The following is a 57,671-nucleotide window of genomic DNA, read 5'->3' as shown; positions in this document are numbered from 1 at the left end:
GCTGCTGCTCGTCCCCTTCCGCGAAGTCCGTCACGACCAGCCGGACGATTGCCTGCACTACGAATCGGTGGCGGAACGCGGCACCGAGATGGACTGGACGATTCCGGCCCATCGGCACGACGGTTTGCATCAGTTCCAGTTGCTCGCGCAGGGCAGCATGCGCGGCACCATCGACGGCCGCGAGTTCGAGGCGCAGGCGCCGGTGCTGCTGATGCTGGCGCCGGGCTCTGTCCACGGCTTCACCTACACGCGCGATGCCGTGGGGCACCAGGTGACGGTGCCGACGGCGACGCTGCAGCGCCTGTTGGCCGGGTCGACTCTCGCTGAATCCGAGCTGGCCGCGTCGTTCGTGCTCGACGGCTTGCCGGACGAAGAGCAGGCGGTCTGCAACGCGCTCTTCGCTCAGATCGCTCGTGAGTTCCGTGCGCAGAGCCCAGGCCGCGTGCACGCCCTGCTGGCCTGCGCCACGCTGCTGGCGGTGCAATTCCTGCGGCAACGCGGTGAGCATTTCAGCCGCGAGAAGAGCCAGGGAACGCGGGATGTGCTGGTGCAGCGGTTTCACGCGCTGGTCGAGCAATCCTTTCGCGAGCATCGGCCGTTGTCTTTCTACTCTGATGCGTTGGGGGTGACACCCGACCACCTGAGCCGCAGCTGCCGCAGCGTGACGAAGCAATCCGCGCTGCAGTTGCTGCATGAGCGATTGATGCTGGAAGCGCGGCGTCTGCTGGCCTATACGCCGATGCCAGTGGCAGAGGTCGCCGTGCAACTGGGGTATGAAGACGCGGCGTACTTCAGCAAGTTCTTCAGCAAATGCGTGGGGAATACGCCTTCTGAATACCGCGCGTTGGTGGCGAAGGGTGTGCTCGCGAGCCGCTGAATTGACTTGCTCCCTCTCCCTCTGGGAGAGGGTTGGGGTGAGGGCAGGCGCGGCACGGCATTGGTCTGGTGACGCCTCGTCGGGCGGCAACCCTCACCCCAGCCCTCTCCCAGAGGGAGAGGGAGAAACAGCCCGAAGCCGCTGCGATCCCACCATGCCTCGACGCATCTTCGCTGGGGGTGTCCCCATGCAAGTGCGTGGGGAATGCGCCGTCGGAATACCGGGCGCTGGTGGCAAAGGGCGTGCTCGCGAGCCGCTGAATTGACTTGCTCCCTCTCCCACAGGGAGAGGGAGAAACAGCAGGAATAGCAACTCAGGACTCCGCGTCCAGCAAACCGCCAGTCCGCGCCAACCGACGCGCGATCGCCGGCTCCAGCAGGCCCAGGTGACCCGCAACCGTCAGCCGCGCACTCGCCCGCGTCACGGCGGTATAGACCAGCTCGCGCGTCAACACCCGGTTCATCCGGTCCGGCAGCAGCAGCGCCGCATGCGCGAACTCGGAGCCCTGCGATTTGTGGACGGTCATCGCGAACGCCGTCTCCACGCCCTGCAGCCGGCTGGGAAGCACCCAGCGGATGCCGCCGTCGCCGCGCGCGAAGGCCACGCGCAGGGTCCAGTCACCCCGGCCGCCGCCGGCCGGTGGCTGCGCCAGCGTGACGCCCACGTCACCGTTCATCAGCCCGAGCCCATAGTCGTTGCGGATGACCATGACCGGCCGGCCCAGGTACCAGCCCTGGTCGGCCGGGACCAGCCCTTCGGCTTGCAGCCAGGCCGCGACTTGCGCGTTCAGCGTCTCGACGCCGGCCGGGCCGCGGCGCACGGCGCACAGCAGCCGGAACGCACCGAACGCATCGAGCACATCACGCGCCCAGCCGTCCATGGCGGCCGCATCGGCGGCCGCCGGCGGCTTGCGCCGGCGCAGCACGCCCAGATAGTGGCGAAACCCAAGCGGCGCATCGCGGCGGGGCCGCCCGGCGCGGGCTGCCGGCACGGCACCCACCGCGTCCACCGCGCCTTCCAGCACCAGTTGCCGCAGCGCCTCGCCGTCCATCGGCAGTTCCGCGAATGCCAGGTCGGCCGGCGGATCGGCGCGCAACGCGGCGAGCGCACCGGCATCGCCCGCGTTCACCGCATCGGCCAGCCGGCGAATGCCGCTGCCCTCGGTGAAGCGGTGGCTCTTGCGCAGCTTCACCACGGCCTGGTCCAGCGGTTGACCGCGTGGGTCCCGCATGTCGCCGGGCACGTCTTCGCCGGTGACCGCACGCAACCAGTCAGTCGTCGCCTGCGTATAGTGGCCGCCGTCGGCACGCCGGCACAAGGCACCCAGCACCGCACCCGCTTCCACCGAAGCCAGCTGGTCCTTGTCGCCCAGCAGCACCAGCCGCGCGTGCGCGGGCAAGGCCTCCAGCACGTTGGCCATCATCTCCAGGTCCACCATCGAAGCCTCGTCGAGCACCAGCACGTCGAGCGGCAGCGGATTGCGCGCATGGTGATGGAAGCGCCGCGTGTCCATCCGGCTCCCGAGAAGGCGATGCACAGTCGTCACTTCGGTGGGGATCGCCGCGCGCACCCGTTCGCCATGCGCGTCGCGGGCGAGCAGCAAGTTGGCCACCGCGCTCGCGATCGATTCGTTCAGCCGCGCCGCCGCCTTGCCGGTGGGCGCGGCGAGGCGGATCCGCAGCTTGGGCCCGGTCGCCATCGCGAGGTCCTGCAGCACCGCCAGCAGCCGCACGACCGTCGTCGTCTTGCCCGTGCCAGGACCACCGGTGACGATGGCGAAGCGCGAGCGCGCCGCGAGCGCGCAGGCCACCTTCTGCCAGTCGAGCGGTGCGAACAGGTCGTCCGCAGGCGGAAACAACGCCGAGAGCACAGCGTGCAGACGTGCTTCGCCGCCGGTGCCGAGCGAGGCGGGACTGGCGAGACGTTCGGCGATCGCTTCGTCCACCGTGCGCTCGTAGCGCCAGTAGCGACGCAGGTAGAGGCGGTCGCCGGCCAACACCAGCGGCGTCGCGCCCGCGCCCGCGCTGTCGCCGAACCCGACGAGGCTGGCGTGGTCCAGCGCGGCGCGCCAGTCCTCCAGGCGGATGCCGGCCAGCACCTGGGCCGGCCCCAACGGCAAGTCCGCAGCGGGGGCATCGCCCTCTTCCGGCGGCAACGCCAGCGTCTCGCCGGCGTCGGCCAGCACGGCGCGCAGGTCCAGGAAGGCGTGACCGCGCCCAAGCTGGTGGCTGGCGAGTGCGGCGCCCAGCAGCAGCAGGGGATGCGCATCCGGCGCCTCGCGCGCCAGGAAGGCGGCCAGGGCGGCGTCGATCTCGCGCAACCAGCCGTGCCGCACCCAGGCTTCGAGCTGCGCCAGTTGCGCGACGGTGGCGACAGGCGGCGTCATGCGCGGCCCGCCCCATCGAACAATCGGTCCATCGCGTCCATCAGCGCGCGGCCCGGGCGTTCCAGATGCAGCCCCTGAGTGGGCGCGGCATGCCCGCGCAGGAAGATGTAGACCGCCCCGCCCACATGCCGGTCATAGTCGTAGTCCGGGATGCGGCTGCGCAAGAGCCGATGCAGCGCGAACAGGTAGATCGCGTACTGCAGCTCGTAGCGGTGCTTCAGCACCTCGGCCTGCATGGCTTCGGCGGTGTAGTCGGCATCGTGTTCCCCGAGCCGGTTGGACTTGTAGTCCGCGACGAAGTAGCGGCCATCATGCTCGAACACCAGGTCCATGAAGCCCTTGAGCATGCCGTTCAACTGCTGCTGCGCCAGCACCGGCCGCGCCACGCCGCCCAGCGTGTGCGCGGTGACCAGGGCATCGAGCTGGAGCGCATCCACGTGGTCCGCGGGAAACCAGAACTCCATCTCGTTCTGGATCGTGTGCAGGTCCGCGGGGCGCACCGGCGCGACGCCGGGCAATCCGGCGAGTTGCATCGGTGTCGCCAGCCAGCGGGCCAGCCAGCGCTGCAAGGGCGCGGCCCACTGCGTCCAGCCGCGCACCTCGCAACGCTTGCGGATCAGTTCGTCCACCTCCTGCGGCTCGCTCGCCACCGCACCGAAACCGCGCTCCCCGGCCCATTCCAGCACGCCATGCAGGAAAGTACCGGCGCTCGCGCCGCGCGGAAAGCCATGCAGGCTGTCCGGCGCCGGCTCCACCACGGGCGGTGGGCCTTCCTCGCCCGCGGCTTCCAGGTAGTTCGCCTCTTCCGCCGAAGCGGGCAGGCGCTGCGCCGGCTGCCCGCTCTCCGCCACGCGCAGCGCGGAGTAGCTGGCGATCCACCAGCGCTCGCGCGCGCCGGCAGGCAGCTTCGGCTCGGGCGCGAGGACGGTCTGCGCCGTGTCCGGTACGTAGCGCGACTCGCCCTCCGCCGGCACGGGCACGATCGCGACCCCAGCGGTGCGGCCGAAGGCCGCTTGCAGCAAGCCCTGCAGGCTGCCCGGCGGCACCGCCTCGCCACCCGCCAGCAGGTAGCCCGGCGCGCTGCGCGCGAAGTCCGCCAGGGGCGCCAGCCCCACCCAGGTGGCGAAGCGCCCGCGCGTGAGCGCCACGTAGAACTTGCGCACGTCCTCCCCCAGCCTTTCGCGGTTCACCCGCTCCAGCACTTCATCGCCGGCCGACAGCGACACCTGCAAGCGGCCCTCTTCGTCGTGCCACCGGTGCGGCAAGTCCGTGGCCTTGGCGGCACGGCTGTTGCTGGCAAAGGGCACGAACACCAGGCCGTACTCCAACCCCTTGGACTTGTGGACCGTGACCACCTTCACCAGTTTCTCGTCGCTTTCCAGGCGCAGCTGGCGCTCGTCCGGCTGCATCACCTGGGCCTGGCGCTGCTCGGCGAGATGGCGAACCAGGGCGTGCTCGCCCTCCAGCAGCCCGCTCGCCTGCTGCAGCAATTCGGCCAGGTGCAGCACGTCGGTCAGCTGCCGCTCGTCGTTCGCGGCGATCAGGCGGCGCGGCACGCCGAAGTCGTTGAGCAGCCGGCGCAACATGGGCAACACGCCTTGCCGCCGCCACTGCGAGCGGTAGTCGCGGAACTGCAGCAGCCGGGCTTCCCAGGCGTGCTCGTCGCGCTGCAATTCGTCCAGCGCGGACCAGGGCAGCGCGAGCAACGCGCTGCCGAGCGCGGCGCGCAGCAGGCGCCCGTCGTCGGGGTCGGCGCAGGCCTGCAGCAGGCGCTGCAGTTCGCGCGCCGCCGGGGTGCTGTAGACGTTGTCGCGGTCCGAGAGATAGACGCTGCGCACGCCGCGCCGTTGCAGCGCGCGTTGCAGGGTGCGCGCCTCGTGCCCGGTGTTGACCAGCACGGCGATGTCGCCGGGCTGCAGCGCACGCAGGCCTCGCGGGCCGGCAAACGCGGCTTCGCCATGCTGCCCCAGTTGCAGCAGGCGCACGATCTCGCTCGCGCAGCCGGTCGCCATGGCGGCGATGTAGTCGCCGGGCCGCGGCGCCTGCGGTGGATCGAACCACCAGCAATTGAGCGCCGGCGCCGGTGCGTCATGGACCTGCCAGGTCTCGGCGCGGCCCTGCGCGCCCACCTCGAAGAAGGGCAGCGGATTGTCATCGCCCTGGCGGAACAGGAAGGCCCCCGCGCCCTGGGCACGCTCCTCGGCCTGCACGAAGAAGCGGTTGACGGCCGCGACCAAGGTCTCGGTCGAGCGGTAGTTGGTCCCCAGCGTCGCATGGCGGCCCTGGGTGTCGCGCCGCGCCGCCAGGTAGGTGTGGATGTCGGCGCCGCGGAACGAATAGATCGCCTGCTTGGGATCGCCGATGAGCACCAGGGCCGTGGCACCTTCCGGCGATGCCGCGCCGTAGATGGCGCGGAAGATCGCGTACTGCACCGGGTCGGTGTCCTGGAACTCGTCGATGAGCGCCACCGGGAATTGCGCCCGGATGGTCTGCGCGAGCCGCTCGCCGTTCGGGCCCTGCAAGGCGGCCGCCAGGCGCGTGAGCAGGTCGTCGAAGCCCATGCGGGCGAGGCGCTCCTGTTCGTCCTGCAGGCGTTGCGCGACCCAGCGGGCGGCGTGGCGCAGGACGTCCGGCTTGGCGTCGCGCAACGCTGCGAGCTGGATGTTCAGTTCGCGGAGGGCGGCAAGCGCGGCATGGTCGGGCGCTTTCCGGCCCTCTTTCCAGGCCACCTGCAAGCCCTCGGGCGTGAGTCTGGTCCAGGCCGTGGCCGTCAGCGCAGGCCGCACTTCCGAACCGCTGCACCACGCGCGCAGCAGGTTCAGCCAGCGGTGGTAGTCGGTCTTTTTCAGCTTGCGGCCGTCGACATGACCTGCCTCGACCGCCGCATCCAGCAGCCGCTGGATGTCATCGCACCAGTTGCGCCACGGGGCCTTGAGACCTGCCAGCAGCGCTTCGTTTTCTTCCCGCGCCTGCCGCAGGCTGTCGCGCGGCGCGGGCGCAGCCCCCCAATGCGCGGCATGCGGCAACAAGCCGAGCAAGGCCTGACGCAGCGCGGCCGGATTGCGCCACCAATCGGTGATGCTGCGGGCGTCCTCCTCCGCCAGCGCGTAGAACTCGCGCCGCCAGTAGTCGCGCACCGCTTCGTCGAGCAGGTCGTTCTGGTCGGCCTCCAACGCCTGCGAGAACAGGCTGCCGCTGGCGAACGCGTGCTCGCGGAGCATGCGGTTGCACCAGCCGTGGATGGTGGAGACGGCCGCCTCGTCCATCCACTCGGCCGCCAGGCGGAGGATGTGGGCGCAGGCGGGCCACTCGGCGGGCGGATAGCTCGCGCGCAGGTCGAGCAGGAAGTCGTCCGCGGGCGCCTGGGTTCCTGCCTGCGCAGGAACGACATCCTTTGCCTGGGTTCCTGCCTGCGCAGGAACGACAGCCTCCTGGACAGCCTGGAAAAGCACCGCGGCCGCCGCCAGGCGGGCGCGGATGCGGTCCCGCAGTTCCTTGGTGGCCGCCTCGGTGAACGTCACCACGAGGATCTGCGGTGGCATCAACGCTTCCCGGAAGGCCCCCGCGCCGCCATGCCCCAGCACCAGCCGCACGTAGAGCGCGGCGATGGTGTAGGTCTTGCCCGTGCCGGCGCTCGCCTCGATGAGCGAACGGCCCTGCAGCGCGAACCGCAGCGGGTCCAGGATGTCCGTCATGCGGAGTCTCCCTTGGGCGGATCGCCCAGGGCCTCCAGCATGGGGGCCAGCAAAACCTCGGCCCAGTGCATGAACTCGTCGCCGGCCCAGAGCGCGCCGAACTCCGGGAAGGCCCGGGCCAGGTGCGGCTGCATCGCGGCCTCGCCGGCGTTGTCGAAGTCATTGCCCTCGTAGGCTTTGCGCGCGGCTTCGTAGGCGGCTTCGCCCGCCTCCGCCCCGCCGGCGCGCAGGAAGGCATAGGCCGCTTGCGGCGCAAAGGGCAAGGGCCGCCGCATGCCGTCCTGAAACGCGGCGAGCAAGGCGTTCCAGTGCCGCTCGACGTCTTCGGTGGCGAGAGGAGGAAACGTCGCCGAACCCGCCTTGCTGAGAACGGTGGTGGTGAGCGCATGGCCACCCAGTTGCCCGGCCAGGTGCGCCACCCAGGGCGGCAGCAGCCGCTCGACGCGCCAGCGCTTGTCTTTCACGAGACCGCTGCTTTCCAGGACCAGGCGTGCGCGCTCGCCCTTCGCGTTGCGCCGCAGGCCCGTGAGCCAGTCGTCCAGGGCCAAAGGCGGCTCGCATTCGGCGAAGGTGATCGTCACCGCTTCATCGGGCAGCGTCGCCGGCCAGGCCGCCAACTCTTTCTGGTATTCCCCGAACAGCTTCTCCATCGGCGCCGCCAGCTCCTCGCGCACGCGGGCCGCGAACGCACCCACCGGCAGATCGCCACGGCGTTCGAACGCGGCCAGACGCGCCTGCAGCGCCGGCTCGCGCGGCGCCCCCGCATCCACCGCGGCGCGCTGCGCCTGGATCAGGTCGTCCTGCAATTGCCAGTTGGCCAGGCCGTCCAGGTCGAAGGGCTCGTGGTCCTGGCCGACCACGTCGTCTTCGCGCAAGTCGACGCCCAGGCGCTCGCGCAGGAAGGACCGCACCGGGCTGCGCGCGAAGTCGCCGAGCAGGCGCAGGTTCAACGGCGTCTCACGCACGCGCACCGGCAGGGCGGCGTGCAATGCGTCGTCCTGCAACGCATCCGGCTGCGCCCAGCTGGCCCGCCATTCGCGCGCATAGCTGAACAGGCCCGGCACCTTGCCTTCGAAATAGGCCGGGTGGAAGGGCTGGAGGCGATGCTCCGTCGTCAGCGCCCGCAGCAAGGCTTCACCGGCCTGAGCAGGATCGTCCACGCCTTGCAGCCGCCAGCCCGCAGCCAGATGGTCGCGCAACTGCGCCACCAGCACCGAGGGCGGGCGCGACTCGTTGTCGTGGATGCTCCGCCCCACCCAGCTCACGTGCAGGTGGTCGCGCGCCGACAGCAGCGCCTCCAGGAAGAGATACCGGTCATCCTCCCGGCGCGAACGGTCACCCGGCCGGAAGTCGCCCGCCATCAGGTCGAAGTCCATGGGGATGCGGCTGCGCGGATAGTCGCCGTCGTTCATGCCGAGCAGGGCCACCCGGCGGAACGGGATGGCGCGCATGGGCATGAGCGATGCGAAGGTGACGCCGCCGGACAGGAAGGCCTGGTTGAGGCCGGAAGGCTCCATGCGGGAGAGCCAATGCTCCCGCACCACCGCGAGCGGCAGTTCATCCTCGAGCGCGGCGGCTTCGCAGGCGTCCATCCACTCGTCCAGCGCCCCGTGCAGGCGCATCAACGTGAAACCGTCGTCGCTGCCGTCGTCGGCCTGGAAGAAAGTCTGCAACAGGCCCTTCAACCGGGTGAACCAGCTCGCCGGCGCCGCCGACTGCCCGATCTCGCGCCACAGCGCGTCCAGCGCGTCCACCAGCCGCACGAGTGGCCCCAGCAGCGCGGCGTCGAGCCCGCCGATCTCGTCGAGCGGCTCGATGTCCTGCCAAGGCTCGCCGCCGCCGACCGCATAACCCAGCAGCATCCGCTTCAGGCCGAAAGCCCAGGTGTTTTGCGCCAGGCCGGCCGGCAGTTCCAGATGTGCACGATGCTCCTCATGCAGGCCCCAGCGCACACCCGCCGCCGCGATCCAGCGGTGCAGCAGCGGCAGCTGCACCTCCGCGATGCCGAAGCTCGCGCGCAGCGCCGGCACTTCGAGCAAGTCGATCACGTCACTGGCGGACACACGGGCCTCAGGCAGGTTCAGCAACTGCTCCAGCGCACCCAGCAATGGATCCTGTTGCCGCTGGGTCTGGTCCGCCACGTTGAAGGGGATGTAGCGCGCGTCATCGCGCGCCAGCTGGCCGAACACCGCCTGCACGTGCGCGGCATAGGTGGCGATGTCCGGCACCATCACGATGACGTCACGTGGCGTCAGCGTGGGATCGTGGGCGAAGGCGTGCAGCAGCTGGTCGTGCAGCACCTCCACCTCGCGCTGCGGGCCGTGGGTGATGTGGAAGGCGAGCGAGCGGTCGCTCTTCTCGTTGACGGCCGGCCAGCGCGTTTGCGTCTCGCCCAGCGGCCGCAGATCGCGAATGTCGTCCTGCAACTGCCGCAGCAGCGTGTCGGCCGCGTTGGCCTCGAAGTGGTCGATGCGCAGGCCCGCGGCGGTGAAGCGGGGCTCGTAGCTTTCGCGTTCGTCGTGCGCGTCGAGCAGCCGGATGAAGTCGCGGCCCTGCCGGCCCCAGGCGGCGAGCAAGGGCTGGGCTTGCAGGTGCAGCAGCTCGGGCTCAACTTCCTTGCTGTTGCTCGCGCCTTGGTCGCGGCGCTTGCGCCGCGTGCGGCTGGCGCGCAGCAAGTGCTGGTCGGCCACGATGTGCGACCAGTCGTGCTCGCAGGGGTTGTGCACGCACAGCAGCACCTGCGTCCAGCGCGCCAGCGCGGCGAGCACTTCCAGCGATTGCTGCGGGAGGGAGGAGACGCCGAAGACGGTGATGCGGCGGGGGAGGCCTTTTGGTCTTTCATCGTCACCTGCGGCCTGGCATTTCTCGATGAAGCGGCGGTGGACTTCGGCGCGGCTGGAAGCGGCGCCTTCAGGGCCGACGTCTTTGAGCAGTTCTCTCCACAGCCTGGGCTGCCAGCGGAGGTCCCCAGGGATGTCATTCCAGCGAAGGCTGGAATCCAGGCCTCCGCCCGCCCCACCCTTCCCCGTCACCACATCCCTCCCCACCGCCCACTCCCCCAACCAATCCGCCCGATACACCTGATACTGATCAAACAAATCCGCCACCCGCATCGCCAGCTGATGCCTTTTCCGGCAATCCGGATCCTTCACCAAGAACCTTTGCAGCGGCACAAACTCAGCCTCACCCAGCAACGCAGGCAACAACCGCATCAACCGCCACACCAACCTCGACTTGTCAAACGCAGAAGTCGCCGGCACCGCATCCCGCCCCAACACCTGCCGATACGCCTCCCACAGCCCTTGCGAAGGCAGCTTCGTCTGCACCGCCGCCGCAATCCCCACGCCGCCCTGCGCCGGATCCGCCGCCAGCGCCAGCTTGAGCCACTGCGCGATGCCGTTGCTTTGGACCAGCACGACTTCGTCTTCCAGCGGCCCGAGCGGGTGCCGGGCCATCCAGGCGAGCATCAGCTCGCGCAGGGACTCGGGGTGGTTGCCGTGGACCACCATGAAGCCGGAGGGGAGGGAGATATGGGAGGCGGACATCAATCAATCACTTGGAACAATCACGCCGCTCTGCACAATCGCCAGTGATTCGCTAAGCAAGAACGTCAATGAATTCCGCCACTATGGACACTGTCCCTTGAGCGCTCTCATCCAAGATGATTGGCTGATATGTTGCATCATGGGATTTTGGTGACAGTACGACGCGTCGATGTGTCCAGCCCCCGTCGGGACCGACCTGCTTTTCGCTGGAATAGACCTTCACCGTAAAGCTTCCGCCCGTTTCCGGATCGGAAATGTCACGATGCTGTGCAAGCACGATCTTGCCCTGTCGCGTTCCCTGCGGTTTCGTCCGAAATAAGCACCACGCCCCGTTGGGAATAGTTCTATTCATGGACTCGCCGATCACCTGTGCGATGAACATGTCAGGGCCGATGGACACTTCATCATCCACAGGTGCGCCCCATTCCAGATCGTTGTCGTCCAGCGACTGGATGGATGAGAACGTTCCCGCCGCAATCTTCAAAGGAATGACGGGGACAGCATTCCGAAACCGGACCACCTCACCCATCGGCAAGACTCGGAAGGGTCGATCGTTGGCTGCATCCGGGAGCGCAGGTATAGGCAACGTTCGTATGGGTAGGATTTGCGTCGGTCTGGTGCCACGAATTCGCTGTCGAAAGTGTTCCGCGGTCTCGCCATCCGTGCAATAGACATAGCAGCCCTTCATGCCACGTGTCATCAAGGTCCGGTAAGTGTTCTTAATGATTGCGTCGGCCTGTCGCGAAGCGTTCACCGGGTCGCACTCCGCCATCGACTTGAGTCCGCGAATGGTCTTGTCCGATTTGGCTCGCTTCTCCGGTCGAGTGATGACCTGGCCGTTGCGGACGATCAAGTCATCTCCAATGATCACGCCAACGTAGTCCACTTCCAAGCCCTGGCAGGTGTGAATGCATCCCACCTCAGACACCGACTCCGGTGAGACGATCCACAGACTTCCGTTCTGCGTCAAATTCCAGCGGGCCTTGAAGTCATGGTCCGGCATGACGATGTCGTATGCAGCGGGATCCTTCTTGCTGGGCCAACCCCAGCAGTACCCGGCCACCATGCGCGCCCGATTCCTCTCCTTGTTGCGTTCAATAATGAGATTTCTGAGTTCCACGGGAGAAGCGACGACCCGGAAGTCGAACTCCGCCACATCCAAATCAGGATTCGCGGTCTCCCTGACTTGCAGGTTGCGATCGACCCAAGCCAAGTACCCGTCTGAGCCATTGCATCGAAACTGCGACGCGAGTGACGCTTCCTTCACCCGTGCGCCGAACTCTCGCGCCCAATGCTTGATCGTCTCCCGGTCGCCGACATCCTTCAACGTCACCTTTTGGGCTTCATCGAGGAAGAAGACAGTGAATCGCGCCGCCCGGATCAACTCCTTCACCTGATGATCTCCAAGGTTCCCGTAGAGTCCCGATTTTTCGTTGAGACGGTGCGCTTCGTCGACAACAAGCCCATCGAACGCATCCGGTTTCGTTTCGGTGAACGCACCGGATCCAGAGAACATGTGTGAAATCTCAGTTTTCTTCATGCTCCCAGTAAGCCGGGCTTCGAATACCGCTCGGGGTGCAGCATTCTTGGTCACGTACTTGGCGACCAATCCAGCGCCCGTCAGAGCGACGAGCAGATGGACGGCGACGACCGACTTCCCTGTGCCGGGTCCACCTTCAACGATCAAGACCTGCTTTTCACCATTCTGTGCCTTTCGGGCTTGCTTCATCGCCGCCTCGAAAACGAGCTTCTGGTCGTCGAGGAGAACGAACTCCTCGTTCCCTTTCAGCATTCCAAGCAAGCCGTCCGCCAGACTCTTGGAAGGACGGATACGCCCCTTTTCGACTTCATACAGCGCGTGGCCTTTGTCGCCTTGGCGAACGTGCTGCCGAATGAAATCCCGAAGGCGCTGGCGCTCGTCAGCCCCTTCAAGAAAAAGTGGAGCGCGTTCCACGTGGTGCCGGTAGAAGTCGTGCGTGATTGCGTCCGCTGGCGGCGGATAGTTGTGCAAGTAGGCACACGGCACTAGTTGAATGCCCCCCTCGTAGACGGCTTCGTTAAAGCCCTGGAGCAAAGCAGCGTATGACCACGCTTGGTACGACGGGTGGCTCACTTCCGTTTCGCCATGGGCGAACCTCGCCCACACGACGGCGTCCTTGTCCGTCTTCCGCGCCGAACTCCATTGCTTGAGTTCGACGATGATCATGCAAGAGCGCTCATCAGCCGTCTTCCCAGTGAGCAGGAAATCGACGCGCTTTGCAGACTGCGGAATGGTGTATTCGATCGCAACGCCGCAATCGTCCGGAACTCCATCGTCATTCAGAACCTTGCCCATGTACGCAAGCGAGGAGGCCCAAGCTTGCACTTGGCTTTTCGACACACTTCCACCGGTTCGACGTCGATACTGATCGAGGACCACTTCCTCAATATCGTTCTGGAAGACGTCCGTCAGGAACTGCTGCTTCTCGGCCTGGTAGATGATCACGGCCTAGAGGTCCGAGTATTTCTTGCTCGAGCCACGCGCCTTCTCGATCGGGTATCTGCTCGCATTGGCCGCAAGCTTTGACAAGAGCGCAGACTCCAGATCAATGCCGGTGTCATGCGCCATGAGGAGCAAATAGGACAGCACGTCAGCGAGTTCATCCGCGACTTCTTGCTGGCGATCCTTCGCCACTTGTTGAATGGCAGGGCCTTCTTTCCACTGAAAAATCTCCAGCAGCTCAGATGCTTCCAACGATAGTGAGAGCGCCAAATCCTTGGGGTTATGGAACTGCTTCCACTCACGCTCATCTCGGAAGCAGACGACCTTTTCGGCCAGTTCACGTAGGTCTGACATCTTGCCTTCCATTTTGCTGCAGCAAGTCAGCGCAGCTTGGTTGAAGCGACCTTACACGATCGCGGAGGCACCGGCATCCCCACTCAATGCTCAGGCGTACCGGGCCGCGGACGCCAGCAACGCCCTCTGCACCCGCGTCGTCCGCAGCTCCCCCGGCCCCACCACCTCCACATCCTCCCCAAACCTCAACACATCCCCCAGCAACTCCCGATCATCCGAATACGGCACGCTCAGCACATACCCCCCATCCGCCTCGTCCCGGCCCTCTTGCTGCGGATGCCACTGCTCCCGGCGCACCCACCGCGCCCGCTCCGCCGAAAACTTCAGCACCGCCATGTGCTTCGGCTTGCCGTTGAAGATGCCAAACCCCTGCCACTAAGCGTTCGTCCAGGCTGCGGGTGCTCACCTCCTTGGCCGCGGTGGCCAGCACATGCGCCTCGGCCAGCGCGTCCACGGCGAAGCTGCGCAGGTCTTGGCGCAGGTGGCACCAGGCGTCCACATACCAGTTGTCTCGGTAGTGCACCAGGCGTTGCGGGGAGAGTTCGCGCTCCAGCGTCTCGCCGGTCTGGCGATTGAAGTGCTTCACCTGGATGCGCTTGCGGCCCATGGTGGCGGCGGCCACGGCTTCGAAGTGCTGGATCTTCAGCTTGCGCTTGCCGGCATGCAGCAGGCGGATGCGCTTGGCGACGACTTCGCCGCTCAGGCCCTCTTTGGCCATCAGTTCGTCCAGCCGAGCCTGTAGCGGGCGCAGCTTGGGGCCGATGAGGCCCGGCGCCAGTTGCGCCAGCAGCTGCTGGATGGTGACGAGGGCGACGACTTCTTCGGCGCTGAACCGCAGGCCGGGGAGTGGTCGTCTGCTGCCAATGCACTGCCTTCTGCAGGGTGCAGGAAGCTCTGGATTCCCGCCTCCGCGGGAATGACGGGGTGCCGGGCGCTGGTCGCGCAGCTTGGCGATGTCGCACTTGAGGGTGGCGCGGGGGACTTCGAATTGGGCCATCAGCTCGGTGGCGGGATGGCGCGGCGGCCGGTGAGCAAGGCTTGTATTGGTAGAGGCGGACTGCTTCGCTCAACTCGGGGCCTCCATCCTTTTGTAAGGAAGATGTTACTGGGAAAGGGGGTGGGGGAGGTAGGGGTTTCTGGGTGGAGCGGTGCCAAGCGTGACGCCCTCACCCCGGCCCCTCTCCCGCAAGCGGGAGAGGGAGGAAGGCGGGCGGTGGTGGGCATGGTGCGGCTACTTCGGACAGGACGCCTGATCGTCTGCTTGGGCAAGCTCACGGGATGAGCCCGGGGGCTGATCGTTTGGACAGGGGTGACGCGCTCGAATCTTGGAATCTTGATTGCCTCCGCGAGGTGCCCGTCTGTACACTCGACAGAATGCTGCCGCACTCTGACCGCGCAGTTGTCGAACCGAGCAAAGTCCGGGACTACTTGCTGTCCCCGTCCCATCCTATCGGCCGCTTCAAAGCGATGGTCTTCGCTGCCCTGGGATACACCCCGGACCAATGGGAGACGCTCCAAAGGGATTTGCTGACCCTGGGCCAGACCAACCCCGCGGTTCCTGGTCAGATGAGCCGGTATGGGCAGAAGTACGAGGTCAGTGGTACTCTGGTGGGGCCTTCCGGCCGAAGTGGCAAGTTCGTCTCTGTTTGGCTCATCGCGACAGGGGACGACGTTCCGAGGCTGGTGACTGTTTTTCCGGGGTGAGCCATGTACAAGTTGCTAGACACCGTTGCCTTGACCCATGACATGCCCGATGCCGGCTTGCAGCGCGGCGACTTGGGTGCGATTGTCGAACTGCTGGCACCGGACGCCATGGAGGTTGAGTTCGTTGCTGCGTCCGGACGAACCCAGGCCTTGCTAACGCTTCATGCGGAAGACATCCGGCATGTGGGTGATCGAGACGTTATCGCCGTTCGGACTTTGGAGGGGGCGGCCGGCTGAGTGTCGGCCGCCGGCGAGCGCCCTGGTCGGGCACCGCCGGCTCGTTACCACGGGTCACTGCACTTCGCGACCGACGGAGGTGCCGAACTCCACCGAAGCATGCAGGTTGGCTTTCGTGATCCCTTGAATCAGATCGTCCAAGCGGTACCCGCGGAGAGTGGGGATCAGCACGATCTTCCCGTCCAGCGTCTGAAGTTCTAGTTGGTCGCCCAAGGCGACGTTCACCTCCTGCATGACGGCGGCGGGCAGGCGGACGGCGCCGCTCTTGCCCCATTTCTGAATTTCGACCTGCATCGCTGCCTCCAGGCGGCTGGTTCTAGTCCGGAAGGACTGTACCCCGAACCGCCCGTTTCCAGTATCTTGCCCACCGGTGGCCGCCTCCCCCGGCTCACCAGGAGCGCAGCTTGCCCCCACTTGCCGCCACACTCTCATCCGCCATGAAGCCGCCACCGAGCCGCCCCAGCTGGATCGCGGCCGATCTCCGCGGCGGCATCGTCTCGCCTGGTCGCCATTCCGCTCGCCATGGGTTTCGGCATGTTCGCCTTCGTCGCGCTCGGCGAGGCCTACTTCGGCCACGGCGTGCTGGCCGGGCTGTGGAGTGCCTTCATCGCCGGCGTGGTGTGCGTGCTCACGGGCAACCGTTCCACCACCGTCTACGCGCCGCGCGTCACCACCACGTTCTATCTCGGCTCGGTGCTCTTCGCGCTGTCGCACTCGCCGGTGCCCGCGTTGCAGGACGGCGGCCTGCCGATGGTGCTGGCCGTCTTCATGGGGATCGTGTTCCTGGGCGGCGCCTTCCAGGCGCTGTTCGGCCTGGTACGCCTGGGCTCGCTGATCAAGTTCACGCCCTACCCCGTGATGGCCGGCTTCCAGAATGCGGCAGCGCTGCTGCTGTTGCTGGTGCAGGCCAGCACGCTGCTGGGCATGCCGGTCACGACGGGGTTCATGGAGGTTCCGGCGCAGCTGGGCCAGGCCCACCCGCTGACGCTAGTGGTGGCGGCAGTCGCCGTGTTGGTCATGTGGAAAGGCAAGCGCTGGTTCCCGCGCGTGCCGGCCTTGCTACTGGGGCTGGCCGCCGGCACGCTGGCCTGGTACGCGCTGGCGGCCTTCGGATTTCGCGCCGCCCTCGGCCCGCTGATCGGCGGTCTGCCCGCGATGTTGCGTCCGCTGGATGTGAACGCGCTCTGGAATCTGATGCCGGGCGCCGCGCACTGGCCGCTGGCCTGGGTGATGGTGCCGGCCGCCCTGGGGCTGGCCTTCATCGCCTCCCTGGACGCGCTGCTGTGCGAGCGCATCGTCGCGCCGGAGGGCAACAGCCCCCGCGAGAGCGACAGGCAGCTGGTCCGCCTGGGCCTGGGCAACATGGTGGCGGCGCTGGCCGGCGGCATCACCGCCGGCGTCAACATCGGCCCGAGCACCCTGAATCGCGCACAAGGCGCGCGCGGCGCGGCGTCGGTGCTGGTGAACGCGCTGGTGATCCTGCTCACGATGCTGTTCCTGCTGCCGCTGGTGGGGTTGCTGCCGCGGGTGGCGCTGTCGGCGGTGATCGCCGTCATCGCCATCCAGCACTTTGACACGTGGACGCTGCAGGTCTTGCGGCGGGTCCGCACGGACGCCGGGCCGCGCCGGCGCGGCCTGTTGCTGGAACTCGGCGTCGTCTTCGTGGTGACGCTGTTGTCGGTGGCGGTGAACATCGTGGCGGCCGTCTTCATCGGCGTGCTGATCGCCGTGGGGCTCTTCCTGCTGCGCATGAGCCGCTCGGTGGTGCGCCGCCACTACCGCTGCGACGAGGTGCGCTCGCACCAGAGCCGCGACGCGCTTTCGATGAACCTGCTGGCGCGGCATGGCGCGCGCATCACCGTGTTCGAGCTGGAGGGTCCGCTGTTCTTCGGCAGTTCCGAGGCGCTGGCGCGCACGGTGCGCGAGGTGGCCGGCGAGGACGCCTTTGCCGTGATCCTGGATTTCCGGCGCGTGAACGACCTGGACAGCACCGGCGCGCGCGTGCTGCTGCAGCTGCACCAGGACTTGACGCGTGCCGGATGCAGTGTGCGCTTCAGCGGCCTGCGCGCGGGCAGCGTGGTGGCGGGCGCGATGGCGGATCTGGGGTTGGCCGCGGACCGGCGCCGGCCCACCGGCACGCCCGACCTGGACCTGGCCATCGAAGCGGCGGAAGACGACTTGCTGGCCACGCTGCGGCCGACGCCCGCTGTGCTGCAGCCGATCACGTTCGAGACGCTGGAACTCGCGCGCAACTTCGATGCGCGCGAGCGGGAGATCCTGCGGAGCTTCTTCGTCGAGCGTCGGTTCGCCGCGGGCGCGACGGTGTTCGCGCAGGGCGACTTCGGCACCGAGCTCTTCATCGTGATGCAGGGCCGGGCTACCGCGATGCTGCATCAGCGCGGTGCCGAGCCATTGCGCCTCGCCACGTTCGCGCCAGGCGCCACCATCGGCGAACTCGCGCTCCTGGACAGCGGCTCGCGCTCGGCCACCGTCGTAGCGGACTGGCCGCTGGTCTGCCTGGTGCTGTCGGCCGGCAGTTTCCGCGACATGCAGGCGCGCGAGCCCGCCGTCGCCATCCGGCTGCTGGTGAACCTGGGGCGCGAACTGGGGTTCCGCATGCGGCGAGCCAACCAGATGCTGCATCGGCTGGCTGCGTGACAAATCCCCGGCCATCCGCGAGACTCGTCGCATGAACCCTTCCCCGGACTCCCCGCGCGCCCCCCGCCACGCCAGCTTGCTGCTGCGCTGCCCCTTGCGCGCGGGCGTCGCGGCTGAACTCACGCAACTGGTCCAGGCCCACGGCGGCCGCATCCTTTACCACGACCAGCATGTGGAGGCCGAGGAGGGACAGTACTTCACCAGCCTCAAATGGGATGCGAGCGACATGACGCTGACCGACGCCGACGTGGCCAAGCGCCTGGCCGTCATCGGCGGCAAGAGCCCGGCCGCTGAATGGTCGCTGCACTACTCCGACCGGCCGTTGCGAATGGCGTTGTTCGTTTCGCGCGATCCCTGGTGCCTCTACGACATCCTCGCGCGCGTGAGCTCAGGCGAATGGCAGGTGGAAGTGCCGCTGGTGGTGGGCAACCACCTGGACCTGGAGCCGGTGGCGCGCCAGTTCGGCGTGCCGTTCCACCATTTCCCGATGACCAAGGACACCAAGGAGGAAGTGGAGACGCGCCAGCTCGAACTGCTGAAGCAGGAGCGCATCAACTTCATCGTGCTGGCGCGCTACATGCAGATCCTGAGCGGGCGCTTCGTGCAGGCGTATCCCAACAACGTCATCAACATCCACCACGCGTTCCTGCCCGCGTTTCCGGGGGCGAAGCCGTATCACTCAGCGCGGGAGCGTGGGGTGAAGATGATCGGGGCGACGAGCCACTATGTGACGGAGACGCTGGATGCTGGGCCGATCATCGAGCAGGATGTGCAGCGGGTGAGCCATCGGCATTCGGTCGCGGACCTGGTGCGGCTCGGGAGGGACCTGGAGAAGATCGTGCTGTCGCGCGCGATCTGGCGGCATCTGCAGAGGAAGGTGATTGTGTTGGGGAATCGGACGGTGGTGTTTGAGTAGGGGCTGGGGCGGCCGTCCTACGGGTCTGTCATGCCGGACTTGGTCCGGCATCCATGCAACCCTGACTCGCCAAGATGGATGCCGGATCGAATCCGGCATGACAAGTCTTGAAGATTCGCTACAGTCTCCACAAGACGCAGGAGCAAAAACCCATGTACACCCCCTTCGATCTCCGCAACCGCGGCGTCGTCATCACCGGCGGCAACGGCGGCATCGGCTACGGCATGGCACGCGCCCTCCTGGCGGCCGGTGCCTGGGTCGCCATCTGGGGCTCCAACGACGAGAAGACGCACAAGGCCGTGGCCTCGCTGGCTGAGGAATGCGGCGACGCGTCCCGCGTCCACGGTTTCGTCTGCGACGTCAGCGACGAAGCGCAGGTCGACGCCACGTTCCAGAAGTCGGTGGACGCCCTCGGGCAGGTCGACGCCTGCTTCGCCAACGCCGGGGTGGGCGGCAAGGGCACGGCGCTGGTCGACATGACACTCGAAGAGTTCCGGCGCGTGCAGCGCGTCAACGTCGAGGGCGTGTTCCTCACCTTTCGCGCGGCGGCGCGCTACATGATCGGGCGCGGTGCCGGCGGTTCGCTGGTGGCCACGTCGAGCACGGCGGCCGTCGAAGGCGCGGGGCGCAACAGCCACTACGGCGCCTCGAAAGGAGCTGTGTCGTCCTACGTTCGCGCGCTGGCGATGGAACTCGCGCGGCACCGCATCCGCGTCAATTCCATCCTGCCGGGCTGGATCGTCACCGACATGACGCAGCACTCCGTGGAGAACGAGAAGTTCGCCAATGCGGTGATGCCACGCATTCCCATGCGGCGCTGGGGCGACATCGATGACTTCGGCGGCATCGCCGTCTACCTCGCCAGCGAAGCATCAGCCTACGCCACCGGGGAGCAGTTCCTCATCGACGGCGGCTATACCAAGTTCTGAGAGCCTCGACATGACAGACAAAGTGGCCCTGATCACCGCCGGTGGCAGCGGCATGGGCGCGGCGGCCGCGCGCCGCCTGGCGGCCGACGGCTTTCAGGTCGGGGTGTTGTCCTCGTCCGGCAAAGGCGAAGCCCTCGCGAAAGAACTCGGGGGCGTGGGCGTCACGGGCTCGAACCAGTCGAACGAGGCACTTGGTCAACTCGTCGATCTCGCGATGTCACGCTGGGGCCGTGTCGACGTCCTCGTCAACAGCGCCGGCCACGGGCCCAAGGGGCCGGTCCTCGAGATCTCCGACGAGGATTGGCACAAGGGCATGGAAACCTACCTGCTGAACGTGGTCCGTGCGACGCGCCTGGTCACGCCCATCATGAAAGCGCAGCAAGGCGGCGCGATCATCAACATCTCCACCGCCTGGGTTTTCGAGCCGAGCGAGCTGTTCCCGACCTCCGGCGTCTTCCGCGCTGGGCTGGCCGCGTTCACGAAGGTCTTCAGCGACACGCATGCGCAATTCAACATCCGGATGAACAACGTGCTGCCGGGGTGGATCGACAGCCTGCCGGCGTCGGAGGCGAGGCGTGAAAGCGTGCCGCTGCGACGCTACGGCAAGAGCGAGGAGATCGCCGCGACGATCGCCTTCCTGGCTTCGGAAGGCGCCGCCTACATCACGGGCCAGAACCTGCGCGTGGACGGCGGGCTCATGCGTTCGCTCTAGGGGCCGCAGCGCATGAATCCCGATGCCGCAAAGATCTGGCAGGCGCCCCGCTGGGCCCTCGCGCTGCTGCTCGCCGTGCTCGGCATGCTCGGCCCGTTCTCGATCGATACGTACATCCCCGCCTTCGCGGGGATCGCCAAGGCCCTGAAGGCCACGCCGGTGGAGATGCAGCAGACGCTTTCGGCGTACCTGTTCGGCTTCGCCTTCATGAACCTGTTCCACGGCGCGCTGTCGGACAGCCTGGGGCGGCGGCCGGTGGTGCTGTGGGGCATCGGCGTGTTCACGCTCGCTTCCGCCGGCTGCGCCTTGTCGCAGACGGTCGGGCAACTGGTGTTCTTCCGGGCCTTGCAGGGCTTGTCGACGGGCGCCGGCATCGTCGTGTCGCGTGCGGTGATCCGCGACATGTTCCCGCCGGACCAGGCGCAGAAGGTGATGAGCCAGGTCACGATCTACTTCGGCGTGGCGCCCGCCGTCGCGCCCATCATCGGCGGCTGGCTCTTTGTCTACGCGGACTGGCACAGCATCTTCTGGTTCCTCACCGGGGTGGGCGTGCTGCTCTGGACAGCCAACTACAAGCTGCTGCCGGAGACGCTGCACGATTCGCAGCGGCAACCCTTCAACGTGCCGAACCTGATGCGCGGCTATGCGCAGTTGGTCTCCAACCCGCGTTTCTTCCTGCTGGCACTGGCCAGCGGGATCCCGTTCAACGGCATGTTCCTCTACGTGCTGTCGGCGCCGGCGTTCCTGGGCGAGCACCTGCGGCTGGAGCCGACCGAGTTCTTCTGGTTCTTCGTGCTCACGGTCGGCGGCATCATGGTGGGCTCGTTCGCCAGCGGCCGGCTGGCTGGGAAGATCGCGCCGAAGAAGCAGATCCGCCACGGGTTCGTCGTGATGCTGCTGGTGTCGGTGGCGAACGTGGTGGCCAACGAGGTGTGGGCGCCGAACCCGGCATGGGCGCTGTGGCCAATCGCCGTGTTCGCGTTCGGCTGGGCGCTGATGGTGCCGGTGGTCACGCTGCTGGTGCTGGATCTGCACCCCGAGCGCCGCGGCATGGCTTCGTCGCTGCAGGCTTTCGTGGGGTCGTCCGCGAACGGCATCGTCGCGGGGATCATCGCGCCGCTGGTGATGCACTCGACGCAGGCGCTGGCCTGGACGTCATTGGGGATGATGAGTATCGGGCTGGTGGCGTGGGTGTTCTTGCGGAGGCGGTGGCCGGAGACGGGGAGGTAGCTCCCCCCGGATGTCATCCCTGCGTAGGCAGGGATCCAGGAGGACTTTGCCGTGAGGCCGAGACGCTCCAAGGCCTGGATCCCAGCCTGCGCTGGGATGACGGCCCTCGGGCTACTGCAGCGGCCCCTTCAGCGCCTTCGGGATCGGCAGCGGCAACACCGTGATCCCCTCCTCCAGCAGTGAATCGGTCTCCGCGCGCGAAGCCTGCCCGCGGATGCTGCGCTCCTCGCTCTCGCCGTAGTGGATGCGGCGGGCCTCCTCGGCGAAGCGCTCGCCGACGTCCTCGGTGTTGGCCATGACATGGCGCACCATCTTCATCCAGGCGGCCTGCATGTCCGGATCGGCGGTGGCGACGACGTCGCGCTTGGGTTCCGCCGGAGCAGCGGCGCCCAGGTTCAGCCGTGGTGCGCTGGGCAGCTTGGCGACCGCCGCATCACCGCACATCGGGCACTCGACCAGGCCGCGCGCCAGCTGCGACTGGAATTCGTCTTCCGACGCGAACCAGCCCTCGAAGCCGTGGGCATGACTGCACTGGAGATTGAGGACCTTCATGGAACCCAGATTATGGCTTCCAGGCCAAATCCCAAGTCCCCGCCAGGACGTTCTGCAGCCAGAGCGCACTCGCCAGCGTCTTGGAATCCCGCACGATGCCATCGCGGCACCATGCCAACAGCTCCTGGGGCGTGGCGGTGATCACCTCGAGGAACTCGCCTTCATCGAGCTTGCGCTCGGTGAGGGTCAGCCCGCGGGCGAACCAGATGTCGATGAACTCGTTGGAATAGGCCATGGTGGGGTGCATCGTGGCCGCGAAGGCCCATTCGCGCGCCACATAGCCGGTCTCTTCCAGCAGCTCGCGCTTGGCGCAGGCCAGCCTGTCCTCACCCGGGTCGACCTTGCCGGCCGGGAATTCGATCACCACCTGGCCGATCGGGTGGCGGTACTGGCGCTCCATGACCAGCCGGCCGTCGTCCAGGATCGGCACGATGCAGACCGCGCCGGGATGCAGGATGTACTCGCGGGTGGCGCTGCCGCCGTCGGGCAGGCGCACGGTATCGCGCACCGCATGCAGGAAGTGGCCTTTGACCAGCTGCTCCGAGGCGGTGGTCGTTTCGATCAGGTGCTTGTCGTCAGGCATGGGTCACTTCTTGTGCTTGGCGAGATAGCGCCAGACGAATCCGGGAAAGGCGAACGTGAGAAACAGCGTGCCGGTGATCGCGTAGAACTCCCAGCGCTGCGGCGCGATCTGGCCCGCGTGCTTCTCGAGCATCAGGCCGATGCCGCCGACGACGAAGTACAGCACGACGAGTTCCGCCAGGCGCAGCGGGAGGCTCTTGGGCTGCTTCAGCGCGAGCACCCCGAACAGGCGCTGCGAGACGAAAGGCAGGTTGGCCCCCAGGAAGGCCAGGACCAGCACCGTCCAGACGGATGCGGTTTGGGACACGGTGCCCTGCCAGCCGGTTCAGGTATTCAGTGTGCGGAGGATGGCCTGCGCGCACAGGGTCATCAGGCCACCCGGCAGGATGCCCAGCACCAGGATCAACGCGCCGTTGATCGTGAGCACCACCCGCACGTCGAGCGGCGCGGCGACGGTGGTCGCCGTGATCGGCGCATCGAAGTACATGACCTTGATGACGCGGATGTAGTAGAACGCGGCCACCAGCGACATCAGCACCGCGTAGACCGCCAGCCCGATGTAGATCGGGCTGCCCGACACCACCAGCGACTGCAGCACGGCCAGCTTGGCGTAGAAGCCCACCATGGGTGGCACCCCGGCCAGCGACAGCAGGCAGATCGCCATGATGGCGGCATAGAGCGGGCTGCGCTGGTTCAGGCCGGCAAGGTCGGCGATCTCGTCGCTTTCGAAGCCCTCGCGCGCCAGCAGCAGGATCACGCCGAAGCTCGCCAATGCGGTGAGCACGTAGGTGACGATGTAGAACATCGCCGAGCTGTAGGCGTTGGCGGCCGGTGCGGTGCTGCCGTTGACGACCCCCGACAGCAGGCCCAGCAGCACGAAGCCCATCTGGCCGATGGTGGAGTAGGCCAGCATGCGCTTCAGGTTGGTCTGCGCGATGGCGGCGAAGTTGCCGATGAAGAGGGATGCCACGGCCAGCACCATCAGCATCTGCTGCCAGTCCATGGCCAGCGGCATCAATCCTTCGGCCAGCAAGCGGATGCAGATGGCGAAGGCGGCGAGTTCGGGCGCGCTGCCGATCATGAGCGTCACGGCCGTCGGCGCGCCCTGGTAGACGTCCGGGATCCACATGTGGAACGGCGCGGCGCCCAGCTTGAAGGCCAGGCCGGCGACGACGAACACCAGGCCGAACACCAGCACCTGGTGCTTCACCTGGCCGGTGGCGATGATCTTGGAGACGGTGCCGACGTCGAGCGAGCCGGTCGCGCCATAAAGCATCGACAGCCCGTACAGCAGGAAGCCGCTGGCCATCGCACCCAGCACGAAGTACTTCATGGCCGCTTCGGTCGCCGTGGCATGGTCGCGCCGCAGCGCCACCAGCGCATAGCTGGAGAGCGTGAGCAGTTCCAGGCCGAGGTAGATCACCAGGAAGTTGCTGCCGGAGATCATGACGAAGATGCCGAGCAGCGAGAACATCGCCAGCGTGAACATCTCGCCGCCGCGCAGCATGTCGCGGTCGCCCGCGTAGGGACGGCCGTAGACCAGGCAGACCATCATGGCCAGCGTGGCGAAGCACTTCAGCCAGTTGCCCATGGGGTCGCTCACCACCATGCGGCCGAAGGCGTAGATCGTCTGGCCTTCCGTGGCGAAGAAGGCCGTGAAGTACGCCACCACACCGAGGGTGGCCATGGTCAGCCAGTAGGTCGCGGTGCGCAGGCGCGACGTGACGCTCAGGTCGGCGATGGCGATCACGCAGGCCATGGTGAGCAGCACGATCTCGGGCGAGACGATGATCAGGCTCAGTTTGTCGATCATTTGAGATGCTTCCTGTGCTTAGAGCTTCGAAGCCGCTACGTGCTTCAGGAAGTCGGCGACCGACACGTTCATCACGTCGGTGAAGGGTTTCGGGTGGATGCCCATGTAGAGCACGGCGATGGCCAGCAGCGAGAGCATCAGGAACTCGCGCGCATTGATGTCTGTCAGCGCCCTCACGTCATCGTTGGCGATGGGGCCGAAGTACACGCGCTTCACCATCCACAGCGTGTAGGCGGCGCCGAAGACGAGGGCCGTGGAGGCCAGTGCACCGAGCCAGAAGTTGGCCTTGACCGCACCCAGGATCACCATCCACTCGCCGACGAACCCGGCGGTGGCGGGCAGGCCGCAGTTGGCCATGGCGAACAACACCGCGAAGGCCGTGAAGTTGGGCATGGTGTTGACCACCCCCCCATAGGCCGCGATGTCGCGCGAATGCACCCTGTCGTACAGAACGCCGATGCACAGGAACATGGCGCCCGAGACGAAACCGTGGGCGATCATCTGCACGATGCCGCCGGCCACGCCGAGGTCGTTGAAGATGAAGAAGCCCAGCGTGACGAAGCCCATGTGGGCGACCGACGAATAGGCCACCAGCTTCTTCATGTCCTGCTGCACCATCGCCACCAGGCCGACGTAGATGACGGCAATGATCGACAGCCCGATCATCAGCCAGGCCCATTCGCGCGCGGCGTCCGGCGCGATCGGCATCGAGAAGCGCAGGAAGCCGTAGGCACCCAGCTTCAGCATGATGGCCGCCAGCACGGCGGAGCCGCCGGTGGGCGCCTCCACGTGCACGTCGGGAAGCCAGGTGTGCACCGGCCACATCGGCACCTTGACGGCGAAGGCCGAGAAGAAGCCGAAGAAGAGGAGCGTCTGCGCAGTGGATGACAGCTTGAGCTGGTGCCAGGTGGCGATGTCGAAGCTGCCGTTGGACTTGGTGTAGAGGTACACCAGCGCGATCAGCATCAGCAGCGAGCCGAGCAGCGTGTAGAGGAAGAACTTGAACGCCGCATAGATCTTGTTGGGCCCGCCCCAGATGCCGATGATCAGGTACATCGGGATCAGCGTGGCCTCGAAGAACGTGTAGAACAGCACGGCGTCGAGCGCGCAGAACACGCCGATCATCAGGCCCGACAGGATCAGGAACGCACCCATGTACTGGTTGACGCGCTCCGTGATGACTTCCCACCCGGCGATGACCACCACGACGGTGATGAAGGCGGTGAGCAGCACGAACCAGAAGGAGATACCGTCCAGCCCCAGGTGATAGTGCACGTTGAAGCGGTCGATCCAGCGGACCTTCTCGACGAACTGCATCGCCGAGGTGGTCACGTCGAACGCGCCGTACAGGGGCAGCGTCACCAGGAAGCTGATGACGGCACCGACCAGCGCCACCCAGCGCACGGTGCGCGCCTGGTCGTCGCGGCCCAGTGCCAGCAGCAGCACGCCGAAGACGATCGGCGTCCAGATGGCCAGGCTCAAGAGTCCCATCTTCATTCTTGTTCTTCTCCTACTTGCCGAGCCACTGCTTCAGGACCGGCTGGAACATGGGCCAGCTGACGAAGTACGTCATGAGCACGATCACGCCGATCAGCATGGCGAAGGCGTAGTGGTAGATGTAACCCGTCTGGAACCACCGCACCACCCCGGCGAACCAGCCGACGAAGCGGGCGCTGCCGTTGACCATGGCGCCGTCGATGATGGCCTGGTCGCCGCCCTTCCAGAACGCGATGCCAAGGCCGCGCGCGCCGCGGGCCAGGACGTTCTCATTGAACCAGTCCATGTAGTACTTGTTCTCGAGCAGCGTGTGGATCGGCTGCACCGCGGACTTGATGCGTGCCGGCAGCGCCGGATTCACCATGTACATGTAGTACGCCGCGCCCACGCCGGCCACGGCCAGCCAGAACGGCAGCGTCATGAGGCCATGCGCCGCCATCTGCAGCGGGCCGTGGAAGATCTTGGCGAGTTCGGCCATCGCCGGATGCCGCGCCGCGTCGACCACGATGGCGTCCTTGAAGAAGTCGCCGAACAGCATGGGGCCGATGGTGAGGAAGCCGATCACGACCGAGGGGAAGGCCAGCAGCAGCAGCGGCGCGGTCACCACCCAGGGAGACTCGTGAGGCTCGTGGTGGTCGTCGTGACCATGACCATGGCCGTCATCGTGATGCGCATCCGGGTTCTGGCCGAAGCGCTCCTTGCCGTGGAACACCAGGAAGTACATCCGGAACGAATAGAACGCCGTGACGAACACACCGGCCAGCACCGCGAAGTGGGCGAAGCCCGCACCCGGCAGCGTGCTGAAGTGCACCGCCTCGATGATGCTGTCCTTGGAATAGAAGCCGGCGAACAGCGGCGTGCCGATCAGCGCCAGCGACCCCAGCAGCGACGTGATCCAGGTGATCGGCATGTACTTGCGCAGGCCGCCCATCCAGCGGATGTCCTGGTTGTGGTGACAGCCCATGATCACGGAGCCGGCCGCCAGGAACAGCAGCGCCTTGAAGAAGGCGTGCGTCATCAGGTGGAACACGGCGACCGAGTAGGCCGAGGCGCCCAGCGCCACCGTCATGTAGCCGAGCTGCGACAGCGTGGAATAGGCGACCACGCGCTTGATGTCGTTCTGGATGATGCCCAGGAAGCCCATGAAGAGCGCGGTGATGGCGCCGATCACGAGGATGAAGCTCAAGGCCGTGTCGGACAGCTCGAACAGCGGCGACATGCGCGCCACCATGAAAATGCCGGCCGTCACCATGGTGGCGGCGTGGATCAGCGCGGAGATCGGTGTCGGGCCTTCCATCGAGTCGGGCAGCCACACATGCAGCGGGAACTGCGCGCTCTTGCCCATGGCGCCGATGAACAGGCAGATGCACAGCACCGTGATCACCAGCCAGTCGGTGCCCGGGAACTGCAGCTTGGCGACTTCGCCTGCCTTGCCGAACACTTCGCCGTAGTTCAGCGAGCCGGTGTAGGCGACGACCAGGCCAATGCCGAGGATGAAGCCGAAGTCGCCGACCCGGTTGACCAGGAACGCCTTCATGTTGGCGAAGATCGCCGTGGGCCGGTTGAACCAGAAGCCGATCAGCAGGTACGACACCAGGCCCACCGCTTCCCAGCCGAAGAACAGCTGCAGGAAGTTGTTGCTCATCACGAGCATCAACATCGAGAACGTGAAGAGCGAGATGTAGGCGAAGAAGCGGTTGTAGCCTTCGTCTTCCTCCATGTAGCCGATGGTGTAGATGTGGACCATCAGCGACACGAAGGTCACGACGCACATCATCATGGCCGTGAGACCGTCGACCAGGAAGCCGACTTCCATCTTCAGGGAGCCGATCACCATCCACTCGTAGATCGTCGCGTTGAAACGCGCGCCCTGCGTGGCCACGGCCCACAACGTCTGCGCCGAGAGGATGAAGGCCACCAGCACGCCGAGGATGGTCAGCGTGTGCGTCAGGCGCCGGCCGATCCACTTGCCGCCGAGGGTGGTGCCGAAGATGCCGGCCAGCAGCGCGCCCGCGAGGGGCGCGAGCGGGACGGCGAGCAGCGTCGATGCGTTGAGGGTCGTACTCATGTTTCTTGGGCGAGGCTTTTCGCGCCCCTAGCCCTTCAAAGTGTTCAGTTCTTCGACGTTGATGTTCGACTTGTTGCGGAACAGCAGCACCAGGATCGCCAGGCCGATGGCCGACTCGGCCGCGGCCACCGTGAGGATGAAGAACACGAACACCTGGCCGTGCATGTCGCCCAGGTAGTACGAGAACGCCACGAAGTTCATGTTGACGGCCAGCAGCATCAGCTCGATGGCCATGAGCAGCACGATCAGGTTGCGGCGGTTCAGGAAGATGCCGATGACGGACAGCGCGAACAGGATCGCGCCCAGCGTCAGGAAGTGTCCGAGCGTGAGGCTCATGCTTTTGCCTCCCCGCCGGCGGCGGCCGCGGCGACGACCGGGTCCGGTTGTTGCGGCACCGTCGGCAGTGACGGCGGCAGCTTGACGATCTCGAGCCGGTCCTTGGCCTTCACCCGCACCTGGATGGAAGGATCGATGTGCTTGCTGTCCTTGCGCTGGCGCAGCGTGAGCGCGATGGCGGCGATGATGGCCACCAGCAGCAGCACCGCGGCGATCTCCAGCGGGTACAGGTACTCGCTGTAGAGCAGCTTGCCGAGCTCCTTGGTGTTCGAATACTGCGCGCCGCCCGAAGCCGCGGCCTGCGCCGCCACGCCCGGCATGGCCTTGGGCTCCTCGCTGGAGCGGAAGCCGCCCATCAGCACTGCGGCCATCTCCAGCGCGATCAGCGCGCCGATGCTCGCAGCCATCGGAAAGTTCTTCCAGAAGCCTTTGCGCAACTCGGCGACGTCGATGTCCAGCATCATCACCACGAACAGGAACAGCACCATCACCGCGCCGACGTACACCAGCACCAGCGAGATGGCGAGGAACTCCGCCTTGAGCAGGATCCACACCGCGGCGGCCTGGAAGAACGCCAGCACGAGGTAGAGCGCCGCATACACGGGGTTGCGCGACGTGATGACGCGGAAGGCCGCGAAGAGCAGCACCGCGGCAAACAGGTAGAAGAGGCCGGTTCGGATGTCCATGGTCTTGTTGTTTTCCGCCTTACCGGTACGGCGCGTCGGCGGCGCGGTTGGCGGCGATCTCGGCTTCGTAGCGGTCGCCGATGGCCAGCAGCATGTCCTTGGTGAAGTACAGGTCGCCGCGCTTCTCGCCGTGGTATTCGAGCACGTGCGTCTCGACGATGGAGTCCACCGGGCAGCTTTCCTCGCAGAAGCCGCAGAAGATGCACTTGGTGAGGTCGATGTCGTAGCGCGTGGTGCGGCGGGTGCCGTCGTCGCGCTGCTCGCTCTCGATGGTGATGGCGAGCGCGGGGCAGACGGCCTCGCACAGCTTGCAGGCGATGCAGCGCTCTTCGCCGTTCTCGTAGCGGCGCAGCGCGTGCAGGCCGCGGAAGCGTGGCGACAGCGGCGTCTTCTCTTCCGGGAACTGCACCGTGATCTTCTTCGCGAAGAAGTACTTGCCCGTGATGCGCAGGCCCTTGAACAGCTCCATCAGCAGGAAGCTGGAGAGGAAGTCCTTGAGCGAGAACGCGGACTGGCCGGGGGCCAATGTTTGGGAGGACATAGGCGGTTTACTTGAAGATGTTGTACGGCGTCTGCATCCAGGCGCCGATCACGACCAGCCAGACCAGCGTCACCGGAATGAAGATCTTCCAGCCCAGGCGCATGATCTGGTCGTAGCGGTAGCGCGGGAAAGTCGAGCGGACCCACAGGAACATCGTGACCACCATGAAGGTCTTGATGCCCAGCCAGATCCACCCGGGGATCCAGTTCAGCACCGGCGCGTCGATCGGGGGCAGCCAGCCGCCCAGGAACATGATGACCGCCAGGATGGAGACCAGCCACATGTTGGCGTACTCCGCCAGGAAGAACATGGCGAAGCTCATGCCCGAGTATTCGATCATGTGGCCGGCGACGATTTCGGATTCGCCTTCGACCACGTCGAACGGATGGCGGTTGGTCTCGGCCAGGCCGGAGACGAAGTACACGACGAAGATGGGCAGCAGCGGCAGCCAGTTCCAGGACAGGAAGTTCACGCCCTTGGACGCGAAGAAGCCCTTGTCCTGCTGCAGCACGATCTCGGTCATGTTCAGGCTGCCGGCCACCATGAGCACCACCACCAGGCAGAAGCCCATGGCGATCTCGTAGCTGACCATCTGCGCGGAGGCGCGCAGCGCGCCGAGGAACGCGTACTTGGAGTTGGAGGCCCAGCCGGCAATGATCACGCCGTACACCTCGAGCGAAGTGATGGCCATCAGGAACAGCAGGCCGGCATTGATGTTGGCGAGCGCGACGTCGGGCCCGAACGGGATGACGACCCAGGCGGCCAGCGCCGGCATGATCGTCATGATCGGGCCGAGCAGGAACAGGCCCTTGTTGGCCACCGTCGGGACGATGATTTCCTTGGTCAGCAGCTTCAGCGCGTCGGCGATCGGCGTGAGCAGGCCGAACGGACCCACGCGGTTCGGGCCCGGGCGGATCTGCGTGAAGCCGATTGCCTTGCGTTCCCACAGCGTCAGGTAAGCCACAGCGCCCATCAGGGGCGCGACCACGCAGACGATCTTGATCAAGGTCCAGACGATGGGCCAGCCGGCGCCCGTCCACCAGGGTGCCGCGATCAGCCCGTTGCCGAGACCGTAGACGGTGTCGATCATGCCGGCACTCCCTGCGCCTTGGGCGCGGTGGCGAGCGCGTCGGCGGTGAGCTGCAGCGAGGGCGCGCGGCGGACGATGCCGTCCAGCTGGTAGATGCTGGCCGTGACGGGCACGCCGCCTTGCACATTGGGTTGAACACCAGCCGTCGTGGCGTTGCTCAGCTTGTCGCCCTGCACCAGGGCCTGGCCGTTGTCGGCGCCACGCGCGTCCGCCAGCACGTCCTGCGCCGACTCGTATTCGAAGCCGGAGACGCCCATCAGGTTGGCCAGCACGCGCAGCACCTTCCAGGCCGGGCGCGTTTCGCCCAGGGGCTTCACGACGGCGTGGAAACTCTGCACACGGCCTTCGGCGTTGACGAAGGTGCCCGGCGTTTCGCTGAAGGGGGCGATCGGCAGCAGCACGTCGCTGAAGTCCAGGTTGGCCTTGAACGGGCTCAGCGTGATGACCATGTCCACGCCGTTCAGCGCGGCCGCGGCGCGTTCGCGTGCCGCGGAGTCGTGCACCGGCTCGGTGTTCAGCAGCAGCACCGCCTTGAGGCCACCGGCCAGCATCTGGCCGGCATTCAAGCCGCCCGCGCCGGGGAGCGCGCCCACGAGTTGCGCGCCCACGGTGTTGGCCGCCTCGGTCAGGTAACCCACCGTCGCGCCGGTCTGCTGGCCGATCCAGTTGGCCAGCGAGAGCAGCGCCGAAGCGCTGGCGTGGTGTGCCGCCGCGTTGCCGAGCAGGATGGCCTTGCGTTCGCCGCCCAGCAGCGACTTGGCGATTGCCTTGGCGCTGTCGGTGGCCTGGCCCGCACCGGGTGCCTGGGCGCCGGTTTCGGCGCCGATGGCCGACGCGACGTCCGCCAGGGCCTGCAGCCACTGGCCAGCCGGCGCCACGACTTTCGACGCGATGCCCATGGCCCAGTCGTTGTCCGCGTCATGGATGACGGAAATCTGGCAGCCCTTGCGGTTGGCGGCGCGCAGGCGCAGCGCGAACAGCGGGTGATCCTTGCGCAGGTTGGAGCCGATGACCAGCGCGCGCTGCAGATGCGACAGCGAAGCGACAGAGGTGCCGAGATAGCGCACGCCCTCGCTCGCCGTGAACTCCGCGTTGCGCAGCCGGTAGTCGATGTTCTCGCTGCCCAGGCCGCGCACCAGCTTGCCGGCCAGGAACAGTTCTTCCACCGTGCTGTGCGGGCTCACCAGGGCCCCGATGCTCTTCGCGCCGTGGTCCGCCTTGATCTGCTTCAGGCCGTTCGCCACGTATTCGAGCGCGGTTTGCCAGTCGACAGGCTTCCATTCGCCGCCCTGCTTCAGCATGGGCGTGGTCAGGCGCTCGTCGGTGTTGAGCGCTTCATACGAGAAGCGGTCCCGGTCGGCCAGCCAGCACTCGTTGACGTCGTCGTTCTCCAGCGGAAGCACGCGCATCACACGGTTGTTCTTGACCTGGACGATCAGGTTGGCGCCGGTGGAGTCGTGCGGGCTCACCGACTTGCGGCGCGACAGCTCCCAGGGCCGCGCGCTGTAGCGGAACGGCTTGCTGGTGAGCGCGCCGACCGGGCACAGGTCGATCATGTTGCCGGAGACTTCGGAGTCGACGGTGTCGTTCAGGATCGTCGTGATCTCGGAGTGCTCGCCGCGGTGGATCATGCCCAGCTCCATCACGCCGGCCACTTCCTGGCCGAAGCGCACGCAGCGGGTGCAGTGGATGCAGCGCGTCATCTCCTGCATGGAGATCAGCGGGCCGACGTCCTTGACGGGGACCACGCGCTTTTCTTCCTCGTAGCGCGAGGAAGAGCCGCCGTAGCCGACAGCGAGGTCCTGCAACTGGCATTCGCCGCCCTGGTCGCAGATGGGGCAGTCCAGCGGATGGTTGATCAGCAGGAACTCCATCACCGACTGCTGCGCCTTGATCGCCTTGTCGCTCTTGGTGCGCACGATCATGCCGTTGGTGACGGGCGTGGCGCAGGCCGGCATGGGCTTGGGCGCCTTCTCCACGTCGACCAGGCACATGCGGCAGTTGGCTGCAATGGACAGCTTCTTGTGATAGCAGAAATGCGGGATGTAGGTGCCGGCCTTGTCCGCGGCATGCATGATCATGCTGCCTTCGGTGACCGAGACCGTTTGTCCGTCAAGGTTGATTTCGATCATGGCTTTACTCCCTCCCCCTCTGGGGGAGGGTTGGGGTGGGGGCGCGCGCGTCGAGATGCAGGATCATTTCGCTACCACCATGCCTTCCGACGCCTTGGCGATCTTCGCCTCGAACTCACTACGGAAGTGCTTGATCATGGCGCGCACCGGCATCGCCGCCGCGTCACCCAGCGCGCAGATCGTGCGGCCCTGGATGTTGTCCGCCACGGAATTCAGCAGCTCGATGTCCGATGGCTTGCCGGCGCCGTTGTCGATGCGGTCGACCATGCGCCACAGCCAGCCCGTGCCTTCGCGGCAGGGCGTGCACTGGCCGCACGACTCGTGCATGTAGAAGTAAGACAGGCGCTTGAGCGCGGTGACCATGTCACGCGTCTCGTCCATCACGATGACGGCGCCCGAGCCCAGCATGGAGCCGGCCTTGGCGATGGAGTCGTAGTCCATCGTGCACTGCATCATCACGTCGGCCGGCAGCACCGGCGCCGACGACCCGCCCGGGATCACAGCCTTCAGCTTCTTGCCGCCGCGCATGCCGCCGCACAGTTCCAGCAACTTGCTGAAGGGTGTGCCCAGCGGGATCTCGTAGTTGCCTGGCAGCTCGACGTCACCGGAGACCGAGAAGATCTTGGTGCCGCCGTTGTTCGGCTTGCCGATGTCGAGGTAGGCCTGGCCGCCGTTGCGGATGATCCAGGGCACCGCCGCGAAGGTCTCGGTGTTGTTGATCGTGGTGGGCTTGCCGTACAGGCCGAAGCTGGCCGGGAACGGCGGCTTGAAGCGCGGCTGGCCCTTCTTGCCTTCCAGCGATTCGAGCAGCGCCGTCTCTTCGCCGCAGATGTAGGCGCCGAAACCATGCGAGGCATGCAGCTGGAAGCTGAAGCCCGAGCCCAGGATCTTGTCGCCCAGGTAACCGGCGGCACGCGCTTCTTCCAGCGCCTCCTCGAACCGGTCGTACGTGGTGAAGATCTCGCCGTGGATGTAGTTGTAGCCCACGGTGATGCCCATCGCGTAGGCCGCGATGATCATTCCCTCGATGACGATGTGCGGGTTGTACTGCAGCAGGTCGCGGTCCTTGCAGGTGCCCGGCTCGCCTTCGTCGGAGTTGCACACCAGGAACTTCTGGCCGGGGAACTGGCGGGGCATGAAGCTCCACTTCAGGCCGGTCGGAAAGCCCGCGCCGCCGCGGCCTCGCAGGGCCGACTCCTTCATGGTGGCGATCACCTGGTCTTGCGTCAGCCCTTCGCCGAGGATCTTGCGGAGCGCCTTGTAGCCATCGCGCGCCTCGTAGTCCTTCAAGCGCCAGTTGGTGCCGTCCAGGTCCTTGTAGATCTGCGGGTTGATGTGGCGGCCGTGGAAACAGGTCTGCACGCCCGTCGCCTGGAATTGCGCCAGCACTTGTGCGGCATTCATGCGCCCGCCCCCTTCAAGCCGTCGATCATCTGGTCGAGCTTGTCTTCGCTCATGAAGCTGCACATGGTGCGGTCGTTCACCAGCAGCACCGGCGAATCGGCGCAGGCACCCAGGCATTCGCTCTGCTGCAGCGTGAACAGGCCGTCGGGCGTGGTCTCGCCCATGTGGATGCCCAGCTTCTTCTCGAGGTAATGCAGCGCGTTCTGCCCGTCGCGCAACTGGCACGGCAGGTTGGTGCAGACGTTGATCTTGAACTTGCCCAGCTTGCGCTGGTTGTACATGTTGTAGAAGGTCGTGACCTCGTGCACCGCGATCGGCGGCATGCCCAGGTAGGCGGCGACTTCGTTCTCGCTTTCCTTGCTGACGAAGCCCTGCTCCTGCTGCACGATGGCCAGGCAGGCCATCACGGCCGACTGCTTCTGGTCGGCGGGGTACTTGGCCACTTCACGGTCGAAGCGGGTGCGCATGGCGTCCGAAATCATCTGTCGATTTCTCCAAACACGATGTCCATCGTGCCGATGATGGCAACGGCGTCGGCGATCATGTGGCCGCGGCCCATCTCGTCGAGCGCGGCCAGGTGCGGGAAGCCGGGCGCGCGGATCTTCAGGCGGTAGGGCTTGTTGGCGCCGTCGCTCACCATGTAGATGCCGAACTCGCCCTTGGGGTGTTCCACCGCGGCGTAGGCCTCGCCCTCCGGCACGCGGAAGCCTTCGGAGAAGAGCTTGAAGTGGTGGATCAGCTCTTCCATGTTGGTCTTCATGGATTCGCGGTCCGGCGGCGCCACCTTGTGGTTGCTGGTGATCACCGGGCCCGGGTTCACGCGCAGCCAGTCGACGCACTGCTTGATGATCTTGTTGGACTCACGCAGCTCCTGCACGCGCACCAGGTAGCGGTCGTAGCAGTCGCCGGTGCGGCCGACCGGGATGTCGAAATCCATCTTGTCGTAGACCTCGTAGGGCTGCGTCTTGCGCAGGTCCCAGGCGAAACCGGAGCCGCGCAGCATCGGGCCGGTGAACCCGAGGTTGAGCGCGCGCTCGGGCTCGACCACGCCGATGCCCACGGTGCGCTGCTTCCAGATGCGGTTGTCGGTGAGCAGTGTCTCGTACTCATCGACGTAACCCGGGAACCGCTGCGTGAACGCGTCGATGAAGTCGAGCAGGCTGCCCTTGCGGCCTTCGTTCAGTTCGTCGATCGAACGCTGGTTGCGCACCTTGCTCGCCTTGTACTGCGGCATGCTCCCCGGCAGGTCGCGGTAGACGCCGCCCGGCCGGAAATACGCCGCGTGCATGCGCGCGCCGGATACCGCTTCGTACATGTCGAACAGGTCTTCCCGCTCGCGGAAGCAGTAGATCAGCATGTTCATCGCGCCGCAGTCGAGGCCGTGCGCGCCCAGCCACAGCAGGTGGTTCAGGAGGCGCGTGATCTCGGAGAACATCACGCGGATGTACTGCGCGCGGATGGGCACCTCGATGTCCATCATCTTCTCGATGGCCAGGCAGTAGGCGTGCTCGTTGCACATCATCGAGACGTAGTCCAGGCGGTCCATGTAGGGCAGCGACTGGATGTAGGTGCGGGTCTCGGCGAGCTTTTCGGTGGCGCGGTGCAGGAGGCCGATGTGCGGATCGGCGCGCTGGATCACTTCGCCGTCGAGTTCCAGCACGAGGCGCAGCACGCCGTGCGCGGCCGGGTGCTGCGGACCAAAATTGAGCGTGTAGTTCTTGATTTCTGCCATGGGGCGCTCAGTGCGTCAGTCCGCCGTACTTCTCTTCCCGGATGATCCGCGGCGTGATCTCGCGCGGCTCGATCGTCACCGGCTGGTAGATCACGCGCTTGCGCTCGGGGTCATAGCGCATCTCGACGTGGCCGGACACCGGGAAGTCCTTGCGGAACGGATGGCCGATGAAGCCGTAGTCGGTGAGCAGGCGGCGCAGGTCGTCGTGGCCTTCGAACACGATGCCGTACAGATCGAATGCCTCGCGCTCGAACCAGTTCGCGCCGCTCCAGACGCTGGTGAGCGAATCCACCACCGGCAGGTCGTCGTCGGCCGCGAACACCTTGAGGCGCACGCGCTGGTTCAGGCTGACCGACAGCAGATGCACGGCCACGGCGTAGCGCAGGCCATCCCATTCGCCCGCGCGGTATTCCGAATAGTCGAGGCCGCACAGGTCGATCAGTTGCTCGAACTGGCAGCCCGGCGCGGTCTTGAGCGTGCGCGCGGCTTCGAGATAGTTGGCCGCGGTCACGATGACGGTCACTTCACCCAGGCGCAGGTCGATGCGTTTCACCTTGTCGCCGAGCGCGGCGGCGATCGTGTCCTTCAGGGCGGCCGGGTCGACGACGGCCAATGCGGTCTGGTGCATGGACATGGCTCAGGCCCGGGCGATGGTCTGGGTGCGGCGGATCTTCTGCTGCAGCTGGATGATCCCGTACAGCAGCGCCTCGGCGGTCGGCGGGCAGCCGGGCACGTACACATCGACGGGCACGATGCGGTCGCAGCCGCGCACGACGGAATAGCTGTAGTGGTAGTAGCCGCCGCCGTTGGCGCAGGTGCCCATGGAGAGGACCCAGCGCGGCTCGGCCATCTGGTCGTAGACCTTGCGCAGCGCCGGCGCCATCTTGTTGCACAGCGTGCCGGCGACGATCATCAGGTCGCTCTGGCGCGGGCTCGGGCGGAACAGCATGCCGAACCGGTCGATGTCGTAGCGGGCTGCACCCGCGTGCATCATCTCGACCGCGCAGCACGCGAGGCCGAAGGTCATGGGCCACAACGAGCCGGTCTTGGCCCAGTTGATGACGCTGTCCACGGTCGTGGTGACGACTCCCTTTTCGAGAATGCCTTGGTTGCTCATGGCGAAACTTTCTTGGACGCTGCGAGGGCCGGGTTCATTCCCAGTCCAGCGCGCCCTTCTTCCACTCGTAGATGAAACCCACCACCAGGATGGCCAGGAAAATCATCATGGCCCAGAAGCCCACGGGCCCGATTTCCTTGAGGGCCACGGCCCAGGGGAAGAGGAACGCGATTTCCAGGTCGAACAGGATGAAGAGGATGGCCACCAGGTAATAGCGGACGTCGAACTTCATGCGCGCGTCTTCGAAAGCCTCGAAGCCGCATTCGTAAGGGGAGTTCTTCTGCGCATCGGGCTTGTGCACGCCGATGCCCATGGAGATGAGGCGGCCCAGCACCTGGGGCGCGACGCCGACACCGACGCCGACCAGGATGAACAGGAGGACAGGGAGGTACTGGTCGAGGTTCATCGAGAAGGCTCAGGTCCGCGCAAGGTGCCTGCCGATGCGGTGCCCGGCAGGCTGTTGTCTTGGTGCCGTCGGCGAGACTCGAACTCGCACAGCTTTCGCCACTACCCCCTCAAGATAGCGTGTCTACCAATTTCACCACGACGGCGGTTTCTTCCAGCGCCCGGACAGGCTTGAGGCTTGCGCTCCACAGAGGGAAACGCTGGCTTTCCGGACAGCCATGGAGTGTACTCCGATTCCAGTGCCCCACTGCCGCGCAGGCGGCCTGCGCGGGCGGGGTTGTCAGCCTCTACTTGGTCGGAATCTGCGCGGCCCCCGAGGCGGGCGTGGCGGCAGGCGCCGGGACGGCGGGCGTCATCGGAACGGAGATGGCTCCGGCGGGAATCTGGGCAGCGCCCGAAGCGGGCGTGGCCGGCGCCGGCGCGGAGGCGGCGGGGGCCGAAACGCCCGCACGCTCGAGCACGCTGCTGCCGCCGGTGCCAGCCGGGCGGAGGTTGCCGAAGTAGGCCAGCAGCAAGGTGCAGACGAAGAACACGGCGGCCAGCACGGCCGTGGTGCGCGAGAGGAAGTTGGCACTGCCGCTGGCACCGAACAGGCTGCCCGACGAGCCGCTGCCGAAGGCCGCGCCCATGTCGGCGCCCTTGCCGTGCTGCAGCAGGATCAGCCCGATCATGCCGAGGGCCGTCAGCATCTGGACGGCGAGCACAAGGGTCAATACGACGTTCATTCAATCACTCCTGATTCTTCTTGGATGCCGCGGCGACGATCTGCAGGAAATCGGCCGCTTTCAGAGACGCGCCACCTACGAGGCCGCCGTCGATGTCGGGTTGGGCCAGCAGGCTGGCCGCATTGGCGGCATTCATGCTGCCGCCGTAGAGGATGTGCACCCGCTCCGCATGCGATGTGGCGGCGCCCAGCTGCTTTCGCAAGAGGCCGTGCACCTGCTGCGCCATTTCGGGGGTCGCGGTCTTGCCGGTGCCGATGGCCCAGACGGGTTCGTAGGCCACGACGATCTCGCTGATGCAATGGCCGTTGACGTGGATCACGGCGGCCAGCTGGCGCTTGACCACTTCCTCGGTCTGGCCGGCTTCGCGCTCGGCCAGCGTCTCGCCCACGCAGACGATCGGGGTGACGCCGTGCGCCAGCGCCGTCTTGGCTTTCTCGGCCACCAACGCGTCGGTTTCGCCATGGTACTGGCGCCGCTCGGAATGGCCAACGATGGCATAGCGCACGCCGAACTCGCGCAGCATGGGGGCCGACACCTCGCCGGTGTACGCGCCCTGCGCGTGCGGGGAGACGTCCTGCGCCCCGAGTTCCAGCGCGGAGCCGGCCTTGAGCAACTGCACCTGGCCCAGATAGGGCGCGGGCACGCAGACGGCCACGGAACAGGCGGCATCTTTCATCCCGGCGACCAGCGCGCGCACCAGGGCGTCGTTGGCTTCCAGGTTGCCGTTCATCTTCCAGTTGCCGGCGATCAGTTTCTTCTTTTCCATGGCGCTCACCAGGTCAGGCCGATCTTGCCGATGTGCTGGTTGGTTTCCATCAGCGCGTGCGCCTGGGCGGCTTCGGCCGCCGGGAACGTGCTGTGGATCACCTGCTTGATCTTGCCGGCTTCGATCAGCGGCCAGACCTTCGCCTTCAGCGAAGCGGCGATCGCGCCCTTGAAAGCGATGGGCCGGGGCCGCAGCGTGGAACCGGTCACCAGCAGGCGCTTGCGCAGCACCATGCCGGCGTTGAATTCGGCCTTGACGCCGCCCTGCACCGCGATGATCACCAGCCGGCCGTCTTCGGCCAGGCATTCGACTTCGCGCGCGACGTAGCTGCCGGCGACCATGTCGAGGATCACGTCGACGCCCTTGCCGCCGGTCAGCTTCTTTGCTTCTTCGGCGAAGTCCTGGATCTTGTAGTTGATGGCATGGTCGGCGCCGAGCTTCAGGCAGGCCTGGCACTTCTCGTCGCTGCCGGCCGTGGCGATGACCTTCGCACCCAGCGCCTTGGCCATCTGGATGGCCGTGACGCCGATGCCGCTGGTGCCGCCCTGCACCAGCAGCGTTTCGCCAGCCTGCAGGCGCCCGCGGTCGAACACGTTGCTCCACACCGTGAAGAACGTCTCGGGCAGGCAGGCCGCTTCCAGGTCGCTCAGGCCCTTGGGCACCGGCAGGCATTGCGCCACCGGCGCCACGCACAGCTCGGCATAGCCGCCGCCGGCGACCAGCGCGCAAACCTTGTCGCCCACCTTGAAGCCCGCGGCAGCCATCGCCGCGGCATCACCACTGACGATTTCCCCGGCGACTTCCAGGCCCGGGATGTCCGACGCGCCCGGCGGCACCGGATAGTTGCCGGTCCGCTGGAGCACGTCGGGCCGGTTGACCCCGCTCGCGCTGACGCGGATCAGCACCTCGCCCGCGGCGGGCGCGGGATCGGGGCGCTCACCCAGACGCAGGACGTCGGGCGCACCGAAGGTGCTGATTTCAACGGCTTTCACTCTTGCGAGTCGACCGGCGTGCGGGCTTGCGGTTCGCGCGGTTGCTGCTGGTCTTGCGGCTCGCGCGGGAGCTGGTCGCCACGCGGCTGCTGGTCGCCGCGCGGTTCACGGTCGCCACGCGATCCCCGGTCGCCACGGTCACCACGATCACCACGATCACCGCGATCACCACGGTCCCCGCGGTCACCACGCGGCTCGCGGAATTCGCGCCGGGGCTCGTCCTGCATGCCGGCCGGGCGGTCCAGCAGGGCCTTCATGGACAGCTTGACGCGGCCCTTCTCGTCGGTCTCCAGCACCTTGACCTTGACGATCTGGCCTTCGGACAGGTAGTCGGTGACCTTCTCCACGCGCTCGTGGGCGATCTGGCTGATGTGCAGCAGGCCGTCCTTGCCGGGCAGCAGGTTGACCAGGGCGCCGAAGTCCAGGATCTTGGTGATCGGGCCTTCGTAGACGCGGCCGATCTCGACTTCCGCGGTGATCTCTTCGATGCGCTTCTTCGCCACGTCGGCCTTTTCGGCGTCGGTCGCGGCGATGGTGATGGTGCCGTCTTCCTCGATGTTGATCTGGCAGCCCGTCTCTTCGGTCAGCGCGCGGATGACCGCGCCGCCCTTGCCGATGACGTCGCGAATCTTTTCCGGGTTGATCTTCATCGTGTAGAGCTTGGGCGCGAAGGTCGACACCTCGGTGTTGGCCGCGCTCATGTTCTCCTGCATCTTGCCCAGGATGTGCATGCGGGCTTCCTTGGCCTGCGCCAGCGCGACCTGCATGATTTCCTTGGTGATGCCCTGGATCTTGATGTCCATCTGCAGCGCGGTGATGCCGTTGGTCGTGCCGGCCACCTTGAAGTCCATGTCGCCCAGGTGATCTTCATCGCCCAGGATGTCGGTCAGCACGGCGAAGCGGTTGCCGTCCTTGATCAGGCCCATGGCGATACCGGCCACGTGCGCCTTCATCGGCACGCCGGCGTCCATCAGCGACAGGCAACCGCCGCACACCGAAGCCATCGACGACGAGCCGTTGGACTCGGTGATCTCCGAGACCACGCGCATCGTGTAAGGGAACTCTTCCTTGGTCGGCAGCACGGCGATCAGCGCGCGCTTGGCCAGGCGGCCGTGGCCCACTTCGCGGCGCTTGGTGCTGCCCATGCGGCCGACTTCGCCGGTGGCGAAGGGAGGCATGTTGTAGTGGAACATGAAGCGGTCTTCGAACTCGCCCATCAGCGCGTCGATGCGCTGCGCGTCGCGCTCGGTGCCGAGCGTGGTGATGACCAGGGCCTGCGTCTCGCCGCGCGTGAACAGCGCCGAGCCGTGGGTGCGGGGCAGCACGCCGTGGCGAATCTCGATGTCGCGCACGGTGCGGGTGTCGCGGCCGTCGATGCGGGGCTCGCCCTGCAGGATCTGGTTGCGCACGATCTTGGCTTCGATCTCGAACAGCAGGTCGTTGACCTTGCCGGCGTCGAACGCTTCGCCGCTGTCCTTCAAGGCCGTCATCACCGCGGTGTTGGCTTCGCGCAGTGCCTGCGTGCGGGCCTGCTTGCTGCGGATCTGGTAGGCGGCGCGCAGCTTCTCTTCGGCCAGGCCGTTGACCTTGGCGATGAACACTTCGTCCTTGGCGGGCGCCTGCCAGTCCCACAGCGGCTTGCCGGCTTCGCGCACCAGCTCATGGATGACGTTGATGGCGATGCCGGCCTGCTGGTGGCCGAACACCACCGCGCCCAGCATGATCTCTTCGGACAGCTGCTTGGCTTCCGATTCCACCATCAGCACGGCGCCTTCGGTGCCGGCGACGACCAGGTCCAGCAGCGAATCCTTGCGCTGGGTCTGGCCCGGGTTCAGCACGTATTCGCCGTTGATGTAGCCCACGCGCGCGGCGCCGATGGGGCCGGCGAACGGGATGCCCGAGATGGACAGCGCGGCGCTGCAGCCGATCATGGCGGCGATGTCGGGGTCGACTTCGGGGTTCAGCGACACGGTGTGCACGACCACGTGCACTTCGTTCAGGAAGCCTTCGGGGAACAGCGGGCGGATCGGGCGGTCGATCAGGCGGCTGGTCAGGGTTTCGAGTTCGCTGGGCTTGGCTTCGCGCTTGAAGAAGCTGCCGGGGATCTTGCCGGCCGCGTACGTCTTCTCGATGTAGTCGACCGTCAGCGGAAAGAAGTCCTGGCCGGGCTTGGCCGATTTGGACGCGGCCACCGTGCACAGCACGACGGTGCCTTCGATGTCGACGACGACGGCGCCCGACGCCTGGCGCGCGATCTCGCCGGTTTCCAGCACGACCTTGTGCTGGCCCCATTGGAAGGTCTTGGTGATCTTGTTGAAAATGCTCATGTTCTGTTCTCCTTGTTGTGTGACGAGGAGGCCGAGCTCGAACACGATGCCATTCCAGAAAGGCCCTCAGGACCCTTGTGGAATGACACAGCGCGTATTCGTTTCCAGCCTCGTTGAAAGTGCAAAGCGCCTGAGCCAGTCTTGAACCGTCTCAGGCGCCATGCAATTCGTGATGCGCTCTTACTTGCGCAGGCCCAGCTTGCCGATCAGGGCCGTGTAGCGCTCGGCGTCCGTGTTCTTCAGGTACGTGAGCAGGCTCTTGCGGCGGTTCACCATGCGCAGCAGGCCGCGGCGGCCGTGGTGGTCCTTGGCGTGCGTCTTGAAGTGCGGGGTGAGTTCGTTGATGCGGGCGGTCAGCAGCGCGACCTGAACTTCGGGGCTGCCGGTGTCCTTGGCGCCGCGGGAATGGGCGGCGACGACCTCGGCCTTGTTGATGGCGGTCATGGGGTGTCCTTGATGATTGTTGACTTGCGATGGGCTGCCGGAACTGCGGCCCAACGTGCGATCTGCCGTACTACAAATGGCAGGAGGGTAGGAACAGCCCATTTCTGGACCATTCCCCCCTAAGAACCGGACTTGCGACTTTCACCGCATCCGGCTCAAGCACAACTATGTGCCCCCTACATTTGGCAGAACCTTGGAATTCTACTCCAAAGTGCCAGGGGGCGCCCTAAGTCCCTTTCGGGACCGGCTTTGCCACGGATAACCGTTCCGCGTGCAGGCGGCCATGACAGACCGGATGCATGAGCACCCGGTTGGACAGCAGGTCAGACCCGCCATCCACTCGTCGGTCGATATGGTGGTCGTGCCACCCGGTTTCCCGGGTGATGGCCGTGCCACATAACGCGCAGTTGCCCGACTGGGAGAGGTACAGCGAGCGAAGCTCCTTGCGGTAGCCGATGCTTTGCAGCATGCGTTTTCCGCGCAGTTCTTCGCCGTAGACCTCCCACTTCGGGTCAAAGGGGTTGTAGTCCCCTTTGACCTTCAAATGCCGGGTGATGGCTGTGTCCGCAAGCGGATTCAGCCGCACCAGTTGCCATGTTCCATCTTTCGACTGACGAGCAGCAGCAAACTCTTCCCGGTCGTCCAGATGCTTCCAGTACTTCGAATAGCACCACTTTCGACTTTTCTGAGGATGCCGCCGCCGCGCCCAGCGTTGTAGCCGCCAATGAATCAGCGAATCCAATCTGCTGAACGCGTCTTTCGCGACCACCGGGTGGTGGTACTGAGCCCAACCCCGAAGGATCGGATTCAGCTTCTCGATCAGGACTACCTGTTTCACCATCCGGTGCGACTTGATGACTTCCGCCACCTTGGCGTAGAACGCTCTCACGTTCTTGCGACTCGGCTTGATGAGCATCGTCCCGCGGTATTTGCGGAAGTTCCACCCAAGGAAGTCGAAACCGTCATCAATGTGCGTGACGCGAGTCTTTTCCGGCGACAGCCGCAAACCCCGTTTTGCGAGGAATGCTTCTATCCACGGCCTGACTTCAGTTTCGAGAACCTCTTTCGAGATGCCCGTCACGACGAAATCGTCGGCGTACCGGATCACATTGATTTTCAGCTTCGCGGCTTTCGTCTTCTTCAGCTTCGCATCGAGATACGCCGCCAGTTCGGATTCCAGCCCATTCAAAGTCACATTCGCCAACGTCGGCGAGATGATGCCGCCTTGCGGCGTCCCCTCATCGGTCGGTGTCAGCTGGCCCTTGTGGACCACCCCGGCCTTCAACCATCGTTGCAGGATCGTCTTGTTCATGCGAACTTGACTCACCAGCCAGTCGTGGTTGATGTGGTCAAAGCAGCCTTCGATGTCCGCCTCCAGTACCCAGCGGGCCGAAGCCTTCTGGGACATGCAAACGAATATCTGGCTCATGGCATCTGCCGTCGAGCGATTTTTCCGGAACCCGTATGAGTTCGGATCACTCGTCGACTCAGCCACTGGCTCAAGACCAAGCAGGTGGAGAGCCTGCATGGCCCGGTCGAACATGGTCGGAATACCCAGCGGGCGTTCCTTCCCGTTCGACTTGGGGATGTAGACACGCCGCAGTGGCATTGGCCTATATCCCCTTTGCTGCTTCAACCGGCTGACAGCCTTCCATTTCAGGTCAGGCGTGTCCCAGAGCGCGCGATCGACCCCTGCCGTTCGCTTGCCTTGGTTTTCCGTCACTCGCCGCACCGCCAGTGCCCTGGCGGAGAACGAGTGGGTTAGCGACCGTTGCAGGGCTTTCACCCGGCGCCAATCGCATTCCTGCGTAGCCTTCGCTATGCGTCGCTGCGTTGTTCGCACGTTCCGCTCGACAAGCCGCCAATCAATGGCATGCCAGTCTTGCGGTTCGCGTGAGGATGCAGCGTCATCGTTGCCGATGATTGTTCTCATGCTTTCCTCGTTGGAGTTGATCCTTCGAGGACGCACCTGTCCCCGAAGGGACGAATGCATCCCTTCGGGGCTCGGTTGAACTCTTGCAGCCGTCTAGCGACGGTTGCACCGCGTGGAAGTCAGCACGCTTTCGCGTCAGGGCAAATATTGAACCCCTATGCCACCCATTACAGGCAGCCATTCGCTTTTTCCACAGTCCCATACCCCCTCATCCAACAGGTCGCCTTGCGGCTTCCCTGCCCGCGCACCGAGGTGTGCAGGCGGATGGTGGGGCTTACCACGTTCCCTCATCTACCGACGACGCGTTGCCGCGCCGACTATCTGTTTAGGGTTCATCTTTTCCGGGGCTGTACTTCAACAACGTGCACCCATGGTCCACAGGCGCATCCGACAGCTTGCCTTTTGGCTCTGGCCTAACAGCAACTTTGGCCAGTCAATCCTTACCCGGATTCGAACGATGATTCAGTTAGCTTACCCATGCAGAACTCACCTAGCCCCCTCAACCGCCGCGTGCTGGCAGTATCCGGTGCTCCCCCTCGCGGGTGGGCACCGCCGCTTGCGCGGGGAGTACATTGTCAGTTGGGCTTCACACAGTCTCGTTACCAAGGCTGCATGCCAACGTAGGTGACTGCCGGTTGTACGGCAGGACAGCGCACAGCCACGCCGGAGGCGCAGTTGAAGCTGTCAAGGTAGTTGAGAGCTTTCGCTCATCGGACTATCGAAGCCGGTCATGCGAAAAGCATGCGGCGTGTACGTCCCACGGTCCGTCCAAGGTTGTACCTCGGGTTTTCCGTCGGTTCGCTTCCCGAAGGATGCGAAGCACTTGATAGGCCGGGTCTTGCACCCGGCAGCTTCTGGAACCAGCCGGTTCCGGGAGCCTCTTTAGTGGCAGGCACATGACCTGCGATCAGCGACACGTGTCGCACGAACCTGGGGATTATAGCCTGGGCGAGGAATCCAGCCACGAAGCCAGCCGGTCCGCCCCCTGCCGCAGCCGCCCCAGGTCCTTGGAGGCGAAGCACCACCGCAGCCATCCCTGCGCCTCCGGCGCAAAGGCGGTCCCCGGCGCCAGCCCGATGCCCGCCTCGGCCACCAGCCGCTTGGCCAGCCCCAGCGAATCGCCGAAACCGTCGAGCTTGAAGAAGCAGTACATGCCCCCATCGGCCGGCGTCAGGGCGACCCCTGGGATGGCCTGGAGCAGCGGCGCCAGGGTGTCGCGGCAAGCCTTCAGGTGAGCCACCACGCGCGGCGTGACCTCATCCGTGCGCTCCATCGCCAGCTGGGCGGCCCGCTGGGCAAACACCGGTGCGCAGGAGGTGTTGAACTCGATCAGCTTGCCCATGTGCTCCGTCATGGCGGGCGGCATCACCAGCCAGCCCAGCCGCCAGCCGGTCATCAGGAAGCTCTTGGAAAAGCTGTGGGCCACCACCAGCCGGTCGTCCGGCTCGGCCGCGTCCAGAAAGCTCGGGGCGCAGCCGTTGGCGCTGGGCGCGTAGTACAGCCGCTCGTAGACCTCGTCGGCCAGGATCCAGGTGCCCGTCTTGCGGCAATGCGCCAGGATGGCCTGCTGTTCGCCGGCAGTGAGCGTCCAGCCGGTGGGGTTGTTGGGCGCATTGACGATCAGCAGCTTCGTCGCCGGCGTGATGGCGTCCAGCAGGGCCTGCAGATCGAGCTTCCAGGCGCCGCCCTCGGGCCGCAGCGGCAGGCAGCGCAGCTTCGCGCCGAGGATGCGCGGCTGGGCCGTGAGGTTGGGCCAGACGGGCGTCACCGCGACCACCTCGTCGCCCGCGTCCACCAGCGCCTGCACGGCCAGCATCAGCGCGTTGACGCCGCCGGAAGTGACCGCGATGCGCTCCACGTCCACCGCTTTGTGCAGACGCGACGTGTACGCGGCGATGGCGCCTCGCAGTTCGGGCAGCCCGAGGTTGTGCGCATAGAAGGTCTCGCCACGGCGCAGCGAGTCGATCGCGGCTTCACGGATGAATTCCGGCGTGACTTCATCGCTTTCGCCGAACCAGAACGGCAGCACATCGCTGCGTCCGATCCCGGCGTTGGCGACTTCGCGGATCTGGGAGGCTTCGAGGTCGAGGACGGCTTGGCGCATGGTCCTAGTGTCCCGCGACGCGCGCCATCTTGCAGGCGTGGGGCAATTCCGCCTGGGCGGCCGGCACCGACCGCACGACGCGGAAGCCGTAGCCGGACCCCTCCACGTCGAACTTCACGCCTGGCGCGCCCTGGCGCTCCATCACGCCCACCACCAGCGGCTGCTGGAACTGGTGGTCGGCCGCGCGCATGGTGCCGGTCTGGCCGGCGAAGCTCACGCTCACCTGCTCCAGCGCCCGCGCCAGCGGCACTGCCTCCGCGCTGCCGGCCCGCTCGATGCCCTGGGCCAGCGCCTCGATCATCAGCTGCATGCGCATGTGCACGTAATCGTCGGCCGCCTTGGGGTAGCGCTGGCGGAACGCCTGGTAGAAGGCCTCGCTCTGCGGGGTCTGCACGTTGGGCAGCCAGTCCGCCACGGCGATCACCTTGCCGACGCCCGCATCGGCGATCGCCGCAGGCGCGCCCAGCGCATTGCCGTAGAACGTGTAGAACTTGCCGTCGTAGCCCACCTCTCGCGCCGCCTTCACCAGCAGGGTGAGGTCGTTGCCCCAGTTGCCCGTGACGACAGCTTGCGCGCCGCTGGCCTTGATCTTTGCCGCGTAAGGCAGGAAATCCTTCACACGGCCCATCGGGTGCAGCTCGTCACCCACGATCTGCACGTCCGGCCGCTGCACACCGAGCTGCCGCTTCGCCTCGCGCAGCACGGCCTGGCCGAAGCTGTAGTCCTGCCCGATCAGGTAGGCGGACTGCACCGTGCGGTCGTCCTTCAGCACCTGCATCAGCGCCGCCATCCGCATGTCGGCATGCGCGTCGAAGCGGAAGTGCCAGAAGCTGCACTTCTCGTTGGTCAGGATCGGGTCGACGGCGGAGTAGTTGAGGAACACGACCCGCTTGTCAGGCTCCCGTTCGTTGTGCTTGCCGATCGCGTCGATGAGGGCCGCGGCGGTGGCGGACGAATTGCCCTGCAGGATGACGCGCGCGCCGCCGTCGATGGCGGAGCGCAGCGCGGCCAGCGCTTCCTCGTTCTGGCCCTTGCCGTCGTGCCGATCGAGTTGCAGTGCGCGCATCCCCTGGGCGGTCTTCACGCCGCCGCGCTGGTTGACCCGCTCGACCGCCCACACCAGGTTGCGGAACACGGCCTCGCCGGTGTTCGCGAACGAGCCCGAGAGGCTTTCGATCAGGGCCAGCTTCACCGGCGGCAATGCGGGCGCCGTCGTCTGGGCCCACGCGAGCGCCGGCAGACATAGCGTTGCCGCCAACGATTTCAAGACCCCGCGCCGCACATTTTTCGTCAATGGATTTCCCTTGAAAACGCCGCTGGGGCACGCAGATGTGCGCCATGCGGCAATCATTTCGAAAGCCGCGGAGTTTAAGGGACGCAACGGCACCGATTCCGCCAAGCGTTTCACGTTTAACGTCACAGGAGTTCATGCCATGTTTTACGCACCCGCCCTGCGCACCCGCGCCTATGTTCCCGCCGCCCGCAGCTTCGACCGCAGCTTCGAGCGCTTCCTGTCCGACTCCGTCCTGCACGGCCTGAAGTTCGAGCAGAACGACACCGCCTGGACCGTGTCGCTTGACGTGCCCGGCGTGGCCCGTGAGCAGCTGACGCTGGAAGTCGACGGTGCCGTGGTGCGCATCAGCACCGTGGCCGACGCCCCGCGCCAGTTCAAGGCCGCCTACGAGCTGCCGGAAGCGATCGACGCCGAAGCCACCAGCGCCAAGCTCGAGAACGGCGTGCTGACGCTCACGCTCGGCAAGCAGAAGCCCGTGGTGACGGCGCGCACGATCGAGGTCAAGTAAGCGCTCTCCCTTCCCTGTCATCCCGGGCTTGACCCGGGATCCATGGTGGCGTGCACCGATGGATGCCGGATCAGGTCCGGCATGACAGGCACAGGGGCGAGGCCCGCCGGGAGGTGACCCCGGCGGGCTTTTTTCATGGCGCCGCGTTCAGCGCATCGAGCGGCCAGCGCGGCTTGACGTCGAACGAATAGCGCGGCGCGGCCCGCTCCACCCCCGCCTGCATGCGCATCGCCGCCGCCATGGCGATCATGGCGCCGTTGTCGGTGCACAGGTCGAGCTCCGGGTAGTGCACGCGCACCCCCCGCTTCGCGCATTCGGCATTCAGCTGCTCGCGCAGCAGGCGATTGGCGCCGACCCCGCCCGCCACCACGATGCGGTGCAGGCCCTGGCGTTCCAGCGCCGCCAACGACTTCTTCACCAGCACCTCGACGATGGCGGCTTCGGTCGACGCCGCCAGGTCGGCTTTGCGCTCGTCCAGGTCCTCCCCCAGCTTTTTCGCCTGCGTGAGCACCGCCGTCTTCAGCCCCGCGAACGAGAAATCGAGGTCGCCACTTCGCAGCAGTGGGCGCGGCAGCTTGAACGCCGTGGGGTCCCCCTGCTGGGCGAGCCGTGACAACGCGGGCCCGCCCGGATAGCCCAGCCCCAGCAGCTTGGCCGACTTGTCGAAGGCTTCGCCCGCGGCATCGTCGATCGTCTCCCCGAGCATTTCGTACCGGCCCACGCCGTCGACCCGCATCAATTGGGTGTGGCCGCCGGAGACCAGCAAGGCGATGAAGGGGAATTCAGGCGGGTCGGCGCTGAGGAAGGGCGACAGCAGGTGCCCTTCGAGGTGATGCACACCGAGCACCGGCTTTGCGAGCGCCGCGCCCAGGGCGCAAGCCACGCCGGCGCCCACCAGCAGTGCGCCCGCCAGGCCCGGCCCGCGCGTGTAGGCAACGACATCGACGTCGGACAACTGGCAACCGGCCTGCGCGAGCACCTGTTGGGCGAGCGGCAGAACGCGACGGATATGATCACGGCTCGCCAGCTCCGGCACCACGCCGCCGTAGGCCTGGTGCATCTCCACCTGGCTGTGCAAGGCATGCGCGAGCAATGCGGGAGCCGCCGCCGGACGCGTCTCCACCAGGGCCACCCCCGTCTCGTCGCACGACGATTCGATTCCCAGAACCTTCATCGAGGCAGTGTAAGCGGCCCACACGGCACGTTTGTTGCAGGAAGGACAGGCAGATGAAATCCGGACTCAGCTTCCTCCTCGCCGCGCAGCAGTGCGAGATCCGCGAACTCGAGCAGCTGGCCGCGACCAGCGAACTCGTGAGCCTGCTCGCGCGCTTCACCCATGCCGTTCAGCGCGAGCGCGGCATCACCAACCTCTACCTCGCTTCCGAAGGCGTGCGCTTCGCCGACCAGCGGCTGCAACAAGCGGCGGAATGCGCGGCCATCGAAGCGCAGGTGCGCGAACGCTTCGACGGGCTCGACACCGAGGGCCACAGCGTGCGCAACGGGGCGCGCCTGTTCAGCCGGGTGGCCGGCGTCCTCCATTCGCTCGACGGCCTGGCCGGCGTGCGCCGTTCCATCGCGGCGCAGTCCGTGACGCCCAAGGAGGCAACCACCGCCATGGTGCGGGTGATCAGCGGCCTGCTCGGCGTGGTGTTCGAGGCCGCCGACAGCGCGACCGACCCGGAAATCTCGCGCTCGCTGGTGGCGCTCTTCAACTTCATGCAGGGCAAGGAATTCGCCGGGCAGGAGCGCGCCTTCGGCTGCGCCATCTTTGCCGCTGGCCGGCCCGACGCCGGCGGGGTTCAACAGTGGCAGCACCTGATCGACTCGCAACAGGCCTGCTTCCAGGTCTTCGCCGATTTCGCGGATTTCCAGGTGCTGGAGGCCGACCGGGCCAGCGTCGACCTGCGGGGGCTGGCAGAGCTGGAACGCCTGCGGCGCATCGGTTTCACCCAGGCCGACGGCGGCCGCAGCGACGGCGGGCTCGCCCAGGTCTGGTACGACTGCTGCACCCGGCGGATCGACACCATGCGCCGGGTGGAGGAAATCCAGGCCGAGTACCTGCGCGCCCTGTGCGAAACCAAGATCGCTCAGGCACGCACCGAACTGCGCGACCAACGGGCCATGCTGGAAGCCCTGGCGGCGCAGCCGCCCGCCGTTGCCGGCGAGGCGCCCATGTACGGGCCGCAGCTGGAGCGCTCCATCCTCGGCATGGTGCAAGACCAGGCCCGGCGCCTGCAGGCGATGAGCGATGAACTCGACACGGTGCGCGCCTCGCTCAACGAGCGAAAGGTCGTCGAACGCGCCAAGGGCCTGCTGATGGCCGCGCAGCACCTCACCGAAGCGGAAGCCTACAAGGCACTGCGCCAGATGGCCATGAACCAGAACCGCCGGGTGGTCGACGTCGCCGAGAACGTCCTGGCCATGGCGGACGTGCTGCCCAGCCGCGCACGCTGAAGGCTGTTGCGGCGCACAAATACCGTGCCACCCGCCGGCCGTGCACCCCGGGCGTGCGGCCGCGGCCGGGCGCCCGTGCCGTGGCCGGCCGCGCGGGTCCGGCGCGGGAAGCGGCTCGCTCCCAGTGAAAGCAAGCCCACGCCGGCTTGATGGAAGTCAAGCTGGCACAGCTCCTGCTTAAAGGGTCTCGTCACCCGCGCCAACGGCGGCGTGAGTGACACGGTCTTTCAAGACCCCACGGACAACGGCGTCCATTTTTCCTTTCGCGCGGCCTTGCGTGATTCGAGAGATGGGCGCCTTTCTTGTTTTCAATGCTTTCTTTTCCGCAGGAGTGCCCCCATGACGACGCAGCCATCCACGATCCGCCGCCGCACCCTTCTTCGCCGCGCCGGCGCCGCCACCGGCGCCGCGCTGTTCTCCTCGCTGGGTTACCAGCCGGCCTGGGCCCAGGGCTCCGACGCCCCGGAAAAGAAGGAAGTGAAGATCGGGTTCATCCCGCTGACGGACTGCGCCAGCGTGGTGATGGCCTCGGTGCTGGGCATCGACCAGAAGTACGGCGTGAAGATCATCCCCAGCAAGGAAGCCAGCTGGGCGGGCGTGCGCGACAAGCTGGTGAACGGCGAACTCGACATGTCGCACGTGCTCTGGGGCCTGATCTACGGCGTGCACATGGGCACGTCCGGCCCCAAGAAGGACATGGCCGTGCTGATGAACCTGAACCACAACGGCCAGGCCATCACGCTGTCGAAAAAGCTGGCCGACAAGGGCGCCGTGGACGGCCCCTCGCTGGCCAAGCTGATGACCACCGAGAAGCGCGAATACACCTTCGCGCAGACCTTCCCCACCGGCACCCACGCCATGTGGCTGTACTACTGGCTGGCGGCCTACGGCATCAACCCGATGAAGGACGCCAAGATCATCACCGTGCCGCCCCCGCAGATGGTCGCGAACATGCGCGTGGGCAACATGGACGGCTACTGCGTGGGCGAGCCCTGGGGCCACCGCGCCATCATGGACGGCATCGGCGTGACCGGTGTCACCACGCAGGACATCTGGAAGGACCACCCCGAAAAGGCGCTTGGCACCACCGGCGAGTTCGTCAAGAAGTATCCGAACACCTGCCGCGCGGTGGTGGCCGCCATCATCGAGGCGGGCAAGTGGATCGACGCCAGCCTGCAGAACAAGCTCAAGATGGCCGAGACGGTCGCCGACAAGAGCTACGTCAACACGGGCGTCGACGCGATCAACCAGCGCATCCTGGGCCGCTACCAGAACGGGCTGGGCAAGACGTGGGACGACCCCAACCACATGAAGTTCTACAACGACGGCATGGTGGGCATGCCCTACCTGTCCGACGGCATGTGGTTCCTCACGCAGCACAAGCGCTGGGGCCTGGTCAAGGACCACCCGGACTACCTGGGCATCGCGAAGCAGATCAACCAGATCGACCTCTACAAACAGGCCGCCCTCGCCGCCAAGGCCACTGTCCCCAAGGACGTCATGCGCACCAGCAAGCTGGTGGACGGCGTGGTGTGGGACGGCAAGGACCCGAAGAAGTACGCCGAGAGCTTCAAGGTGCTCGGTTGAGCCATTCATCCCCATCCAGGAGCACGAACATGGTCAGTGCAGTCTTCCATTCGCCGGCCGAAGCAACTCCCTCCCCTTCCGGGGGAGGGTTGGGGAGGGGGCATGCGCGCCCCGCCTCTTCGCAATCGGCCAATGAAGTGCCGCTCGCGGCGGCGGGCGCCCCCACCCCGGCCCTCCCCCAGGGGGGGAGGGAGGAACAACCAGGCTACGACTGGCGCGAACTCTTCCTGAAGGTGCTTCCGCCACTCTTCGGCATGGGCTTCCTCGTGGGCATCTGGGCCGTGGTGGCGATGACCAGCACCAGCAATTTCCCCTCGCCGGCGGACACTTTCAGGCAAGCCATGGTGATCTTCGGCGACCCGTTCTACCAGAAGGGCCCCAACGACCAGGGCATCGGCTGGAACGTGCTGTCGTCGCTGAAACGCGTGGCCATGGGCTTCAGCATGGCGGCGGCCATCGGCATCCCGCTGGGTTTCATGATCGGCCGCTTCACCTTTCTCTCGCGGATGTTCAACCCGCTGATCAGCCTGCTGCGCCCGGTCTCGCCGCTCGCCTGGCTGCCGATCGGCCTGATGGTGTTCAAGGGCGCGAACCCCGCGGCCATCTGGACCATCTTCATCTGCTCCATCTGGCCCATGATCATCAACACCGCCGTGGGCGTGCAGCGCGTGCCCAGCGACTATATGAACGTGGCGCGCGTGCTGAACCTCTCCGAATGGAAGATCTTCAGCAAGATCCTGTTCCCCGCCGTGTTGCCTTACATGCTGACTGGCGTGCGTCTTGCTGTAGGCACCGCATGGCTGGTGATCGTCGCCGCGGAGATGCTCACCGGCGGCGTCGGCATCGGCTTCTGGGTTTGGGACGAATGGAACAACCTGAACGTCAAGAACATCATCATCGCGATCTTCACGATCGGCATCGTCGGCCTGCTGCTCGAGTTCGCGCTGATCAAGCTGGCCACCGCATTCACGTTCGAGGAGGTGAAATCATGAACACGAACCTGACCGACAAGTACATCCAGATCCAGGGTGTGGCGCAGACGTTCAAGACGGCGAAAGGCCCCTTCGTCGCCCTGCGCGACATCAACCTCACCGTGGCCAAGGGCGAGTTCGTCGCGCTGATCGGCCATTCGGGCTGCGGCAAGTCCACGCTGCTGAACCTGATCGCCGGCCTGACCCAACCCACGCAGGGCAGCCTGATCTGCGCCAACCGCGAGATCGCCGGACCGGGGCCGGATCGCGGCGTGGTGTTCCAGAACCACTCGCTGCTGCCCTGGCTCACCTGCTTCGAAAACGTGCATCTCGCCGTCGAACGAGTCTTCGGCGCCACGGAGAGCCGTGCGCAGTTGAAGGCACGCACCGAAGCGGCGCTCGACATGGTGGGGCTCACCCCTGCGTCCACCAAGCGCCCTGGTGAAATTTCGGGCGGCATGAAGCAGCGCGTGGGCATCGCCCGGGCGCTGTCGATGGAACCCAACGTGCTGCTGCTCGACGAGCCGTTCGGCGCCCTGGACGCCCTCACCCGCGCCAAGCTGCAGGACGAGCTGCTGCAGATCGTCGCCAAGACCCAGAGCACTGTGGTGATGGTCACGCACGACGTGGACGAAGCCGTGCTTCTGTCCGACCGCATCGTGATGTTGACCAACGGGCCCGCCGCAACCATCGGCGAAATCCTCACGGTTGACCTGGCCCGCCCGCGCAACCGCGTCGAGCTGGCCGAGGACGCCGGCTACGTGCACTGCCGCAAGGCAGTCATCGACTTCCTCTACACCCGCCAGGCTCACGTCGAAAAGCTGGTGGCCTGAACGCCAGCCGCACACCCACAAGAACCACAGGAAGGGAATCTCCATGGCCGCCGTTTTGCCCCTAGAACCCAGCACCGCCACCGGCAAGCAGGCGCAAGCGCGCCGCGCGCCGAAGCAGCAGGGGTTCTCTTTCGGCAAGTACCGCGAAATCATCATCGCCGTGGCCTTCTTCCTGCTGTTCGACCTGGGTGTGCTGGTCCTGAACTTCTACACCTCCTTCAAGATCGACCAGGACACGGTGGCCATCAACCTGGCCGGCCGCCAGCGCTACGTGTCGCAGCGGATCGCCCGGACCCTGCTCGAACTGGACGCCGCCCGCGTCGCCGACAAGCCCTACAAGCCGGAGACGCTGGCCGAGCTGCGCGCCGGCGCCAAGGTCTTCGACATTTCCGCGGCTGCGTTCAAGGAAGGCAACGTCGTCCCGGGCGGCGATGGCAAGCCGGTGTTCCTGCAACCCGTCACCTCGGAGCGGGGTCGCGCGCTGGAAGCCCAGGTCGACGCGGTGTGGAAGCCCTACTTCCAGAAATTGCAGCCGCTGCTGGCCAGCGACAAGTTCACGCCCGAGGACCTGGCGGGGGCGCTGGCCTACAGCCAGGCCAACAACATCAAGCTGCTGAACATCGCCAACGATTTCGTGACGGAGACACAGCAGATCGGCGCTTCGCGGGCCAGCACGCTGCGCATGGTGCAGACGGGCGGCATCGTGCTGGCCCTGCTCAACTTCGCCTTCATCCTGTTCAAGTTCCTGAACCGGCTGAAGACCTCGGACGCCGCCATCGAGGCCGCCACCGAGGAGAACCGCGAAATCCTGCAGAGCGTCCGGGAGGGCCTGTTCCTGATCACGCCCGATTTCAAGATCGGCTCGCAGCTCTCGCAGTCGGCGCACGGGCTGTTCGGCCGCACGCTGACCCCGGGGCAGGACCTGTTCTCGCTGCTCGCGCCGCTGTTGCCCGACAAGGCGCTGGCCGATGCGCGCGACTACGTGCAGCTGCTGTTCGCGCCGCACGTCAAGGAAGCGCTGGTCCAGGGCATCAACCCGCTTTCCGAAGTCGAAGCGGTGATGAAGAACCGGCTGGGCCAGGAGGTCGTGCGCCACCTGTCCTTCCACTTCAACCGCGTGCAGGAAGGCGCCGGCGTGCGCCACCTGCTGGTGACGGTGCAGGACATCTCGGCGCGCGTCGAGCTCGAACGCAAGCTGCAGTCGGAACGCCAGCGCTCGCAGAAGGAATTCTCGATGCTGCTGAAGGCGATCGACGCCGACCCGGCGATGCTGCGCCAGTTCGTGGCGCGGGCCGAGCAGAACCTGCTGGAGGTGAACGACCTGCTGCGCAGCACCTCCAGCGCGCAGGGCGAGACCGCCATCCTGAAGCGAATCGACGAAGCGCGGCGGCGGGTGCACGCGGTGAAAGGCGACGCTGCCACGCTGGGGCTGGATACCATCGCCGCTCAAGCCCACCAGTTCGAGAACGACCTGGACCGCATCCGCCAGGGCGGCAGTGCGGGCGGCGACCTGGGCAACGCGCTGCTGGCGCTGCCGCTGCCGCTGGAAGACCTGCTGAACAAGATCGGTTCACTCAAGAGCCTCACCGGCCTGCAGAAGCCGGTGGCCGACCTGGCCGTCAGTGGCGAGGCGATCAACGGGGTGCTGGCCAGGCTGGCGGAGGACATCGCCCGCGACGCCGGCAAGCGCGTGCAGCCCGCGATCACCATGAGCGCCATCGCCGACCTGCCGCCGGACGCCAGCGACCTGGTGCGCGAGATCGCGGTGCAACTCGTCCGCAACGCCGTCACCCACGGCATCGAAGCGCCGATCTCGCGCACCGGCGCGGGCAAGCCGGAAGCCGGTGCCGTCACCGTGCAGTTGTTGCGCGGTGAGACCGAGTGGACGCTTTCGGTGCGCGATGACGGCGCGGGCCTCTCCGCGCCGCGCATCCGCCGCAAGCTGGTGGAAATCGGCTGGTACACGGCGCAGCAGCTCGAAAGCTTCGACGACCGCCAGATCGTCGCCCACATCTTCAAGCCGGGATTCTCCACTGCGGGCGGGGTCACGATGCATGCGGGCCGCGGCGTGGGGCTCGACGTGGTCCAGGCGAACGTCCAGAAGCTGGGTGCGCGGCTGTTGCTTGGCTCGACGCCCGGCGAATACACCGAATTCAAGGTCCGCTTCGCGGCATGAGGAACACCGCGATGCGCCTCATGATCGTCGACGACTCCAACATGATCCGCTCGCGGATCTCCCGGGTGGTACAGAACGGCGGCCTGGCCCACGTGGCGCTGGTCGGGCTGGCACGCAACGGCGCGGAAGCGCTGCGGATCGCCCGCGCCACCCAGCCGGAGGTGGTGACCATGGACCTCACCATGCCGGAGATGGATGGCGTGCAATGCATCGGCGAGCTGCTGCGGATGCTGCCCAGGACCAACATCCTCGTGGTCAGCGCGCTCTCGGACAAGTCGACGGCCATCGCCGCGCTGAAGCTCGGTGCGCGCGGCTTCGTGGCCAAGCCGTTCTCGGACGACGAACTGCGGATGGCCCTGCTCGACGTGATGGAGGCCCGCTGATGGACACGCTCAATGAGAACGAACTCAAGCTGTTCGTCGAATCGGTGCGCCGCTATTTCAAGGTGCTGACGCGCAACGAACCGGAGATCACCTCCGCCTTCCTCGCCACCACCGACCTGGAAGGCCACGACTTCAACGGCATCGTCACCTTCTCGGGTTCGTACAACGGCCACGTCATCGTCTCGATGCCGCCGCAGCTGCTGAAGGAACTGCTGCTGCTGCAGGGCGAGACCGACCTGTCCGACGGCAACCTGCTGGATGCCGTGGGCGAGATCGCCAACACGCTGGGGGGCAACGCCCGCAAGACGCTGGGGGCGGCGCTGCAGATCTCGGTACCGGTCAAGCTGCAAGGCAGTTCGGGCATCAAGGCACGCGTGCGCAAGCGCCCGTACGTGATCACCATGCGCTGGAACCGGCAGCCGGCGCTGGTGTGCGTGGACATGTCGCGGCGGGATTAATTTGCTCTCCCTCCCCCTCTGGGGGAGGGCTGGGGT

The 57,671-nt window shown here is 66.2% G+C and carries 50 protein-coding genes and 1 tRNA gene (1 of these 51 running past the window's edge); 16 read left to right on the top strand and 35 right to left on the bottom strand.

What is annotated here, in order from left to right; translation table 11 throughout:
* Positions 1-877: the 3' portion of an AraC family transcriptional regulator gene (locus tag FN976_RS21865; protein ID WP_145895202.1), read on the top strand. 14 nt of this gene lie to the left of the window's left edge; only the last 877 of its 891 coding nucleotides appear in the window; the start codon falls outside the window, past its left edge; its stop codon occupies positions 875-877.
* A gap of 313 nt (positions 878-1,190) precedes the next feature.
* Here the strand turns inward: FN976_RS21865 and recD are convergent, their stop codons facing one another.
* The 7 genes from recD to FN976_RS21830 all read right to left on the bottom strand — a co-directional run bounded on the left by recD (position 1,191) and on the right by FN976_RS21830 (position 14,336).
* Positions 1,191-3,263, bottom strand: a complete 2,073-nt coding sequence (recD, locus tag FN976_RS21860) for an exodeoxyribonuclease V subunit alpha (protein ID WP_145895201.1) — start codon at positions 3,261-3,263, stop codon at positions 1,191-1,193.
* A complete protein-coding gene (gene recB / locus FN976_RS21855; RefSeq protein ID WP_145895200.1) occupies positions 3,260-6,958 on the bottom strand; it encodes an exodeoxyribonuclease V subunit beta in 3,699 nt (1,232 codons plus the stop codon). Before recB ends, recD begins: the two co-directional genes overlap by 4 nt.
* Complete coding sequence (gene recC / locus FN976_RS21850; RefSeq protein ID WP_145895199.1) at positions 6,955-10,503, bottom strand: exodeoxyribonuclease V subunit gamma; 3,549 nt, start codon at positions 10,501-10,503, stop codon at positions 6,955-6,957. Before recC ends, recB begins: the two co-directional genes overlap by 4 nt.
* A 52-nt stretch (positions 10,504-10,555) precedes the next feature.
* Entirely contained in the window at positions 10,556-12,988 is a 2,433-nt protein-coding gene (locus FN976_RS21845; protein ID WP_145895198.1) for a DNA/RNA helicase domain-containing protein, read from the bottom strand.
* 3 nt (positions 12,989-12,991) lie between these two features.
* Positions 12,992-13,351, bottom strand: coding sequence for a nucleotide pyrophosphohydrolase (locus FN976_RS21840; protein ID WP_255440691.1), 360 nt, complete (start codon positions 13,349-13,351; stop codon positions 12,992-12,994).
* Between the two features lie 78 nt (positions 13,352-13,429).
* Entirely contained in the window at positions 13,430-13,636 is a 207-nt protein-coding gene (locus FN976_RS29805; RefSeq protein WP_489885984.1) for a WCX domain-containing protein, read from the bottom strand.
* Positions 13,551-14,336 (bottom strand): helix-turn-helix transcriptional regulator, encoded by a 786-nt coding sequence (locus FN976_RS21830; protein ID WP_145895195.1) that lies wholly within the window; start codon positions 14,334-14,336, stop codon positions 13,551-13,553. The genes FN976_RS29805 and FN976_RS21830 overlap by 86 nt, the downstream gene beginning before the upstream one ends.
* 281 nt (positions 14,337-14,617) lie before the next feature.
* On the opposite strand from FN976_RS21830, the gene FN976_RS29800 reads away from it, so the two are divergent.
* Positions 14,618-15,043 carry a DUF6883 domain-containing protein gene (locus tag FN976_RS29800; RefSeq protein ID WP_432417884.1) on the top strand — a complete coding sequence of 142 codons (426 nt, stop codon included), beginning with the start codon at positions 14,618-14,620 and terminating at the stop codon, positions 15,041-15,043.
* A 3-nt stretch (positions 15,044-15,046) separates the two neighbouring features.
* Entirely contained in the window at positions 15,047-15,280 is a 234-nt protein-coding gene (locus FN976_RS21820; RefSeq protein ID WP_145895193.1) for a DUF4926 domain-containing protein, read from the top strand.
* 54 nt (positions 15,281-15,334) lie between these two features.
* Here FN976_RS21820 and FN976_RS28980 read toward each other — a convergent pair whose 3' ends face one another.
* A complete protein-coding gene (locus FN976_RS28980; protein ID WP_186511079.1) occupies positions 15,335-15,574 on the bottom strand; it encodes an AbrB/MazE/SpoVT family DNA-binding domain-containing protein in 240 nt (79 codons plus the stop codon).
* A 183-nt stretch (positions 15,575-15,757) separates the two neighbouring features.
* On the opposite strand from FN976_RS28980, the gene FN976_RS21810 reads away from it, so the two are divergent.
* From FN976_RS21810 to FN976_RS21790, 5 genes are all read left to right on the top strand, one after another.
* Positions 15,758-17,938 (top strand): SLC26A/SulP transporter family protein, encoded by a 2,181-nt coding sequence (locus FN976_RS21810; RefSeq protein ID WP_255440723.1) that lies wholly within the window; start codon positions 15,758-15,760, stop codon positions 17,936-17,938.
* Positions 17,939-17,969: 31 nt separating this feature from the next.
* Positions 17,970-18,854 (top strand): formyltetrahydrofolate deformylase, encoded by an 885-nt coding sequence (gene purU, locus FN976_RS21805; RefSeq protein WP_145895190.1) that lies wholly within the window; start codon positions 17,970-17,972, stop codon positions 18,852-18,854.
* 152 nt (positions 18,855-19,006) lie between these two features.
* Complete coding sequence (locus FN976_RS21800; protein ID WP_145895189.1) at positions 19,007-19,783, top strand: SDR family NAD(P)-dependent oxidoreductase; 777 nt, start codon at positions 19,007-19,009, stop codon at positions 19,781-19,783.
* A 10-nt stretch (positions 19,784-19,793) separates the two neighbouring features.
* The gene (locus tag FN976_RS21795) at positions 19,794-20,495 is read left to right on the top strand and encodes an SDR family oxidoreductase (RefSeq protein WP_145895188.1); all 702 of its coding nucleotides are present in this window, start codon (positions 19,794-19,796) and stop codon (positions 20,493-20,495) included.
* 12 nt (positions 20,496-20,507) lie between these two features.
* Positions 20,508-21,725, top strand: coding sequence for a multidrug effflux MFS transporter (locus FN976_RS21790; protein ID WP_145895187.1), 1,218 nt, complete (start codon positions 20,508-20,510; stop codon positions 21,723-21,725).
* Between the two features lie 111 nt (positions 21,726-21,836).
* Here FN976_RS21790 and FN976_RS21785 read toward each other — a convergent pair whose 3' ends face one another.
* From FN976_RS21785 to FN976_RS21655, 26 genes are all read right to left on the bottom strand, one after another.
* Complete coding sequence (locus FN976_RS21785; RefSeq protein ID WP_145895186.1) at positions 21,837-22,277, bottom strand: DUF1178 family protein; 441 nt, start codon at positions 22,275-22,277, stop codon at positions 21,837-21,839.
* A gap of 10 nt (positions 22,278-22,287) precedes the next feature.
* A complete protein-coding gene (locus tag FN976_RS21780) occupies positions 22,288-22,860 on the bottom strand; it encodes an NUDIX domain-containing protein (protein WP_145895185.1) in 573 nt (190 codons plus the stop codon).
* 3 nt (positions 22,861-22,863) lie between these two features.
* Entirely contained in the window at positions 22,864-23,166 is a 303-nt protein-coding gene (locus FN976_RS21775) for a DUF2818 family protein (RefSeq protein ID WP_145895184.1), read from the bottom strand.
* Positions 23,167-23,184: 18 nt separating this feature from the next.
* Positions 23,185-24,672: an NADH-quinone oxidoreductase subunit NuoN gene (nuoN, locus tag FN976_RS21770; protein WP_145895183.1), complete on the bottom strand. Its 1,488-nt coding sequence runs from the start codon at positions 24,670-24,672 to the stop codon at positions 23,185-23,187.
* An 18-nt stretch (positions 24,673-24,690) separates the two neighbouring features.
* Positions 24,691-26,163 (bottom strand): NADH-quinone oxidoreductase subunit M, encoded by a 1,473-nt coding sequence (locus tag FN976_RS21765; protein ID WP_145895292.1) that lies wholly within the window; start codon positions 26,161-26,163, stop codon positions 24,691-24,693.
* Positions 26,164-26,182: 19 nt separating this feature from the next.
* Positions 26,183-28,237, bottom strand: coding sequence for an NADH-quinone oxidoreductase subunit L (gene nuoL / locus FN976_RS21760; protein WP_145895182.1), 2,055 nt, complete (start codon positions 28,235-28,237; stop codon positions 26,183-26,185).
* A gap of 27 nt (positions 28,238-28,264) precedes the next feature.
* Positions 28,265-28,573: an NADH-quinone oxidoreductase subunit NuoK gene (gene nuoK / locus FN976_RS21755; protein ID WP_145895181.1), complete on the bottom strand. Its 309-nt coding sequence runs from the start codon at positions 28,571-28,573 to the stop codon at positions 28,265-28,267.
* Positions 28,570-29,259, bottom strand: a complete 690-nt coding sequence (locus tag FN976_RS21750) for an NADH-quinone oxidoreductase subunit J (RefSeq protein ID WP_145895180.1) — start codon at positions 29,257-29,259, stop codon at positions 28,570-28,572. The genes nuoK and FN976_RS21750 overlap by 4 nt, the downstream gene beginning before the upstream one ends.
* Before the next feature lie 19 nt (positions 29,260-29,278).
* Positions 29,279-29,800, bottom strand: a complete 522-nt coding sequence (gene nuoI / locus FN976_RS21745) for an NADH-quinone oxidoreductase subunit NuoI (protein ID WP_145895179.1) — start codon at positions 29,798-29,800, stop codon at positions 29,279-29,281.
* A gap of 7 nt (positions 29,801-29,807) precedes the next feature.
* Complete coding sequence (nuoH, locus tag FN976_RS21740) at positions 29,808-30,890, bottom strand: NADH-quinone oxidoreductase subunit NuoH (RefSeq protein WP_145895178.1); 1,083 nt, start codon at positions 30,888-30,890, stop codon at positions 29,808-29,810.
* On the bottom strand, positions 30,887-33,022 hold the full coding sequence (gene nuoG / locus FN976_RS21735) for an NADH-quinone oxidoreductase subunit NuoG (protein ID WP_145895177.1): 2,136 nt from the start codon (positions 33,020-33,022) through the stop codon (positions 30,887-30,889). The genes nuoH and nuoG overlap by 4 nt, the downstream gene beginning before the upstream one ends.
* Before the next feature lie 63 nt (positions 33,023-33,085).
* Complete coding sequence (gene nuoF / locus FN976_RS21730) at positions 33,086-34,426, bottom strand: NADH-quinone oxidoreductase subunit NuoF (RefSeq protein ID WP_145895176.1); 1,341 nt, start codon at positions 34,424-34,426, stop codon at positions 33,086-33,088.
* A complete protein-coding gene (nuoE, locus tag FN976_RS21725) occupies positions 34,423-34,908 on the bottom strand; it encodes an NADH-quinone oxidoreductase subunit NuoE (protein WP_145895175.1) in 486 nt (161 codons plus the stop codon). Before nuoE ends, nuoF begins: the two co-directional genes overlap by 4 nt.
* Entirely contained in the window at positions 34,905-36,158 is a 1,254-nt protein-coding gene (locus FN976_RS21720; RefSeq protein ID WP_145895174.1) for an NADH-quinone oxidoreductase subunit D, read from the bottom strand. Before FN976_RS21720 ends, nuoE begins: the two co-directional genes overlap by 4 nt.
* 7 nt (positions 36,159-36,165) lie before the next feature.
* The gene (locus FN976_RS21715; protein WP_145895173.1) at positions 36,166-36,786 is read right to left on the bottom strand and encodes an NADH-quinone oxidoreductase subunit C; all 621 of its coding nucleotides are present in this window, start codon (positions 36,784-36,786) and stop codon (positions 36,166-36,168) included.
* Positions 36,787-36,795: 9 nt separating this feature from the next.
* On the bottom strand, positions 36,796-37,275 hold the full coding sequence (locus FN976_RS21710) for a NuoB/complex I 20 kDa subunit family protein (RefSeq protein ID WP_145895172.1): 480 nt from the start codon (positions 37,273-37,275) through the stop codon (positions 36,796-36,798).
* Between the two features lie 34 nt (positions 37,276-37,309).
* A complete protein-coding gene (locus FN976_RS21705) occupies positions 37,310-37,681 on the bottom strand; it encodes an NADH-quinone oxidoreductase subunit A (protein ID WP_145895171.1) in 372 nt (123 codons plus the stop codon).
* A 60-nt stretch (positions 37,682-37,741) separates the two neighbouring features.
* Positions 37,742-37,826 (bottom strand) — tRNA-Leu (locus FN976_RS21700).
* Positions 37,827-37,967: 141 nt separating this feature from the next.
* Positions 37,968-38,405: a preprotein translocase subunit SecG gene (secG, locus tag FN976_RS21695; RefSeq protein ID WP_145895170.1), complete on the bottom strand. Its 438-nt coding sequence runs from the start codon at positions 38,403-38,405 to the stop codon at positions 37,968-37,970.
* 4 nt (positions 38,406-38,409) lie between these two features.
* Positions 38,410-39,171, bottom strand: coding sequence for a triose-phosphate isomerase (gene tpiA / locus FN976_RS21690; protein WP_145895169.1), 762 nt, complete (start codon positions 39,169-39,171; stop codon positions 38,410-38,412).
* 5 nt (positions 39,172-39,176) lie between these two features.
* Positions 39,177-40,163: an NAD(P)H-quinone oxidoreductase gene (locus tag FN976_RS21685; RefSeq protein ID WP_145895168.1), complete on the bottom strand. Its 987-nt coding sequence runs from the start codon at positions 40,161-40,163 to the stop codon at positions 39,177-39,179.
* On the bottom strand, positions 40,160-42,490 hold the full coding sequence (pnp, locus tag FN976_RS21680; RefSeq protein WP_145895167.1) for a polyribonucleotide nucleotidyltransferase: 2,331 nt from the start codon (positions 42,488-42,490) through the stop codon (positions 40,160-40,162). The genes FN976_RS21685 and pnp overlap by 4 nt, the downstream gene beginning before the upstream one ends.
* 180 nt (positions 42,491-42,670) lie before the next feature.
* Positions 42,671-42,934: a 30S ribosomal protein S15 gene (gene rpsO, locus FN976_RS21675; RefSeq protein WP_145895166.1), complete on the bottom strand. Its 264-nt coding sequence runs from the start codon at positions 42,932-42,934 to the stop codon at positions 42,671-42,673.
* Between the two features lie 226 nt (positions 42,935-43,160).
* Entirely contained in the window at positions 43,161-44,867 is a 1,707-nt protein-coding gene (ltrA, locus tag FN976_RS21670) for a group II intron reverse transcriptase/maturase (protein WP_145895165.1), read from the bottom strand.
* A 937-nt stretch (positions 44,868-45,804) separates the two neighbouring features.
* Entirely contained in the window at positions 45,805-46,971 is a 1,167-nt protein-coding gene (locus tag FN976_RS21660) for a pyridoxal phosphate-dependent aminotransferase (protein ID WP_145895163.1), read from the bottom strand.
* 4 nt (positions 46,972-46,975) lie between these two features.
* Positions 46,976-48,265 (bottom strand): branched-chain amino acid ABC transporter substrate-binding protein, encoded by a 1,290-nt coding sequence (locus tag FN976_RS21655; RefSeq protein WP_432417883.1) that lies wholly within the window; start codon positions 48,263-48,265, stop codon positions 46,976-46,978.
* Positions 48,266-48,404: 139 nt separating this feature from the next.
* Between FN976_RS21655 and FN976_RS21650 the strand changes: the two genes are divergently transcribed.
* Positions 48,405-48,773 carry an Hsp20/alpha crystallin family protein gene (locus FN976_RS21650; protein ID WP_145895161.1) on the top strand — a complete coding sequence of 123 codons (369 nt, stop codon included), beginning with the start codon at positions 48,405-48,407 and terminating at the stop codon, positions 48,771-48,773.
* A 133-nt stretch (positions 48,774-48,906) separates the two neighbouring features.
* Here FN976_RS21650 and tsaD read toward each other — a convergent pair whose 3' ends face one another.
* Complete coding sequence (gene tsaD / locus FN976_RS21645) at positions 48,907-49,947, bottom strand: tRNA (adenosine(37)-N6)-threonylcarbamoyltransferase complex transferase subunit TsaD (protein ID WP_145895160.1); 1,041 nt, start codon at positions 49,945-49,947, stop codon at positions 48,907-48,909.
* A 53-nt stretch (positions 49,948-50,000) separates the two neighbouring features.
* Between tsaD and FN976_RS21640 the strand changes: the two genes are divergently transcribed.
* From FN976_RS21640 to FN976_RS21610, 7 genes are all read left to right on the top strand, one after another.
* Positions 50,001-51,227 carry a nitrate regulatory protein gene (locus FN976_RS21640; protein ID WP_145895159.1) on the top strand — a complete coding sequence of 409 codons (1,227 nt, stop codon included), beginning with the start codon at positions 50,001-50,003 and terminating at the stop codon, positions 51,225-51,227.
* A 339-nt stretch (positions 51,228-51,566) separates the two neighbouring features.
* Complete coding sequence (locus FN976_RS21635; protein ID WP_145895158.1) at positions 51,567-52,814, top strand: CmpA/NrtA family ABC transporter substrate-binding protein; 1,248 nt, start codon at positions 51,567-51,569, stop codon at positions 52,812-52,814.
* A gap of 29 nt (positions 52,815-52,843) precedes the next feature.
* On the top strand, positions 52,844-53,806 hold the full coding sequence (gene ntrB, locus FN976_RS21630) for a nitrate ABC transporter permease (protein WP_145895157.1): 963 nt from the start codon (positions 52,844-52,846) through the stop codon (positions 53,804-53,806).
* Positions 53,803-54,618: an ABC transporter ATP-binding protein gene (locus FN976_RS21625; RefSeq protein WP_145895156.1), complete on the top strand. Its 816-nt coding sequence runs from the start codon at positions 53,803-53,805 to the stop codon at positions 54,616-54,618. Before ntrB ends, FN976_RS21625 begins: the two co-directional genes overlap by 4 nt.
* A gap of 43 nt (positions 54,619-54,661) precedes the next feature.
* Positions 54,662-56,794, top strand: a complete 2,133-nt coding sequence (locus tag FN976_RS21620) for an ATP-binding protein (RefSeq protein ID WP_145895155.1) — start codon at positions 54,662-54,664, stop codon at positions 56,792-56,794.
* An 11-nt stretch (positions 56,795-56,805) separates the two neighbouring features.
* On the top strand, positions 56,806-57,177 hold the full coding sequence (locus FN976_RS21615; protein ID WP_145895154.1) for a response regulator transcription factor: 372 nt from the start codon (positions 56,806-56,808) through the stop codon (positions 57,175-57,177).
* Complete coding sequence (locus FN976_RS21610; RefSeq protein WP_145895153.1) at positions 57,177-57,635, top strand: chemotaxis protein CheX; 459 nt, start codon at positions 57,177-57,179, stop codon at positions 57,633-57,635. Before FN976_RS21615 ends, FN976_RS21610 begins: the two co-directional genes overlap by 1 nt.
* Positions 57,636-57,671: the final 36 nt, after the last annotated feature.

It is taken from the genome of Caenimonas sedimenti, assembly GCF_007833165.1.
GTDB lineage: Bacteria > Pseudomonadota > Gammaproteobacteria > Burkholderiales > Burkholderiaceae_C > Ramlibacter > Ramlibacter sedimenti.
The sequence above is the reverse complement of the archived record's forward strand: the minus strand, read 5'-3'. Positions and strand labels throughout refer to the sequence as shown.

Bases quoted from the DNA above. Each gene is read 5' to 3' on its own strand.
- FN976_RS21780 (WP_145895185.1), bottom strand. From the start codon at position 22,860: ATGCCTGACGACAAGCACCTGATCGAAACGACCACCGCCTCGGAGCAG.
- recC (WP_145895199.1), bottom strand. From the start codon at position 10,503: ATGTCCGCCTCCCATATCTCCCTCCCCTCCGGCTTCATGGTGGTCCAC.
- purU (WP_145895190.1), top strand. From the start codon at position 17,970: ATGAACCCTTCCCCGGACTCCCCGCGCGCCCCCCGCCACGCCAGCTTG.
- FN976_RS21750 (WP_145895180.1), bottom strand. From the start codon at position 29,259: ATGGACATCCGAACCGGCCTCTTCTACCTGTTTGCCGCGGTGCTGCTC.
- nuoF (WP_145895176.1), bottom strand. From the start codon at position 34,426: ATGAATGCCGCACAAGTGCTGGCGCAATTCCAGGCGACGGGCGTGCAG.
- FN976_RS21705 (WP_145895171.1), bottom strand. From the start codon at position 37,681: ATGAACCTCGACCAGTACCTCCCTGTCCTCCTGTTCATCCTGGTCGGC.
- nuoN (WP_145895183.1), bottom strand. From the start codon at position 24,672: ATGATCGACAAACTGAGCCTGATCATCGTCTCGCCCGAGATCGTGCTG.
- FN976_RS21620 (WP_145895155.1), top strand. From the start codon at position 54,662: ATGGCCGCCGTTTTGCCCCTAGAACCCAGCACCGCCACCGGCAAGCAG.
- tpiA (WP_145895169.1), bottom strand. From the start codon at position 39,171: ATGGAAAAGAAGAAACTGATCGCCGGCAACTGGAAGATGAACGGCAAC.
- FN976_RS21765 (WP_145895292.1), bottom strand. From the start codon at position 26,163: ATGGGACTCTTGAGCCTGGCCATCTGGACGCCGATCGTCTTCGGCGTG.
- nuoE (WP_145895175.1), bottom strand. From the start codon at position 34,908: ATGATTTCGGACGCCATGCGCACCCGCTTCGACCGTGAAGTGGCCAAG.
- FN976_RS29800 (WP_432417884.1), top strand. From the start codon at position 14,618: ATGAGCCCGGGGGCTGATCGTTTGGACAGGGGTGACGCGCTCGAATCT.
- FN976_RS21790 (WP_145895187.1), top strand. From the start codon at position 20,508: ATGAATCCCGATGCCGCAAAGATCTGGCAGGCGCCCCGCTGGGCCCTC.
- tsaD (WP_145895160.1), bottom strand. From the start codon at position 49,947: ATGAAGGTTCTGGGAATCGAATCGTCGTGCGACGAGACGGGGGTGGCC.
- secG (WP_145895170.1), bottom strand. From the start codon at position 38,405: ATGAACGTCGTATTGACCCTTGTGCTCGCCGTCCAGATGCTGACGGCC.
- FN976_RS21785 (WP_145895186.1), bottom strand. From the start codon at position 22,277: ATGAAGGTCCTCAATCTCCAGTGCAGTCATGCCCACGGCTTCGAGGGC.
- FN976_RS21820 (WP_145895193.1), top strand. From the start codon at position 15,047: ATGTACAAGTTGCTAGACACCGTTGCCTTGACCCATGACATGCCCGAT.
- FN976_RS28980 (WP_186511079.1), bottom strand. From the start codon at position 15,574: ATGCAGGTCGAAATTCAGAAATGGGGCAAGAGCGGCGCCGTCCGCCTG.
- FN976_RS21715 (WP_145895173.1), bottom strand. From the start codon at position 36,786: ATGCACCAGACCGCATTGGCCGTCGTCGACCCGGCCGCCCTGAAGGAC.
- nuoL (WP_145895182.1), bottom strand. From the start codon at position 28,237: ATGAGTACGACCCTCAACGCATCGACGCTGCTCGCCGTCCCGCTCGCG.
- nuoK (WP_145895181.1), bottom strand. From the start codon at position 28,573: ATGAGCCTCACGCTCGGACACTTCCTGACGCTGGGCGCGATCCTGTTC.
- FN976_RS21840 (WP_255440691.1), bottom strand. From the start codon at position 13,351: ATGGAAGGCAAGATGTCAGACCTACGTGAACTGGCCGAAAAGGTCGTC.
- FN976_RS21830 (WP_145895195.1), bottom strand. From the start codon at position 14,336: ATGGCCCAATTCGAAGTCCCCCGCGCCACCCTCAAGTGCGACATCGCC.
- nuoH (WP_145895178.1), bottom strand. From the start codon at position 30,890: ATGATCGACACCGTCTACGGTCTCGGCAACGGGCTGATCGCGGCACCC.
- ltrA (WP_145895165.1), bottom strand. From the start codon at position 44,867: ATGAGAACAATCATCGGCAACGATGACGCTGCATCCTCACGCGAACCG.
- nuoI (WP_145895179.1), bottom strand. From the start codon at position 29,800: ATGTCCTCCCAAACATTGGCCCCCGGCCAGTCCGCGTTCTCGCTCAAG.
- FN976_RS21640 (WP_145895159.1), top strand. From the start codon at position 50,001: ATGAAATCCGGACTCAGCTTCCTCCTCGCCGCGCAGCAGTGCGAGATC.
- FN976_RS21650 (WP_145895161.1), top strand. From the start codon at position 48,405: ATGTTTTACGCACCCGCCCTGCGCACCCGCGCCTATGTTCCCGCCGCC.
- ntrB (WP_145895157.1), top strand. From the start codon at position 52,844: ATGGTCAGTGCAGTCTTCCATTCGCCGGCCGAAGCAACTCCCTCCCCT.
- FN976_RS21800 (WP_145895189.1), top strand. From the start codon at position 19,007: ATGTACACCCCCTTCGATCTCCGCAACCGCGGCGTCGTCATCACCGGC.
- rpsO (WP_145895166.1), bottom strand. From the start codon at position 42,934: ATGACCGCCATCAACAAGGCCGAGGTCGTCGCCGCCCATTCCCGCGGC.
- recB (WP_145895200.1), bottom strand. From the start codon at position 6,958: ATGACGGACATCCTGGACCCGCTGCGGTTCGCGCTGCAGGGCCGTTCG.
- recD (WP_145895201.1), bottom strand. From the start codon at position 3,263: ATGACGCCGCCTGTCGCCACCGTCGCGCAACTGGCGCAGCTCGAAGCC.
- FN976_RS21625 (WP_145895156.1), top strand. From the start codon at position 53,803: ATGAACACGAACCTGACCGACAAGTACATCCAGATCCAGGGTGTGGCG.
- FN976_RS21635 (WP_145895158.1), top strand. From the start codon at position 51,567: ATGACGACGCAGCCATCCACGATCCGCCGCCGCACCCTTCTTCGCCGC.
- nuoG (WP_145895177.1), bottom strand. From the start codon at position 33,022: ATGATCGAAATCAACCTTGACGGACAAACGGTCTCGGTCACCGAAGGC.
- FN976_RS21660 (WP_145895163.1), bottom strand. From the start codon at position 46,971: ATGCGCCAAGCCGTCCTCGACCTCGAAGCCTCCCAGATCCGCGAAGTC.
- FN976_RS21720 (WP_145895174.1), bottom strand. From the start codon at position 36,158: ATGGCAGAAATCAAGAACTACACGCTCAATTTTGGTCCGCAGCACCCG.
- FN976_RS21795 (WP_145895188.1), top strand. From the start codon at position 19,794: ATGACAGACAAAGTGGCCCTGATCACCGCCGGTGGCAGCGGCATGGGC.
- FN976_RS21710 (WP_145895172.1), bottom strand. From the start codon at position 37,275: ATGAGCAACCAAGGCATTCTCGAAAAGGGAGTCGTCACCACGACCGTG.
- FN976_RS21615 (WP_145895154.1), top strand. From the start codon at position 56,806: ATGCGCCTCATGATCGTCGACGACTCCAACATGATCCGCTCGCGGATC.
- FN976_RS21610 (WP_145895153.1), top strand. From the start codon at position 57,177: ATGGACACGCTCAATGAGAACGAACTCAAGCTGTTCGTCGAATCGGTG.
- pnp (WP_145895167.1), bottom strand. From the start codon at position 42,490: ATGAGCATTTTCAACAAGATCACCAAGACCTTCCAATGGGGCCAGCAC.